The organism is Kitasatospora sp. NPDC048662 (genome assembly GCF_055587065.1).
Genome location: NZ_JBVJHA010000003.1, coordinates 18,469 through 73,615 on the forward strand (window position 1 = coordinate 18,469; position 55,147 = coordinate 73,615).

The 55,147-nt window shown below is 72.8% G+C and carries 55 protein-coding genes (1 of these 55 cut by a window edge); 25 read left to right on the forward strand and 30 right to left on the reverse strand.

What is annotated here, in order from left to right:
* A partial coding sequence (locus ACZ6R9_RS10610; RefSeq protein ID WP_465537747.1) for a hypothetical protein occupies positions 1-805 on the forward strand: 805 nt, incomplete at its 5' end.
* Between the two features lie 156 nt (positions 806-961).
* Here ACZ6R9_RS10610 and ACZ6R9_RS10615 read toward each other — a convergent pair.
* Entirely contained in the window at positions 962-1,423 is a 462-nt protein-coding gene (locus tag ACZ6R9_RS10615; RefSeq protein ID WP_465537749.1) for a nucleoside deaminase, read from the reverse strand.
* Positions 1,424-2,353: 930 nt separating this feature from the next.
* On the opposite strand from ACZ6R9_RS10615, the gene ACZ6R9_RS10620 reads away from it, so the two are divergent.
* Positions 2,354-3,973, forward strand: a complete 1,620-nt coding sequence (locus ACZ6R9_RS10620) for a M4 family metallopeptidase (RefSeq protein ID WP_465537751.1) — start codon at positions 2,354-2,356, stop codon at positions 3,971-3,973.
* A 235-nt stretch (positions 3,974-4,208) separates the two neighbouring features.
* On the opposite strand, the gene ACZ6R9_RS10625 is transcribed toward ACZ6R9_RS10620, so the two are convergent.
* A complete protein-coding gene (locus ACZ6R9_RS10625; protein WP_465538255.1) occupies positions 4,209-5,453 on the reverse strand; it encodes a cytochrome P450 family protein in 1,245 nt (414 codons plus the stop codon).
* Positions 5,454-5,924: 471 nt separating this feature from the next.
* On the opposite strand from ACZ6R9_RS10625, the gene ACZ6R9_RS10630 reads away from it, so the two are divergent.
* A complete protein-coding gene (locus ACZ6R9_RS10630) occupies positions 5,925-6,896 on the forward strand; it encodes an EI24 domain-containing protein (RefSeq protein WP_380488490.1) in 972 nt (323 codons plus the stop codon).
* 65 nt (positions 6,897-6,961) lie between these two features.
* Positions 6,962-8,194, forward strand: coding sequence for a cytochrome P450 (locus ACZ6R9_RS10635; RefSeq protein WP_465537754.1), 1,233 nt, complete (start codon positions 6,962-6,964; stop codon positions 8,192-8,194).
* Between the two features lie 73 nt (positions 8,195-8,267).
* On the opposite strand, the gene ACZ6R9_RS10640 is transcribed toward ACZ6R9_RS10635, so the two are convergent.
* Positions 8,268-8,525: a Prokaryotic metallothionein gene (locus tag ACZ6R9_RS10640; protein WP_380488492.1), complete on the reverse strand. Its 258-nt coding sequence runs from the start codon at positions 8,523-8,525 to the stop codon at positions 8,268-8,270.
* Positions 8,526-8,688: 163 nt separating this feature from the next.
* On the opposite strand from ACZ6R9_RS10640, the gene ACZ6R9_RS10645 reads away from it, so the two are divergent.
* Positions 8,689-9,060: an antibiotic biosynthesis monooxygenase family protein gene (locus tag ACZ6R9_RS10645; RefSeq protein ID WP_380488494.1), complete on the forward strand. Its 372-nt coding sequence runs from the start codon at positions 8,689-8,691 to the stop codon at positions 9,058-9,060.
* A 37-nt stretch (positions 9,061-9,097) separates the two neighbouring features.
* Here ACZ6R9_RS10645 and ACZ6R9_RS10650 read toward each other — a convergent pair whose 3' ends face one another.
* A complete protein-coding gene (locus tag ACZ6R9_RS10650; protein ID WP_380488495.1) occupies positions 9,098-9,559 on the reverse strand; it encodes an Lrp/AsnC family transcriptional regulator in 462 nt (153 codons plus the stop codon).
* A gap of 121 nt (positions 9,560-9,680) precedes the next feature.
* On the opposite strand from ACZ6R9_RS10650, the gene ACZ6R9_RS10655 reads away from it, so the two are divergent.
* Positions 9,681-10,310, forward strand: a complete 630-nt coding sequence (locus tag ACZ6R9_RS10655) for a LysE family translocator (protein WP_465537757.1) — start codon at positions 9,681-9,683, stop codon at positions 10,308-10,310.
* A gap of 1,016 nt (positions 10,311-11,326) precedes the next feature.
* Here the strand turns inward: ACZ6R9_RS10655 and ACZ6R9_RS10660 are convergent.
* On the reverse strand, positions 11,327-12,568 hold the full coding sequence (locus ACZ6R9_RS10660; protein ID WP_465537759.1) for a PucR family transcriptional regulator: 1,242 nt from the start codon (positions 12,566-12,568) through the stop codon (positions 11,327-11,329).
* A gap of 170 nt (positions 12,569-12,738) precedes the next feature.
* Between ACZ6R9_RS10660 and ACZ6R9_RS10665 the strand changes: the two genes are divergently transcribed.
* Positions 12,739-14,067 (forward strand): lipase family protein, encoded by a 1,329-nt coding sequence (locus ACZ6R9_RS10665; RefSeq protein WP_465537760.1) that lies wholly within the window; start codon positions 12,739-12,741, stop codon positions 14,065-14,067.
* A 54-nt stretch (positions 14,068-14,121) separates the two neighbouring features.
* Here ACZ6R9_RS10665 and ACZ6R9_RS10670 read toward each other — a convergent pair whose 3' ends face one another.
* Positions 14,122-14,721, reverse strand: a complete 600-nt coding sequence (locus ACZ6R9_RS10670; protein WP_465537762.1) for an HdeD family acid-resistance protein — start codon at positions 14,719-14,721, stop codon at positions 14,122-14,124.
* Positions 14,722-14,886: 165 nt separating this feature from the next.
* Between ACZ6R9_RS10670 and ACZ6R9_RS10675 the strand changes: the two genes are divergently transcribed.
* Positions 14,887-16,809 carry an NAD-binding protein gene (locus tag ACZ6R9_RS10675; protein WP_465537764.1) on the forward strand — a complete coding sequence of 641 codons (1,923 nt, stop codon included), beginning with the start codon at positions 14,887-14,889 and terminating at the stop codon, positions 16,807-16,809.
* Positions 16,810-16,861: 52 nt separating this feature from the next.
* Complete coding sequence (locus ACZ6R9_RS10680; protein ID WP_465537766.1) at positions 16,862-17,878, forward strand: VanZ family protein; 1,017 nt, start codon at positions 16,862-16,864, stop codon at positions 17,876-17,878.
* 102 nt (positions 17,879-17,980) lie between these two features.
* Here ACZ6R9_RS10680 and ACZ6R9_RS10685 read toward each other — a convergent pair whose 3' ends face one another.
* From ACZ6R9_RS10685 to ACZ6R9_RS10715, 7 genes are all read right to left on the reverse strand, one after another.
* The gene (locus tag ACZ6R9_RS10685; protein ID WP_380488505.1) at positions 17,981-18,757 is read right to left on the reverse strand and encodes an enoyl-CoA hydratase; all 777 of its coding nucleotides are present in this window, start codon (positions 18,755-18,757) and stop codon (positions 17,981-17,983) included.
* Between the two features lie 95 nt (positions 18,758-18,852).
* The gene (locus ACZ6R9_RS10690) at positions 18,853-19,893 is read right to left on the reverse strand and encodes an enoyl-CoA hydratase/isomerase family protein (RefSeq protein WP_465537768.1); all 1,041 of its coding nucleotides are present in this window, start codon (positions 19,891-19,893) and stop codon (positions 18,853-18,855) included.
* 149 nt (positions 19,894-20,042) lie between these two features.
* The gene (gene fahA / locus ACZ6R9_RS10695) at positions 20,043-21,257 is read right to left on the reverse strand and encodes a fumarylacetoacetase (RefSeq protein WP_465537770.1); all 1,215 of its coding nucleotides are present in this window, start codon (positions 21,255-21,257) and stop codon (positions 20,043-20,045) included.
* Complete coding sequence (locus tag ACZ6R9_RS10700) at positions 21,254-22,063, reverse strand: hypothetical protein (protein ID WP_380488509.1); 810 nt, start codon at positions 22,061-22,063, stop codon at positions 21,254-21,256. The genes fahA and ACZ6R9_RS10700 overlap by 4 nt, the downstream gene beginning before the upstream one ends.
* Positions 22,042-23,229, reverse strand: a complete 1,188-nt coding sequence (locus ACZ6R9_RS10705; RefSeq protein ID WP_380488511.1) for a homogentisate 1,2-dioxygenase — start codon at positions 23,227-23,229, stop codon at positions 22,042-22,044. Before ACZ6R9_RS10705 ends, ACZ6R9_RS10700 begins: the two co-directional genes overlap by 22 nt.
* Positions 23,230-23,270: 41 nt before the next feature.
* A complete protein-coding gene (hppD, locus tag ACZ6R9_RS10710; protein ID WP_380488513.1) occupies positions 23,271-24,482 on the reverse strand; it encodes a 4-hydroxyphenylpyruvate dioxygenase in 1,212 nt (403 codons plus the stop codon).
* Positions 24,483-24,615: 133 nt separating this feature from the next.
* Positions 24,616-25,932, reverse strand: coding sequence for a phosphoribosyltransferase family protein (locus ACZ6R9_RS10715; RefSeq protein WP_380488514.1), 1,317 nt, complete (start codon positions 25,930-25,932; stop codon positions 24,616-24,618).
* A gap of 195 nt (positions 25,933-26,127) precedes the next feature.
* Between ACZ6R9_RS10715 and ACZ6R9_RS10720 the strand changes: the two genes are divergently transcribed.
* Together ACZ6R9_RS10720 and ACZ6R9_RS10725 are read left to right on the forward strand one after the other, a co-directional pair.
* Positions 26,128-26,577: an SPW repeat protein gene (locus tag ACZ6R9_RS10720; RefSeq protein ID WP_380488515.1), complete on the forward strand. Its 450-nt coding sequence runs from the start codon at positions 26,128-26,130 to the stop codon at positions 26,575-26,577.
* Between the two features lie 197 nt (positions 26,578-26,774).
* Positions 26,775-28,418 carry a tetratricopeptide repeat protein gene (locus ACZ6R9_RS10725; RefSeq protein ID WP_465537773.1) on the forward strand — a complete coding sequence of 548 codons (1,644 nt, stop codon included), beginning with the start codon at positions 26,775-26,777 and terminating at the stop codon, positions 28,416-28,418.
* Between the two features lie 17 nt (positions 28,419-28,435).
* Here the strand turns inward: ACZ6R9_RS10725 and ACZ6R9_RS10730 are convergent, their stop codons facing one another.
* Both ACZ6R9_RS10730 and ACZ6R9_RS10735 read right to left on the reverse strand, forming a co-directional pair.
* Positions 28,436-29,845: a class II fumarate hydratase gene (locus ACZ6R9_RS10730; RefSeq protein ID WP_465537775.1), complete on the reverse strand. Its 1,410-nt coding sequence runs from the start codon at positions 29,843-29,845 to the stop codon at positions 28,436-28,438.
* A 111-nt stretch (positions 29,846-29,956) separates the two neighbouring features.
* On the reverse strand, positions 29,957-30,952 hold the full coding sequence (locus ACZ6R9_RS10735; RefSeq protein WP_465537777.1) for a chitinase: 996 nt from the start codon (positions 30,950-30,952) through the stop codon (positions 29,957-29,959).
* A gap of 183 nt (positions 30,953-31,135) precedes the next feature.
* Between ACZ6R9_RS10735 and ACZ6R9_RS10740 the strand changes: the two genes are divergently transcribed.
* From ACZ6R9_RS10740 to ACZ6R9_RS10755, 4 genes are all read left to right on the forward strand, one after another.
* Positions 31,136-32,332, forward strand: coding sequence for an acyl-CoA dehydrogenase family protein (locus ACZ6R9_RS10740; protein WP_465537779.1), 1,197 nt, complete (start codon positions 31,136-31,138; stop codon positions 32,330-32,332).
* A 43-nt stretch (positions 32,333-32,375) separates the two neighbouring features.
* A complete protein-coding gene (locus ACZ6R9_RS10745) occupies positions 32,376-32,732 on the forward strand; it encodes a hypothetical protein (protein WP_380488522.1) in 357 nt (118 codons plus the stop codon).
* A gap of 239 nt (positions 32,733-32,971) precedes the next feature.
* Entirely contained in the window at positions 32,972-33,430 is a 459-nt protein-coding gene (locus tag ACZ6R9_RS10750; protein ID WP_380488523.1) for a hypothetical protein, read from the forward strand.
* Between the two features lie 256 nt (positions 33,431-33,686).
* Positions 33,687-34,958, forward strand: coding sequence for a multidrug effflux MFS transporter (locus tag ACZ6R9_RS10755; protein ID WP_465537782.1), 1,272 nt, complete (start codon positions 33,687-33,689; stop codon positions 34,956-34,958).
* 75 nt (positions 34,959-35,033) lie between these two features.
* On the opposite strand, the gene ACZ6R9_RS10760 is transcribed toward ACZ6R9_RS10755, so the two are convergent.
* The 13 genes from ACZ6R9_RS10760 to ACZ6R9_RS10820 form a co-directional block, all read right to left on the reverse strand.
* Positions 35,034-37,082, reverse strand: a complete 2,049-nt coding sequence (locus tag ACZ6R9_RS10760; protein ID WP_465537784.1) for a glycosyl hydrolase family 18 protein — start codon at positions 37,080-37,082, stop codon at positions 35,034-35,036.
* A gap of 284 nt (positions 37,083-37,366) precedes the next feature.
* The gene (locus ACZ6R9_RS10765; protein ID WP_465537786.1) at positions 37,367-38,281 is read right to left on the reverse strand and encodes an ABC transporter substrate-binding protein; all 915 of its coding nucleotides are present in this window, start codon (positions 38,279-38,281) and stop codon (positions 37,367-37,369) included.
* A complete protein-coding gene (locus ACZ6R9_RS10770) occupies positions 38,278-39,012 on the reverse strand; it encodes an ABC transporter permease (protein WP_380484511.1) in 735 nt (244 codons plus the stop codon). The genes ACZ6R9_RS10765 and ACZ6R9_RS10770 overlap by 4 nt, the downstream gene beginning before the upstream one ends.
* A complete protein-coding gene (locus ACZ6R9_RS10775) occupies positions 38,988-39,650 on the reverse strand; it encodes an ABC transporter permease (protein ID WP_380484513.1) in 663 nt (220 codons plus the stop codon). The genes ACZ6R9_RS10770 and ACZ6R9_RS10775 overlap by 25 nt, the downstream gene beginning before the upstream one ends.
* A complete protein-coding gene (locus ACZ6R9_RS10780) occupies positions 39,637-40,785 on the reverse strand; it encodes an ABC transporter ATP-binding protein (protein ID WP_465537788.1) in 1,149 nt (382 codons plus the stop codon). The genes ACZ6R9_RS10775 and ACZ6R9_RS10780 overlap by 14 nt, the downstream gene beginning before the upstream one ends.
* Positions 40,786-40,861: 76 nt before the next feature.
* Positions 40,862-41,260 (reverse strand): rhodanese-like domain-containing protein, encoded by a 399-nt coding sequence (locus ACZ6R9_RS10785; RefSeq protein ID WP_380484517.1) that lies wholly within the window; start codon positions 41,258-41,260, stop codon positions 40,862-40,864.
* Positions 41,254-41,754: a cysteine dioxygenase gene (locus ACZ6R9_RS10790; RefSeq protein ID WP_380484519.1), complete on the reverse strand. Its 501-nt coding sequence runs from the start codon at positions 41,752-41,754 to the stop codon at positions 41,254-41,256. Before ACZ6R9_RS10790 ends, ACZ6R9_RS10785 begins: the two co-directional genes overlap by 7 nt.
* Before the next feature lie 408 nt (positions 41,755-42,162).
* A complete protein-coding gene (locus ACZ6R9_RS10795) occupies positions 42,163-42,363 on the reverse strand; it encodes a hypothetical protein (RefSeq protein WP_465537791.1) in 201 nt (66 codons plus the stop codon).
* Positions 42,360-42,746 carry a hypothetical protein gene (locus ACZ6R9_RS10800; protein WP_465537793.1) on the reverse strand — a complete coding sequence of 129 codons (387 nt, stop codon included), beginning with the start codon at positions 42,744-42,746 and terminating at the stop codon, positions 42,360-42,362. The genes ACZ6R9_RS10795 and ACZ6R9_RS10800 overlap by 4 nt, the downstream gene beginning before the upstream one ends.
* 100 nt (positions 42,747-42,846) lie before the next feature.
* A complete protein-coding gene (locus tag ACZ6R9_RS10805; protein ID WP_465537795.1) occupies positions 42,847-44,307 on the reverse strand; it encodes a sensor histidine kinase in 1,461 nt (486 codons plus the stop codon).
* Positions 44,304-45,008: a response regulator transcription factor gene (locus tag ACZ6R9_RS10810; RefSeq protein WP_465537797.1), complete on the reverse strand. Its 705-nt coding sequence runs from the start codon at positions 45,006-45,008 to the stop codon at positions 44,304-44,306. The genes ACZ6R9_RS10805 and ACZ6R9_RS10810 overlap by 4 nt, the downstream gene beginning before the upstream one ends.
* A gap of 81 nt (positions 45,009-45,089) precedes the next feature.
* Entirely contained in the window at positions 45,090-45,512 is a 423-nt protein-coding gene (locus tag ACZ6R9_RS10815; protein ID WP_465537799.1) for a Cif family virulence factor, read from the reverse strand.
* A 151-nt stretch (positions 45,513-45,663) separates the two neighbouring features.
* Positions 45,664-46,170, reverse strand: a complete 507-nt coding sequence (locus ACZ6R9_RS10820; RefSeq protein ID WP_465537801.1) for a hypothetical protein — start codon at positions 46,168-46,170, stop codon at positions 45,664-45,666.
* Between ACZ6R9_RS10820 and ACZ6R9_RS10825 the strand changes: the two genes are divergently transcribed.
* The 4 genes from ACZ6R9_RS10825 (at position 46,171) to ACZ6R9_RS10840 (ending at position 48,628) form a co-directional block, all read left to right on the forward strand.
* Entirely contained in the window at positions 46,171-46,539 is a 369-nt protein-coding gene (locus ACZ6R9_RS10825) for a VOC family protein (RefSeq protein ID WP_465537803.1), read from the forward strand.
* Positions 46,540-46,737: 198 nt separating this feature from the next.
* The gene (locus ACZ6R9_RS10830; protein WP_380484533.1) at positions 46,738-47,268 is read left to right on the forward strand and encodes an RNA polymerase sigma factor; all 531 of its coding nucleotides are present in this window, start codon (positions 46,738-46,740) and stop codon (positions 47,266-47,268) included.
* On the forward strand, positions 47,265-47,522 hold the full coding sequence (locus tag ACZ6R9_RS10835; protein ID WP_380484535.1) for a hypothetical protein: 258 nt from the start codon (positions 47,265-47,267) through the stop codon (positions 47,520-47,522). The genes ACZ6R9_RS10830 and ACZ6R9_RS10835 overlap by 4 nt, the downstream gene beginning before the upstream one ends.
* A 155-nt stretch (positions 47,523-47,677) precedes the next feature.
* On the forward strand, positions 47,678-48,628 hold the full coding sequence (locus tag ACZ6R9_RS10840; RefSeq protein WP_465537805.1) for a terpene synthase family protein: 951 nt from the start codon (positions 47,678-47,680) through the stop codon (positions 48,626-48,628).
* Positions 48,629-48,735: 107 nt separating this feature from the next.
* Here the strand turns inward: ACZ6R9_RS10840 and ACZ6R9_RS10845 are convergent, their stop codons facing one another.
* On the reverse strand, positions 48,736-49,266 hold the full coding sequence (locus ACZ6R9_RS10845) for an NUDIX domain-containing protein (RefSeq protein ID WP_380484540.1): 531 nt from the start codon (positions 49,264-49,266) through the stop codon (positions 48,736-48,738).
* Between the two features lie 138 nt (positions 49,267-49,404).
* Between ACZ6R9_RS10845 and ACZ6R9_RS10850 the strand changes: the two genes are divergently transcribed.
* Positions 49,405-49,671 carry a GlsB/YeaQ/YmgE family stress response membrane protein gene (locus tag ACZ6R9_RS10850; protein WP_380484542.1) on the forward strand — a complete coding sequence of 89 codons (267 nt, stop codon included), beginning with the start codon at positions 49,405-49,407 and terminating at the stop codon, positions 49,669-49,671.
* Positions 49,672-49,741: 70 nt separating this feature from the next.
* Here the strand turns inward: ACZ6R9_RS10850 and ACZ6R9_RS10855 are convergent, their stop codons facing one another.
* The gene (locus ACZ6R9_RS10855; protein WP_465537808.1) at positions 49,742-50,641 is read right to left on the reverse strand and encodes an ADP-ribosylglycohydrolase family protein; all 900 of its coding nucleotides are present in this window, start codon (positions 50,639-50,641) and stop codon (positions 49,742-49,744) included.
* Positions 50,642-51,183: 542 nt separating this feature from the next.
* Between ACZ6R9_RS10855 and ACZ6R9_RS10860 the strand changes: the two genes are divergently transcribed.
* The 5 genes from ACZ6R9_RS10860 to paaD all read left to right on the forward strand — a co-directional run.
* Positions 51,184-52,434 (forward strand): M20 family metallopeptidase, encoded by a 1,251-nt coding sequence (locus ACZ6R9_RS10860; RefSeq protein WP_465537810.1) that lies wholly within the window; start codon positions 51,184-51,186, stop codon positions 52,432-52,434.
* A gap of 257 nt (positions 52,435-52,691) precedes the next feature.
* Entirely contained in the window at positions 52,692-53,675 is a 984-nt protein-coding gene (gene paaA, locus ACZ6R9_RS10865; RefSeq protein WP_465537812.1) for a 1,2-phenylacetyl-CoA epoxidase subunit PaaA, read from the forward strand.
* Entirely contained in the window at positions 53,672-53,965 is a 294-nt protein-coding gene (gene paaB, locus ACZ6R9_RS10870; RefSeq protein ID WP_033257582.1) for a 1,2-phenylacetyl-CoA epoxidase subunit PaaB, read from the forward strand. Before paaA ends, paaB begins: the two co-directional genes overlap by 4 nt.
* A 32-nt stretch (positions 53,966-53,997) precedes the next feature.
* Positions 53,998-54,879, forward strand: a complete 882-nt coding sequence (gene paaC / locus ACZ6R9_RS10875) for a 1,2-phenylacetyl-CoA epoxidase subunit PaaC (RefSeq protein ID WP_465537814.1) — start codon at positions 53,998-54,000, stop codon at positions 54,877-54,879.
* A protein-coding gene (gene paaD, locus ACZ6R9_RS10880) for a 1,2-phenylacetyl-CoA epoxidase subunit PaaD (protein ID WP_380484551.1) crosses the window boundary here: on the forward strand, positions 54,873-55,147 show its 5' portion. The gene runs 208 nt beyond the window's last position; the window shows 275 of its 483 coding nt (coding positions 1-275); it begins with the start codon at positions 54,873-54,875; the stop codon falls past the right edge of the window. The genes paaC and paaD overlap by 7 nt, the downstream gene beginning before the upstream one ends.

A 55,147-nucleotide genomic window follows, 5' to 3' on the forward strand; every position in this document is an offset into this window, starting at 1 on the left:
TGTCGCTGAGGTTGAGCCGGTTGCGGAGGCTGCGGTCGAGGTTGAGGCTGAGCCGGTTGCTGTTGAGGAGCCGGAGGCCGAGGCGGAGGTTGTCGCTGAGGTTGAGCCGGTTGCGGAGGCTGCGGTCGAGGTTGAGGCTGAGCCGGTTGCTGTTGAGGAGCCGGAGGCCGAGGTCGAGGTTGTCGCTGAGGTTGAGCCGGTTGCGGAGGCTGCGGTCGAGGTTGAGGCTGAGCCGGTTGCTGTTGAGGAGCCGGAGGCCGAGGCGGAGGTTGTCGCCGAGGCCGAGCCGGCCGCGGCGGTTGCTGTCGAGGCCGAGGTTGAGCCGGTTGTCGAGGCTGCGGCCGAGGTTGAGCCGGGGCCCGTGGTGGCGGCCGAAGTTGAGGCTGAGTCGGTTGCCGAGGTTGAGGCGGTCGTGGAGCCCGCCGTTGAGGCGGTTGCCGAGGCGGACGTTGAGCCGGAGCCGGTCGTCGAGCAGTCTGTCGTTGAGGCTGAGCCGGTCGCTGAGCCGGTCGCTGAGCCGGTCGCCGAGCCCGTTGCCGAGGCTGCGGCCGAGGTCGTCGCGGAGACTGTTGCCGAGGTGGTTTCCGAGTCGGGGTCGGTCAAGCCGGAGTTGACGCCGGGCAAGCCGATCACCGGGTACTCGGCCGAGGAATTGGTCGCGCTGGTGGCGTGGTTCGATGCGGACGGGACCGAGCGCAGTGACGACGAGCTGCTGCGCGCGGCGATGAAGGAGCTCGGGTTCGCCCGGCTCGGCCCGCGAATCAAGGAGGCTCTGGGGGCGGCGGTGGCCTCCGTCCGGGGCTGACGTACCAGTACCACCAAGAACCCTTTCCGTGCCCGTCGTTGTGCGAGTTCGCGCAGCGGCGGGCACGGTCGTTTCGGGGGTGAGTGGTGCGGTGGGTGCGGCAGGTCGATGTTGTTGAACATGTCGGCGGTGCCGGCCGCCGGTGAGCGTTTCGCGTCATGCGCCGATGTCCTCCTGCCAGAGGTCTGGTCGGGCCGTGACGAACTCCGTCATCATGCGTACGCACCGTGGGTCGTCCAGCAGGGTGATTCCGGTGCCGTGCTCGGCAAGCCAGTGGTGACCGCCGGTGAACGTGACCGACTCGCCGATCACCACGTGCCCGATCCCGAACTGCCGTACCAGACCCGAGCAGTACCAGCACGGCGAGAGCGTGGTGACCATCACCGTGTCCCCGTACCCGCGCAGGCGGCCGGCGGCGCGGAATGCGGCCGTCTCGGCGTGCATCGACGGATCGCCGTCCTGAACCCGGCGGTTGTGCCCCCGCCCGAGCAGCTCCCCGTCCACGCCGAACAGCGCTGCCCCGATCGGGATCCCACCCTCGGCCAGCCCGAGTTGCGCCTCCGCCACCGCAACCGCGAGCCACTCCCGTGCCTGCTCCACCGCGATCTGACCGCCCACCGGCCACCTCCTCTCGTCCGCGTCCGGTCTACCCCCTCCCGCGCGCGCCCACCGCGACCGCAGCGTTCTTCGCTCGATCGAGTGTTCGGAGGGGTGGGGAGGGGAGGGACGTTGACGGTGCGTCAGGTGTCGGAGCTCACCGGGACCATGGCCCCCACCACTTCGGGGGCAGCGGGTCCGCCGGTGCCGAGGTCGGCTGATCGGGATGCAGGCCGAGCCGCAGGAGCGCGTCGGCGCGGAAGCGGACAACGATCGTGCCGTGCCAGTGCCCGTCCTCGCGGACGCCGCACATCAGATCGACCCTGACCTCGTCGTCGGCGAACGGGTACCAGTCGATACCTCGGTCCCGCAGTCAAACCGCCGTCAGCCGGCCTGGCCGCGGGCAGCCGGGAAGGTTCTCGTAGTGGAAGAGGGTCACCCATTCGAGGGTCTGATCGTCCATGCCGTCATCATGGTGCACCGGGCGAACCGACTGCTTGCCATTTCCTGCCGGCGCGAAGCCGGTCGGAGTCCTGAAAGCGACATCTCCTGCCCGGAGTTGGCCGGGCCCGCCCGCCCGGGTGGCCGATGTGTCCCGACGCGGACGACGGCGATAGCAGGCCGTGCGGGAGGCGGCAAGGGGGTGGCCGCTGGCGGGATCCCGCCAGCGTGGCGAACGGGGCGATAGCGGGACATGACCGGCACGTGGAGGGCCCCCTTCGGCTTGGTGGCGGAACCCGGCCAATATGCGGAGCGAGCCTGTCATTTCGCTCTCCGCATTGTCATGCTTCTGCCCAACTCCTGCTCGGCGGCCGTCCCCCACCCTGACGGGCCGCCGGGAACCGCGCGGGAGCAGCACGTCAGCGCCCGTACCGCCCCACGGTGCCAAGCCCGGTGCCCCGGTGCGCGGCGCGACCGCGCACCTGCGGTTTCGTGGAAGGGACCCGGCACGTGAAGCGAAAGCTGACAGTTGGAGCCGTACTCTCCGCCACCGTTCTGCTGGCGGGCGCCGTTCAGGCCGCCGCCGTCCCCGCCCCCGCGCAGGCGGGCGTGCCGTCGGTGGGGCAGCAGCGCGAGGCCCTGCTCTCCCTGGCCGGGGCCGAGGCCGCCCCGGTTGCCAGGGCACTCGCGCTGGGCGGCCAGGAACGCTTGATCGTCAAGGACGCCGTACTGGATGCCAACGGCGACCGTCACCTGCGCTACGAGCGGACCTTCGCGGGCCTGCCCGTCGTCGGCGGCGACCTGGTGGTGCATCAGCGGGCCAACGGTTCGATCAGCTCGGTCGACCGGGACTTCGCCGGGCAGCTGTCGCTGCCGAGCCTCCTCCCGAAGCTCTCCGCCGACCAGGCCGCCGCCGGGGCGACCGACGCGGTCCGCGCCACGCTCGGGGTGGCGGCCGACCGGCAGGGGGCGGCGCTCGCGCAGGTCGGTGCCACCGGCGAGGCGCAGTTGGTGGTCTGGGCCGTCGGCGACACCCAGCGCCTGGCCTACCGGACCGTGGTGGAGGGTGTGCGTGCCGACGGCACCCCCAGCCGTGAGCGGCTGATCACGGATGCGGCCACCGGCGCGGTCCTCGACAGTGGCGACGCCATTCGGACCGCGATCGCGACGGGCACCGGCACCGGCGTCCGGGTCGGGGCCGTCACCCTGACCACCACGCAGACCGGGACCTACCAGCTGAAGGACCCCACCCGGGGCAACCTGTACACCATCGACATGGGCGTGCCCGGCACCCCGCTGTTCACCAGCACCACCAACGTCTGGGGCAACGGCCTCCCGTCCAACCGCCAGTCGGCCGCCGTGGACGCCCAGTTCGGCGCCGCCGCGACCTGGGACTACTTCAAGAACACCTTCGGCCGCAACGGCATCCGCAACGACGGTACCGGCACCTACAACCGCGTCCACTACGGAACCAACTTCATCAACGCCTTCTGGGACGACTACTGCTTCTGCCTGACCTACGGCGACGGCCCCTCCAACACCCGCCCGATGACCGCGCTGGACGTGACCGGCCACGAAATGGCCCACGGTCTCAACACGGTCACCGCCGCACTGGGGGACACCGGCGAGGCCGCCGGCCTCAACGAGGCCAGCTCGGACATCTTCGGGACCATGGTCGAGTGGTACGCCAACCTGCCGGCCGACCCGCCGGACTACCTCATCGGCGAGAAGCTCGACATCAACGGCAACGGCACCCCGATCGGCTACATGGACAAGCCCTCCAAGGCCGGTGGCTCGCCGGACTACTGGTACCAGGGCATCGGCGACCTGGACCCGCACTACTCCTCGGGCCCCGCCAACCATTGGTTCTACCTGCTGGCCGAGGGCAGCGGCGCGAAGGTGATCAACGGTGTGAGCTACAACAGCCCGACGGCCGACGGTTCGACGCTCACCGGCATCGGCCGGACCAAGGCCGCCGCGATCTGGTACCGGGCGCTGGTGAACTACCTCGTGCCCAACAGCACCTACAAATCCGCCCGTGCCGCGACGCTCAATGCGGCGCTCGACCTGTACGGCTACCCGGAGCGCGACGCGGTGGCCGCGGCCTGGAGGGCGGTCAAGGTCAACTAGCACCGCGAACAGTGTCTGCCGTGACGGGGCTTCAGCTTCTGGGCTGGGGCCTCGTCGCTCGTGGCGGCCGGTCCGGGGCCGATCGAGTCCTGCAGGTCAGCGGAGGACTGCGGCGAGGAGGTCGATACTCAAGGTCACCCGCCCGTCCTCCCCTCCGGCCCGGCACCAACCCGGCGGGAGGACGTCTCGCGTGCAGATCCTCGCTGTCCCGGTGCTGGACGCCCTCCGTCCTTGGCTAGGGCCGGCCCGGTCCTTCCAGGAGGGTGGGCAGGGTGTGGTGGCCGTTGGAGATCAGGGAGTCGACCGGCTCCAGTTCCATGCCGGGGGCGAGGGTCAGGTGCGGGAAGCGGTCGAAGAGGGTGCGGAGGGCGGTGCGCGCCTCCAGGCGGGCGAGGGGGGCGCCGAGGCAGAAGTGGGGGCCGTGGCCGAAGGCGAGGTGGTCCTTGATGGCGCGGGTGACGTCGAAGAGGGTGGCGGTGTCGCCGTGGCGGGTCGGGTGGCGGCCGGCGGCGGCGTAGGAGGCGAGGATGGCCTCGCCGCGGTGGATGGTCACGCCGCCGGGCAGCGGGATGTCCTCCAGGGCGAAGCGCAGCGGCAGGTGGGCGACGGGGGCCTCGCGGCGCAGGGATTCCTCGACCACGTCGTCCCAGCCGGCCTTGCCGGTGCGGACCAGGGCGAGTTGGTCGGGGTGGGTGAGCAGCAGGGCGATGGCGTTGTCGATCAGGTTGACGGTGGTTTCGTAGCCGGCGGAGACCACCAGCAGGACGGTGCCGAGCAGTTCTTCCTCGGTGAGGGCGCTGCCGTCGCCCTCGGTGTCGCGGGCGGCGATCAGCAGGGAGGTCATGTCCTCGCCGGGGTGCTCGCGTTTGGCGGCGATCAGTGAGGCGATCACCGTGTAGAACGCCTGATTGTTGGCGGCGGAATCCTCCGGGCCGAGGGTGGTGTCGAAGACCCCGTCGACGTGGTGGCGGAAGCCGTCGCGCAGTTCGTCGGGCAGGCCGAGCAGGTGGGCGATGACCAGGATCGGCAGCGGGCGGGCCAGGTGTTCCCGCAGGTCCACCGGCGTCCCCTCGGCGCCGGCGGTGGCGATCGTGTCGAGCAGCGTGGCCGTCATGTCCTCGATGCGGTCGGCGAGTGCGGCGACCTGGCGGGGGGTGAAGGCCGCGCTCACCAGGCGGCGCAGGCGGCGGTGGTCCTCGCCGTCGGCCGAGAACATGTTGCGGGCCGTCACCCACAGGGCCAGTGGCCAGCCGGCCGCGACCGGCTCGTAGTCGGGCCAGTGCCGCTGGGCGTTCTTGGCGATCCGCGGGTCCTTGAGCAGGTCCTCCAGCAGGTCGGGGTCGGACACGGCCCACACCTGCACCCCGAGGATGTCGGCAGGCGTGACGGGGCCGCGCGCGATCAGCTCGGCGCTCTCCGCGTCGCGGGCCCGCCCGGTGGGGTCCAGGACGAGCACCGGGTGGTTGACCGGGCACTCCAGCGGGCGGTTGAGCGAGGGCGTCCGGTTGTCCAACTGGCGCTCCACGAAGGCTCCTTCACGCGGGTCGAGGCGAACGGGTCGAGGCGCACGGGGCAGGCGTGCACGGTCGAGGATGGGCCCGCCGTCCGGCACCCGTCGAGAGCGCAGACCCCTGCCTTCGCGCGCCCCCGGCGCACTTCCGCCCGCCGTCGCCTTCCCGGATTCCCCCGCCTTCCCCGATTGACGGGGACCGTCAACCCACGTGACCCGCGCGGGCCGGGAGAACCCGGTGGGCGGCATGACAACGATCACGATGCCCCGGCCGCGGCGGTCCCGTCCGACGCCCCGCCAACTCGTCCGGGCGAGCCGCCGGCGGTGGGCCGTACAGCTGCGGGGCGGGGCGTAACCGTCGGGCGGAGTGCGGCCGGAGTGGCGCAGGATTCGGACCGGCCGGGTGCCCAGGCGATTTGACGGTTCCTTTAAGGTGCGGGCATGCGAGATTTCGGGGCGGGACTGAGATTCCTGTTCAACGGGCAGCGATGGGTGGCGCGGCACGGCCGCTGGTGGGGCTTCGGGATGATCCCGGCGCTGATCACCCTGGTCGGATACCTGGCCGCACTGGCCGTGCTGATCGCCTACGCGGGCGACCTGGCGGCCTGGGCGACACCGTTCGCCGACCACTGGTCCGAGGTGTGGCGGGACACCGTCCGGATCGCCGTCGGTGCGGCGGCGGTCGGCATGGGCGGACTGCTGGCCATGCTGACCTTCACGGCGGTGACGCTGCTGATCGGCGAGCCGTTCTACGAGTCGCTGTCCGCGAAGGTCGAGGAGAGCGAGGGCGGCGGCCCGCAGGGCCCCGAGCTGCCGCTGTGGCGCGAACTGTGGATGGCCGCCCGGGACAGCCTGGCGGTCCTGCTGCGCGCCGCCGGCTTCGGCATCCTGCTGTTCCTGTGCGGGTTCATCCCCGTGGTCGGCCAGACCGTGGTCCCGGTGATCGGAATCTGCGTCTCCGGGTTCTTCATGACCGTCGAACTCACCGGCACGCCCCTGCAGAAGCGCGGCCTGTCGCAGAAGCAGCGGCTGCGCCTGCTGCGCTCCCGGATGTCGATGGCGGTCGGCTTCGGCGCCGGACTGGTGCTGCTGTTCCTGATTCCGGTGCTGACCGTGCTGGCGATGCCCGGCGCGGTGGCCGGCGCGACGCTGCTGGCCCGCGAGATCGCGCCGCACGAGGAGTCCGAGCCCGCCGACAGCCCGGACGACAGCCCTGCGGACGGCCCGGACGGCTACCCGGCGGATCCGTACCAGCCGCAGCCGTACCCGCAGAACCCCTACCAGCAGAACCCGTACCAGCAGCCGTACCCCCAGAACCCGTACCAGCAGCCGACCCCCCAGAACCCCTACCAGCAGTCGCACCCGCAGAACCCGTACCAGCAGCCGTACCCCTCGGACCCCCGGCAGGGCTGACCGAATTCTCACCGAACGTGTTCGGCGATTTGACGTAGCGTCACCGACTGCGCGATAACGTCCCCATGCCCGTATCCGTGGACGCCGCCCCGCGCGGCATTGACCTGGGCGACCCCGCGTTCTGGCGGCTGCCCGAGAAGTTGCGCGCCGAGGCGTTCGGTCGCCTGCGGGAGCGCCCGGGGCCGGTGGCCTTCACCGACCGGGCGACGGGGCGGCGCTGCTGGGCGCTGGTCCGGCACGCCGATGTGATGACCGCCAGCCGGTCGCCCGAGGTGTACCTCTCGGGGCCGGGGGTGACGTCGCCGGAGCCCGCCCGCTGGGTGCGGGCGGTGTTCGGTGACTCGATGGTCAACCTGGACGACCCCCGGCACGCCGATCTGCGCCGGGTGGTCGGCCGGGCGTTCACGCCCCGGCTGCTCGCCGAGGTCGAGCAGGACATCGCGCGGACCGCCGCCCGCCTGGTGGACCGGGTGGAGCGCGAACGCCCCACCGACTTCGTCGCGGCCGTCGCCGGGGAACTCCCGTACCAGGTGATCTGCTCGATGATGGGCATCCCCGAGGCGCAGCGCCGCGCCATCCTGGCCCGGATCAACCGGGCCTCCGCGCCGGCGGGCGTCACCCGGCGGGGGCTTCGGGTGCCCGGCCGGGGGCTGCACGCGCTGGCCGCGATGCACCTGACGGTGGCCGCGCTGGGCCGGGAGCGGCGCCGCCGTCCCACCGGCGACCTGATCTCCGCGCTGGTCACCGCCGACGTGGACGGCCGTCGGCTGGGCTCGCGCGAACTGGGCGCGTTCTTCTCGCTGCTGCTGGTCGCCGGCGTCGAGACCACCCGCAACGCGCTCGCCCACGGCCTGCACCTGCTGACCGTCCACCCCGAGCAGCGCGACTTGCTGCTCGGCGACCTGGACGCGCACCTGGGCGGCGCGGTGGAGGAGATCGTCCGGCACTCGACGCCGATCGTGCAGTTCCGCCGTACCGTCGCCGTCGATCACAAGCTCTCCGGGATCCGGCTCGCGGCGGGCGACAAGGTGGTGCTGTTCTACGGTTCCGCCAACCGCGACGAGACGGTGTTCGACCGCGCGGACGCCTTCGACATCACCCGCTCGCCCAACCCGCACCTCGGTTTCGGCGGCGGTGGCCCGCACTTCTGCCTGGGCGCCCACCTGGCCCGCCAGGAGATGCGCACCCTGCTGCGGGAACTGTTCACCCGGCTGCCCGGGATCCGCTCCACCGCCGAGCCGGAGCTCGTCCCGTCCTCGTTCGACCACCGGGTCCGCGCCCTGCGCTTCACCTTCTGACGCCGCCGGGCCTTCGGGCAGCAGAACGGGCGGCCACCTCGCCGGTGACCGCCCGTGGTGACGTCCCCGCAGGTCAGCTCGGGTGGCTCCCCACCGCGTCGCGGACCTCCGCGCCGAGCACGCTGTTCGCGCGGGCGCAGTTGGCGCCGCAGAAGAACCGGCCGGCGACCTCGACGCCCTTGCCGACGATCCGCACCGTGCACTGCTCGCAGCGCGGGGCCAGCTTCTCCATCGCGCACTCGAAACTGTCGAAGACGTAGGTGTCGCCGGTGATCGTCTTGATCTCGAAGGACAGCCAGTAGTCGTTCTGGCACACCACGCAGACCGCCATGTCGGGCTCCTCTCGCCGTACGGGTCCACCGCCGAGTCTTGGCCCGCGCGGTTCGGGCGGCAATCGGCGGCGGTCCGAACGGTTCCGCACCGTGCCGAGCTGTCGGAACACGGTCAGGTCCGATAATGGTCAGCAGGGCCCGGGATCAGCCGAGGAGGCCGAGATGATCATTCGAATCTGGGAGGCCCAGGTCTCCCCACTCCGGGTCGAGGAGTTCTGCGCCCGGCTCGCCTCCACCGTGTTGCCCGGCTTCGACCGCTGGGACGGCTTCCTCGGCGGTGAACTGCTGTGCGCCCTGGTCGACGACGACCACCGCGTCCAGATGATCACCCGCTGGCGCGACGAGGAAGCCCTGCGCGCCTACGCCGGCCCGATGTGGCGGATCCGCCCGGTCTGGTCCGAGGACGAACTCCGCGAACTGGAGCACCCGCCGACGGTCGCGCACTTCCACTCCCTGCGCCGCCTCGACCCCGTCCCACCCACCGAGGCCGCCGCCGACCGGCCGGTCACCTCCGCCGAGGCCGCCGCCGACTGACCGGTTACCCCCGCCGAGGCCGCCGCCGACCGGCCGGTCACCCCCGCTGGACCGGAATGCCCCGGTCGGCCTTCACCTGCTTCATCGTCAGGTGCGAGTGCACCTGCGCGATGCCCGGCAGGCCGGACAGCACATCGGTGACGAAACGCTCGTACGCGGCCAGGTCCGCCACCGCGACCCGCAGCAGGTAGTCCGGGTCGCCGAACAGCCGGTGCGCCTCGACCACCTCCGGCAGCTCCGCGACCCGACGCTCGAACTCGGCGACGGTGGACCGGTCCTCGTGCCGCATCACCACCGTCACGAACGGCTGGAACCCGCACCCGACCGCCACCGGATCGAGCTGCGCGCGATAGCCGCGGATCACCCCCTGCTGCTCCAGCTGCCGCACCCGGCGCAGGCACGGCGACGGCGTCAGCCCGACCCGGTCGGCGAGTTCGGCGTTGGTGAGCCGGCCGTCCTGCTGGAGCTCGTGGAGGATTCTGCGGTCGAGGCGGTCCATGGCGCAACATTCTGCCCCACAAGTGGGCTGACCAGCGAAAACGGGACATCGGCTGCCAGCGCCCGACGGATAGCGTCCAGGACGTCACCCCGAACCTCCTGAACCCGAAACCGAAGGTGCCATGGACCCGCATGCCCTGCTGCTCTTCCTCGGCGTGGACCTGCTGCTGGTCTGCACCCCCGGACCGGACTGGCTCTACATCGCCGCCCGCGGCCTCGGCCAGGGCCGGACCGCCGCCCTCACCGCCGTCGCCGGCGTCTGCGCGGGCTACGGCGTGCACACCCTGCTCTCCGCCGCGGGCCTCGCCGCCGCGCTCGGGGCCCTGCCCGGACTGCTGCCCGTCCTGCGCCTGGCCGGCGCGGGCTACCTCGCGTTCCTCGCCATCACCATGCTCCTCACCCTGCGCCGGAGCGGCCGCGAGGCGGCCCTCGCCGCCGCCCGCCCCCAGCCCACCCGCGTCGTCCTGCGCCAATCCCTCCTGACCGCCCTGCTCAATCCCAAGGGCCTGCTGCTCTACCTCTCCCTCGTCCCCCAGTTCGTCACCCCCGGCACCACCCTCCCCGTCGGCGCCCAGGTCGCCACCCTCGGCGCCATCAACGTCCTCTGCTGCGCCGCCGTCTACACCGCCGTGGCCCTCACCACCGCCCGCCTCGCCACCCGCCTCACCACCACCCCCACCGCCGCCCGCCGCCTCTCCGCGATCTCCGCGATCCTCCTCCTCGCCGTGGCGGGCGTCACCGCGACAGCCTGACACCACAGCCGACAACCCGGGCGGCAGCATCGCGCACAGCCTCGCCCTGCGGCCCGCGCGCAGCGAGCGGACGACAGACCCTCCCCGTGGGACCACCCGCGCTGTCGCGCGCAGCGCCTGGTACGGGCCGTACGGCGGTTCTCGCGTGCTGGCCGCGCGCAGCGCTCGCCCCGTCCTTCGTCGGTGCCCGGCCGCGCGCGGCGATCGGACGGCGGCCCCTCTCCGTGGGTCGCGCAGCGCCGGTGCCACCCGTACTGTCGCGCGCAGCGCCTCGTAGCGGCCGTGCAGCGGTTCTCGCGTGCTGGCCGCGCGCAGCGCTCGCCTCGCCGTTCGTCCGTGCCTGGCCGCGCGCAGCGCTATGCCTCGCCCCACCGTCTCGCCCGCAGGCTGGTGCCACCCGCACTGTCGCGCGCAGCGCCTCGTAGCGGCCGTGCAGCGGTTCTCGCGTGGTGGCCGCGTGCAGCGCTCGCCCCGTCGTTCGTCCGTGCCTGGCCGCGTGCAGCGCTTGCCCCCGTCGTTCGTCCGTGCCTGGCCGCGTGCAGCGCTTGCCCCCGTCGTTCGTCCGTGCCTGGCCGCGTGCAGCGCTTGCCCCGTCGTTCGTCCGTGCCTGGCCGCGTGCAGCGCTTGCCCCGTCGTTCGTCCGTGCCCCGGCCGCGCGCGGCGATCGGGCGGGCGGTCCCTCTCCGTGGGTCGCGCAGCGCCCGTGCCACCCGCGCTGTCGTGCGCGGCGCCTGGCACGGGCCGTGCTGCGGTTCTCGCGTGCCCGGCCGCGCGCAGCGCTTTGCCTCGCCCCACCGCCTCGCGCACCGCGCTGCGGTTCTCGCGTGCTGGCCGCGCGCAGCGCTCGCGCCGTCGTTCTTCCGCACCTGGCCGCGCGCAGCGCTTGTGCCTCGCCCCCACCCTCGCGCCCCCACCCTCGCGCCCCCACCCTCGCGCCCCCAGCCTCTCGCCCCCACCGCCTCGCCCCCACCTCTCGTTCCCACCGCCTCGCGCGCAGCGCTCGCAGTGCGGTTGCGTCAGAGCGCTGCTGTGTCGTGGGCGGTGAGGGCGGCGTGGAGGGTGAGGAGGTCGGGTGGGCGGGCGGGGTTGAGGCCGGTGAGGGTGGCGGTGCGGCGGAGGCGGTAGTCGACGGTGTTGGGGTGGACGAGGAGGCGGGTGGCGGTGCGGCGGCGGTCGAGGCCGCAGGCGAGGAAGGTGCGGAGGGTGGTGAGGAGTTCGGGGCGGTCGGTGAGCGGGGCGAGGATCGCGGCGAGGGTGTCGCGGGCGGGGCCGGGGCGGCTGAGCTGGTATTCGAGCAGGACGTCGTCGAGCAGGTGCAGTCCGGGTCCGCGGCCGGTGGTCTCGGCGACCAGCCGGATCTCGGTGGCGAGTTGGACGGCGTCGGCCACCGCCGAGGGTGGCGCGGTGGTCGCGGCGGCGACGAGGGGTGCGCCGCAGGCCCGGGCGAGGCGGTCGAGCTGGGCGGTCAGGGCGTCGCGGTCGAACGGTCCGGTGGTGGGCAGCAGCACTGTTCCCCCGTCGGCGGCCAGTGCGGCGAGCGGGACGCCGTCCGGCTGGCGGCGCTCCAACTCGGCGCGCAGGCGCCGAAGTTTGCGCCGGGCGGCGACCGAGCGGTTGACGCCGGGGCGGGACTCGTCGGGGTGCGGGCCGATGGCGAGGGAGAGCACGACGTAGCGGGCGGGGAGCCGGATGCCGGCCCGGTCGGCGGCGGCGCGCGGGTCGCCGCCCTCCAGCAGGCGGGAGAGCAGGGCCTGTCGGGCGACCTGTTCGTCGCCGAGCGCGGCCTGCCGTTCCTGCACGTAGCCCGCGGCGACGGCGCAGCTGACGAGCCGGAGGTAGCCGAGCAGGCGGTCCTGCGCGGTGACGATGTCGGGCAGGTCGGCGGGTTCGGCCGCGGTGAGCAGGCGGGCGGCGCACAGTTGCGCGCCGAGATGGTACGCGCCGACCACGGACTCCAGCGGGACGCCTTCGTCCGCCCGTCGCGCGGACGACTCGCGGATGCGGGCGAGTTCGTCCTCGCCGGGCGGCCGCCCGGTGCGCAGGACGTCGGCGAAGGCCCGGATCCCGCGTTCGAGCTGGCGGGTGATCTCGCCGCGGAGCTGTTCGGGCGGCAGCGCGTGGTAGGCGGGCAGGCGGTCCAGCAGGCGGGCGGTGACCTCGGTGGCGAGTTCGGGGGCGAGGGCGAGCAGCCGCTGGTGGACCGGGGTGCCGCCGAACTGTGGTTCGGGGGCGGAGTGTTGGGCGTTGGGCGCGGTCACAAGCCACCTCGCGAATCTCTGTGCAGCGGCCCGGCGACGTGGCCGGTCGACGCGTCCATGATGGTTTCCCCGGAGGTTACCTACTCGTAGGTAACTCGCGCGATCCCCACCGACCCCCCGTCAGGTCGCGCCCCCCACCCCCACCGGAAACAGTCAGAAACGGGAGAGCCATGTACCGAGCCGTCGCCCGGACGATCGCCACCGCCCTCGCCGCCGCCGCTCTCGCCACCGCGGCCCCTGCCGTCACCGCCACCGCGGTCGGCACGTCCACCGACACGTTCTACACCTACGACGGCAGTACCCCGCTGTCCTCGCTGGCGCCCGGCACCGTGCTGAAGACCCGCACCCTCGCGTACCACCTGCTGGGCATACCGACCCCGGTGCAGGCCGTGCAGCTGCTGTTCCGCACCACCGACGCGCAGGGCCGCCCGTCCGCCGGGGTGACCACCGTGGTGCGGGGCCTGGGCAGCGACGGGTCGAAGGCGGTGTCGTACCAGTCGTTCTACGACTCGCTGAACCCGGCCGACGGCCCCTCCCGGGCGATCGCCGGCGGCCTCACCCTCGGCGGGGCGATCCCCAACGCGGAGGCGCTGCTCGTGGTGCCGCTCGTGCTCCAGGGCTACGACGTGGTGATCCCCGACACCGAGGGCCAGAGCGCCGATTTCGCCGCCGGGCCCGAGTACGGCACCACCACGCTGGACTCGATCCGCGCGGTCTCCGCCTCCCCGGCGACCGGCATGAACGCGGACACCCGGTTCGGCCTGCTCGGCTACTCCGGCGGCGCGATCGCCACCAACTGGGCCGCCGCCCTCGCCCCCGGCTACGCGCCGGACGTCAATCGCCGCCTGGTCGGCTTCGCCGAGGGCGGCCTGCTGGTCGACCCCGCGCACAACCTGAAGTACGTGGACGGCGGGGTGGTGTGGACCGGCGTCATCCCGATGGCGATCATCGGCGTCGCCCGCGCCTACGACCTCGACCTGACGCCGTACCTGAGCGACTACGGCAAGCAGGTCTACGCGAAGATGCAGGGCGCCTCGATCGTCAACGCGCTCGGCCAGTACCCCGGCCTGACCTGGAAGAAGCTCGCCAAGCCCGAGTACGCGGACGCGAACTCCGTGCCCCCGTTCCTGGCCGCCGTCAACAAGATCAACCTCGGTTCGGCCGCCACCCCCACCGTCCCCGGCTACATTGCCCAGGGCAACGCCGGCGTGCTGGAGGGCACCTTCTCCAACCTGCCCGGCATCGGCACCGGCGACGGCGTGATGGTGGCCGGCGACGTCCGCGCCCTGGCCCGGCAGTACTGCGCCACCGGCAACGGCCGGATCGCCTACCAGCAGTACGACCTGCTCAGCCACCTCGGCGCGACCGTCCCGTGGGCGCCCACCGCGATCGGCTACCTGAACGACCGGTTCGCCGGGAAGACCGCCCCCAGCGACTGCGGCCGCATCCCGGGCGGCAACTCGCTCGCCCCCGAACAGCCCGTCCCGCCCGGGCGGTAGCACGGCGAAGGCCCGCCCGGTGCGTCCGGGCGGGTCCAAGGTGCCGTCAGGGCATCAGAGTTCGCGCGGGTACAGCTTCGCGGCGCGACGGATCTGCAGCGCCGCGAAGATCTCGGTCAGGCCCATCACCAGCAGTGCGCAGCCGCCCAGGATCGCCAGCGCGGTGATCGAGTGAGCCGGGAACACCATCAGCAGGATGCCCGCCAGCACGTACAGCGCGGCGATGAAGCCCTGCCAGCCGCGGGCCGGCATCAGCGGGTCGGAGGCCACCGCGGCGAGATGGGTGATGCCGCGGAACAGCCAGCCGATGCCGATCCACAGCGCGAGCAACAGGATCGACTGGGCGGCCGAGCGGAAGCACAGCAGGCCCAGCAGCACGCAGATCGCGCCGCTGACGAACGCCAGCACCCGCAGCGCCGTCGCGACGTGCGTACCGAACGCGGCGACCAGCTGCACGATGCCGATCACCACCAGGTACACGCCGAACAGCACGCCGACCACCCACAGCGTCTGCTTCGGCCAGGCCAGGATCATCACCCCCAGCGCCAGGGAGATCAGACCGCCCGCGAGCACCGCCTGCCAGGCCATCCGGGCCAGTTGCTGGAACGGCCCGACCAGGCCGGGACGGTCGTCGGTCCGATAGGGGTCTGCCATGGCTCCTCCGGGGGTTGCCGCTGCGGAACAGGGATCACCCCCAGCCTCGGCGCCCGTCCCGTCCCCGGGCACGGCGGACTCCGCCGAACGGGTGAGGCTCCTCGCGCGGATCCGATACCGTCTGTTCACCCCGGCGTCCTGACGGGCCGTCTACCATCTGACGCTATGACGGATCAGGGGCGGGGGAGCCCCCAGTCCGCGGCCGACGCGGCCGGGGCGGGGGACAGCGGCAGGGCCGGGCCGAATCACAGCGGGGCGGGGCCAGTCGGTGGGCCGGGGCCGAATCACAGCGGGGCCGGGCCGGTCAGCGGTGGGCCGGGGCCGAATCACAGCGGGGCCGGGCCGGTCGAGGGGCACTACATCGTCTGCGGCGGCAACTCGATCGCCTACCGGCTGATCCTCGAACTCACCGAGCAGTACGAGGTGCCGGTGGTCGCCGTGGTGCCCGACCGGTCGCGCGAATACGGCCCCGCCATCGCCGAGTTGCCCGGTGTGGCGGCCGTGCTCGAGTACTCCACGCTGACCGGCGAGGCGCTCGGCGCGGCCGGGGTCGAACGGGCCCGCGGCATCGCGCTGATGGACGGCACCGACCAGGAGAACATCCACGCCGCGATGGCCGCCGAGAACCGCAACCACGGCGTGCGGATCGTGCTGCGGATCTTCAACCAGCGGCTCGGCGAACACCTGGAGAAGCTCCTCCCCAACTGCGCGGCCCTGTCCGCCTCCGCCACCGCCGCGCCCGCCTTCGCCAACGGCGCCCTCGGCCGCCCGCACACCGTCGAGGTCGGCGGACGTCACCTGTACGTCGCCTACGACGAGGACATCCACAGCAACCAGCTCTGCCTGGTCGCCGACCGGATCGACCGCCAGGACCTCAGCCGGCTGCGCCTGCTGCCCGACACCGGCGGCCGGGCCGCCGACTTCATCCGGATCGCCGAACGCTTCGGCAGCGGCGAGGGCCCGATCGAGCTCGGCCGCCCCGACCTCGACCCCGCCCGCGAACCCGGCGGCCTCGCCGCCCTGCAACCACTCGACGCCGAACCGGCCCTCCGCCAGCCGCTGGCCAAGCGGGTCAAGTGGTGGCTGCTGGACAGCCTCAAGTACTTCACCAACACCCGGCTGCGGGTCATCCTGATCACCGCCTTCGCCGCGATCGTGGTCGGCGCCGCGGTGCTCTACTACCGCACCCAGCACCCGCCCGGCCTCGGCTGGACGCTCTACTCCACCCTGCTGGACGCGGCCGGCGCCGCCCAGCCCGATCTGCCCGCCGACCAGGCCCTCGGCGACCCGTGGGCCCGCGCCGCCCAGGTGCTGATCACCTTCTGCGGCATCACCTTCGTCCCGCTGGTCACCGCCATCGCCGTCGAGGCCCTCGCCAGCGGACGCCGCGGCCTGCCCCGCCCGCCCGGCGCCCGCACCCGCGACCACGTCATCGTGGTCGGCCTCGGCAACGTCGGCACCCGGGTCGCCACCCTGATCCACGGCACCGGCCTGCCCGTGGTCTGCCTGGAACGCGACCCGCAGGCCCGCGGCATCGCCGCCGCCCGCGCCCTCGGCATCCCCGTCCTGATCGGGGAAGGCCCGCTGGAGGCGCAGCTCAAGCAGGCCCGGGTCAAGCACGCCCGGGCCGTCGCCGCCGTCACCTCCGACGACGCCGCCAACCTGGAAGCCGCCCTGGAAGCCCGCGCGGTACGGCCCGAAGTCCGCATCGTGGTACGGCTGTTCGACGACGACTTCGCCCACCACGTGTACGCCACCCTCGGCAACGTCGCCTCCCGCTCGGTCTCCTACCTGGCCGCGCCCGCCTTCGCCGCCGCCCTGATGGGCCGCGAAGTCCTCGGCACCCTCTCGGTGTTCCGCCACGTCCTGCTGATCGCCGAACTCACCGTCGAGGAAGGCTCCGCCCTCGAGGGCAGCAACATCGGCGACCTGGAATCCGCCGGCGGCGTCCGGGTGGTCTCCGTCCGCCTGCAACGCCGCGCCGACTCCTACCAGTGGAACTTCGCCGACCGCTCCCGCCGCCTCACCCCCGGCGACCACATCGTCGTCGCGGCGACCAGGGCCGGCCTGGCCCGTATCATCCAGTAGCCGCGGCGGGGTTCCAACTCGCTTGTGTGTTGGATGATTTGACGGAGCATCAATGATCAGCGCGATCCTGAACAACAACGTCGTCCTGGTACCGGCCTTCCTGGTGCTGGCCGTGCTGCTCGGCGCCGCCGCCCGGTCGCTCGCCGCCCGGCGAGGCCTCCCGCAGTGGCCCACCGTGCTGCTCGGTGTCGCCCTGGCCGGTGAACTCGCCGCCACCCTCTGCCCCACCGGAAACGGCGGCGGCCAGAACCCGTCCTGCACCTGGGGCGCCGACCTGGCCTTCACCCTCGGTGCGGAACAGGGCCGGCTCAACCTGCTGATGTACGTCCCGCTGGGTCTCTTCGCCGTGCTGGCCTTCGGCCGGCCCGCTGTCGTCGCGGTCTCCGTGCTCGGGCTCACCGCCGCCACCGAGACCGTGCAGGGCCTGCTCCCGTTCATCGGCCGCGCCTGTGACAGCGGCGACCTCGCCGCCAACGCGCTCGGCGGCCTGGCCGGCGTGCTGCTCGGCTGCGCGGTGCGCCTCGTCCAACGCCGCCGGATACGGCCTGCCGGAAAGGAGTTGGCGGTCGGTGGTGCGATGGCGGCGGCGCTCGGGGTGCCGGTACTGCTGCTCCAGTCCCTGGTGCTGGAGCCGACCGTCGCCACCGGCCTCTCGGCAGCCACCGGTCCGCAACGTGAACTCGCCCATCGGGATGCCGAGTTGCTGTTCGGCCCCGGCTCGCGGGTGGTCGCGGTGCAGCGCCGCCTCGGCGGCCCGGGAGTCGACCAACTGTTCGTCACCGGCGAGCGCCAGGGCTTCACCCTGGACTGGCCGTCCGGCCTGCTGAGGGACCTCAACGGCGGCTTCCTCCCCGAGGAGACCGACTCCGGCCCCGCCACCGACCAGCAGGCCCGCGAGGCCGCAGACCGGTTCCTCGCCCAGTGGCACCCCGCCGCCTCCGGCGAACCGCAGTTCGCCCCGCACGGTGGCCAGGGCGGGCGCCGCCGCTTCACCTACACCTACTCCGGCGGGACGGTGCACGTGGACGTCGACCGGAACAGCCGGGTGGTCGAGTTCCGCCGGGACTGAGCGGGTGTTCCGGTGCGGTCGGAGTGTGCCCGTCAGGTTCGCCCCGCCCCGCAGCGGCAATGCCGTCGGGGCGGAGCGTGATCATCAACGTCCCTGCTGGGCCTACTTGTTGGTGAAGGAGGCCGGGCGCTTCTCGGCGAAGGCGGACATGCCTTCCTTCTGGTCGGCGGTGGCGAAGGCGGCGTGGAAGAGGCGGCGTTCGAAGCGGACGCCCTCGGCGAGGGTGGTTTCGAAGGCGCGGTTGACGGATTCCTTCATCATGACGGCGGCGGGGAGGGACATCGCGGCGACCGTCTCGGCGACCGCGTGGGCCTCGGGGAGGAGCTGGTCGGCGGGGACGATGCGGGAGACCAGGCCGGCGCGCTCCGCCTCCTCGGCGTCCATCATGCGGCCGGTGAGGCAGAGGTCCATGGCCTTGGCCTTGCCGACGGCGCGGGTGAGGCGCTGGGAGCCGCCGATGCCGGGGATGACGCCGAGCTTGATCTCGGGCTGGCCGAACTTCGCGGTGTCGGCGGCGATCAGGATGTCGCAGAGCATCGCCAGCTCGCAGCCGCCGCCGAGGGCGTAGCCGGCGACGGCGGCGATGACGGGCTTGCGGAGGCGGCCGAGTTCGTCCCAGGGGCCGAGCCAGTCGTCGAGGTAGACGTCGGGGAAGCGGTTGTCCTGCATCTCCTTGATGTCGGCGCCCGCCGCGAAGGCCTTCTCGGAGCCGGTGATCACCATGGCGCCGATCTCCGGGTCGCGGTCGAAGGACTTGGCCGCCGCCACCACCTCGGTCATCAGCTGGGTGTTGAGCGCGTTGAGCGCCTTGGGGCGGTTGAGGGTGATGATGCCGACCCGGCCCTTGCGGTCCACCAGGATCGTCTCGTACTCGGTCATCGCCGCTAATCCTCTCCACGCTGAGCGGAACACTGACGGTGGATACGATCTCGGAACGTCGCCCCGGATGCCAGTCTCGACAGGCGAGACGATGGTCACCTCGGCAAACGCAGGTCGCCGCCCTCGGGGGTGGTGAAGAAGCGTGCGACGTCGGCCGCGGTGACTTCGGCGAGGGTGGCCGGGCTCCAGCGCGGGTTGCGGTCCTTGTCGACGACCTGGGCGCGGATGCCTTCGACCAGGTCGTGGTGGGTGAGGGCGGCGCAGGAGATCCGGTACTCCTGGTCGAGCGTGGCGGCCAGGGAGGGCAGGATGCGGGCCCGCCGCAGGGCGGCGAGGGTGACCTTGAGCATGGTGGGGGACTTGGCGAGCAGCTGCTCGGCGGCTTCCTTGGCCTCGGGGAGACCGGTGGCCCGGAGACGCTCCAGGATCTCCTCGATGCTGTCGGCCGCGTAGCAGTGGTCGATCCACTCGCGCTGCTCGGCGAGTTCGGAGGCGGGGGCGGCCTCGGCGAGCGCGGCAACAGCGGCGACGGGGTCGTCCGCGGAGAGCAGTGCGGGCAGTGCGGAGGACGGGAGGAAGTGGTCGGCGAAACCGCAGTACAGCGCGTCGCCCGCGGTCATGGTGGCGGCGGTGAGGCCGAGGTGGGTGCCGAGTTCGCCGGGGGCGAGGGCGAGCAGGCGGCTGCCGCCGACGTCGGGGACGAGGCCGATGCGGGTTTCGGGCATGGCGACGGCGGAGCGTTCGGTGACGATCCGGATCGCGGCGTGCGCGGACAGGCCGACGCCGCCGCCCATGGTGATGCCGTCCATCAGTGCGAGGTACGGCTTGGGGTAGCGGGAGATCAGTTCGTTGAGGGGGTACTCGACGCGGAAGAACGCCCGGCCGCCGGCGCCGCCGAGCTTGGCGTCGTCGTGGATGGCCCGGATGTCGGCCCCGGCGCACAGTCCGCGTTCGCCGGCGCCGGTGAGCACCACGGCCGCCACCCGGTCGTCCGTGGCCCAGGCGTCGAGTGCGGCGCGGACGGTCTCCAGCATGCCGTGGGTCAGCGAGTTGAGGGCGCGTGGGCGGTTGAGGGTGATCCGGCCGGTGCGGCCGATCCGGTCGATCAGCACGTCCTGCGGGGTGTCCGTCGTCATTGCTGCCACCGCTCCGTCCCGGAAAGTACGACGATCTTTCCTGCACGGTACCGGGCCGGGCAGGACGGGCGGAATCTCACCCGAACAGCGGCGACCAGCGGCGAGCTGCGGGCGCGCCGTTGACGCACCCGCAGCCCAGGTGGGACAGATCAGCCGACGATCTGCCCGGTGACCTCGCCGAAGCCGACCCGCAGCCCCCCCGGGCCGGGGGCGGTGGCGCTGATGGACACCTCGTCGCCGTCCTCCAGGAAGGTGCGCTCGGTGCCGTCGGGGAACTTGAGCGGGTGCTCGCCGTTCCAGGTCAGTTCGATGAGCGCGCCGCGGGTGTCCGGCTCGGGGCCGGAGACCGTGCCGGAGGCGTACAGGTCGCCGGTGCGCAGGCTGGCGCCGTTCGCGGTGAGGTGGGCCAGCTGCTGGGCGGCGGTCCAGTACATGGTGGCGAACGGCGGGCGGGAGACGGTGCGGCCGTTGAGCGCGACCTCGATCGCCAGGTCCAGGCCCCAGGGCTCGGCGTCCCGGTCGTCGAGGTAGGGCAGCGGCTCCACGTCGCGGGCCGGCGGGGTGACCCGGGCGTGCTGCAGGGCCTCCAGCGGCACCACCCAGGGGGAGACCGAGGTGGCGAAGGACTTGCCGAGGAACGGGCCGAGCGGCACGTACTCCCAGGCCTGGATGTCGCGCGCCGACCAGTCGTTGAGCAGGCAGACGCCGAAGACGTGCTCGGCGAAGTCGGCGAGCGCCACCGGCGTGCCCATGGCGCTGGGCGTGCCGACGACGAAGGCGACCTCGGCCTCGATGTCGAGGCGGCGGCTCGGCCCGAACGAGGGTGTCGCGTCCGTGGGGGCCTTGCGCTGACCGTGCGGGCGGGTCACCGGGGTGCCGGAGACCACGATGGTGCCGGAGCGGCCGTGGTAACCGATCGGCAGGTGCTTCCAGTTCGGGGTGAGCGGCTCCGAACCCGGACGGAAGATCTTGCCCAGGTTGGTGGCGTGGTGCTCGGAGGCGTAGAAGTCGACGTAGTCGGCGACCTCGAACGGCAGGTGCAGCTCGACGTCCGCCAGGTCGAGCAGGCAGGGCTCGACGGCGGCGCGGTGGGCGTCGTCGGTGAGCCACTCGGTGAGCGCGGCGCGCACCGCCTGCCAGGTCGAACGGCCCGCCGCCATCAGCGGGTTGAGCGTCTCGGCGGCCAGCAGCTCGGACGGGCTGCCGACCGCTCGGGCGGCCGCGCCGGCGTCCAGCACCCGCTCGCCGATCCGGACGCCGATCCGCCGGCCGGGCCGGTCGGGGGCGGTGAACACGCCGTAGGGCAGGTTGTGCACGCCGAACGGCGAGTCCGCGGGCAGATCGAGCCAGGTGGTGGTGGTCAAGAGTTCTCCAGGAGGCCGAGTCGGGCGAGGTCTTCCAACGGCTCGGCGATGCTACAGGTGCCGAAGGCGGTGAACGCGGAACGGATCCGCGCGATCTGGTGCTCCGTCAGTGACTGCACGGCGGTCGCCAGCCGGGCCCCGTCACGCTCGGCGAGCAGCTCGGTGGCCTGTTCCCGGCTCGAACTCCCGGCCGCCAGCAAGACGTTGAGGAAGCCGTGGTGCTCGTAGCCGGTGCCCAGGTCGGTGTGCCGCACCGCGTGGTGCAGGCCGGCCGTGCACTTGTACGGCAACTCCCGTTCCGCGCAGGCCACCTGGAAGGCGGCGAGCTCCGCGACGCTCGGGAACGCCGCGAAACTCAGGCCGCCGGTACGGTACTTGGCGCGGTAGCGGGTGCCGGCCAGGGCGTCCAGCGCATGCAGCGAATCCGAACGCGGCACCTCGACGGCCGCGCCGACGCCGTCCGGCAGCAGCGCGTCCAGTTCCGCCACCGCCGCCCGCACGTCCTCGCCGGCCACGTACTCCACGGCCGCCAGCGGCAGGCCCGCCGCGGCCTTCACCGCCTCCGCCAGCCGACCGGTCGGCACCGTCACCACGATCGGGAACTCCGGTGCCAGCGGCGCGAGTTCGGCCAGCTTGTCGATCGGCGCGAGCAGCGGGCCGACCGCCGTCGCGTACGGGGCGGCGCGGTGCGCCCGGTGCGCGGGGACGGCCTCGGCCAGCGGCAGGTCGCCGGGCGGGAAGACCGCCGCGTCGTCGAACAGCCCCCGGTACAGCTCGGGTACGTTCATCGCTTCGCCCAGGTCCATGCGTAGTTCGGGTCCTCGCTGGCGGTGGCGGCCTCGCCGAGCTCCAGCGGGCGGAAGGTGTCCACCATCACCGCCAGCTCGTCGAAGAACTCCACGCCGATCGAGCGCTCGTACGCGCCCGGCTGCGGGCCGTGGGTGTGGCCGCCGGGGTGCAGCGAGATCGACCCCTGTCCGATGCCGGAGCCCCTGCGGGCTTCGTAGTTGCCGCCGCAGTAGAACATCACCTCGTCGCTGTCCACGTTCGCGTGGTAGTACGGCACGGGGATCGACAGCGGGTGGTAGTCCACCTTGCGCGGCACGAAGTTGCAGATCACGAAGTTGTTGCCCTCGAACACCTGGTGGGCCGGTGGCGGCTGGTGCACCCGGCCGGTGATCGGCTCGAAGTCCGAGATGTTGAAGGCGTACGGGTACAGGCAGCCGTCCCAGCCCACCACGTCGAACGGGTGGTCGGGCACGGTGTAGCGGGTGCCGACCACGCCGCCCGGGCCGCGGTGCTTGACCAGGACGTCCACCTCGCCGCCCTCGACCAGCAGCGGGCCCTCGGGGCCGCGCAGGTCGCGCTCGCAGTACGGGGCGTGCTCCAGCAGCTGCCCGTACTTGGAGAGGTAGCGGCGGGCCGGGGTGATGTGACTGTTCGCCTCGATGCAGTAGGCGCGCAGCGGCTCGTCCCCGGTCGGCACCCAGCGGTGCGTGGTGGCCCGGGGGATGATCACATAGTCGCCCTGGCCGACCGTCAGGGTGCCGAAGACCGTCTCCAGTACGGCGGTCCCCGACTCGAGGTACACGCACTCGTCGCCCAGCCCGTTGCGGTACAGCTCGCTGGGCGCGCCGGCCGCGACGTAGGAGATCCGCACGTCCGCGTTGCCGAGCACCAGCCGGCGGCCGGTGACGACGTCCGCCGACTTCCACTCCTGGCCGGGGAACAGCTCGTGCAGCTTCAGGTGACGGGGGAGCAGCGGGAGGTTCGCGGTGGTGGACTGGTCGGGCAGCTCCCACACCGAGGCGGCCGTCACCGCCGACGGGATGTGCCGGTGGTACAGCAGCGAGGAGTCCGAGAAGAACCCCTCCTCGCCCATCAACTCCTCGTAGTAGAGGCCCCCTTCGGGGGTGCGGTGCTGGGTGTGCCGCTTGGGCGGCACCGAGCCCAGCTGCCGGTAGTACGCCATCGTCCCGCTTCTCCCTCGTCGCCCTGGTTGCCGGCTGTCCGTCAGAGGTTGCCGCGCCGGTCCTGCTCGCGCTCGATCGCCTCGAAGAGCGCCTTGAAGTTGCCCTTGCCGAAGCCCAGCGAACCATGCCGCTCGATGAACTCGTAGAACACGGTCGGCCGGTCGCCGATCGGCTTGGTGAAGATCTGCAGCAGGTAACCGTCCTCGTCGCGGTCCACCAGGATGCCGCGCGACTTCAGCTCCTCGATCGGGACGCGGACCTTGCCGATCCGCTCGCGCAGCTCCGGGTCGTCGTAGTACGAGTCCGGGGTGTGCAGGAACTCCACGCCGCGCGAACGCAGCACGTCGACGGTGGTGAGGATGTCGTTGGTGGCCAGCGCCATGTGCTGGCAGCCCGGGCCGGTGTAGAACTCCAGGTACTCGTCGATCTGCGACTTCTTCTTCGCGATCGCGGGCTCGTTCAGCGGGAACTTCACTCGGTGGTTGCCGCTGGCGACCACCTTCGACATCAGCGCCGAGTAGTCGGTGGCGATGTCGTCGCCGACGAACTCCGCCATGTTCACGAAGCCCATCACCCGGTTGTAGAACGACACCCACTCGTCCATCTTGCCGAGCTCGACGTTGCCCACCGCGTGGTCCAGCGCCTGGAAGAGCCGCTTCGGCGCGCCCTCGGGGCGGACCACGGTGGACTCCTTGGCGATGTAGCCCGGCAGGTACGGGCCGCTGTAGCGGGAGCGGTCGATCAGGGTGTGCCGGGTCTCGCCGTACGCGGCGATCGCGGCGCGGCGGACGGTGCCGTGCTCGTCGGAGACGTCGTTCGGCTCCTCCAGGATGGTGGCGCCCTGGGCGCGGGCGTGCTCGATGCACTTGTCCACGTCCGGGACCTCCATCGCGAGGTCGACCACGCCGTCGCCGTGGCGGCGGTGGTGGTCCAGCAGCGGGCTGTCCGGCAGCACGCCGCCCTTGATCACGAACCGGCAGGAGCCGGAGCGCAGCACGAAGGCCTTGCGGTCGCGGCGGCCGGTCTCCGGGCCCGAGTAGGCGACCAGTTCCATGCCGAACACGGCCTGGTAGAACTGCGCCGTCTGGGTGGCGTTGCCGACCACGAAGACGACCGCGTCCTGGGCGGTCACCGGGAACGGGTCGGTCGAGGCGTCGTACTCGACCAGGCCCACCAGAGTGCGCAGCTGCTCGGCCGTCAGTCCGGCCTCCAGCTCCTCGGGAGTCAGTTCAACAGCGGCGTCGGCGGTCATCGGTGCATTCCTCCACGTCGAGTCGGTTGCGAGGAGCTTCCTCCAGCTCGGTGAGGTGGGCAACAGGTCCGATTCCGGCTGCTCAATGTGTACAAGATGAGCAGCTCGGGGCCGGTCGCACTGGGCGGATTGCTCAGTGCCCGGCCCGATCGCCTCCAGGTTGACGCGCGGTGAGGTGTCCGGCGAACCACTGCGCGGCCAGGTCGGCGACCGCCTCCAGCGCCCCCGGCTCCTCGAACAGGTGGCCCGCACCGGGGATGATCTTCAGCGCGCTCTCGCAGCGCAGTTCGGAGCGGGCCTGCCGGTTCAACTCCACCACCTCCCCGTCCGCGCCGCCCACGATCAGCAGCGTCGGCGCGGTCACCATCGGCAGCCGGGCCTCGGCCAGGTCCGGGCGGCCGCCGCGGGAGACGATCGCGCCCGGCGCGGTGTCCGGGTCGGCCGCCGCCCACAGTGCCGCGGCCGCGCCGGTGCTCGCCCCGAAGTAGCCGAACGGCAGGCCCGCCAGCGGCGGGTGGCGGCGCACCGTGCGGGTCGCCTCGGCCAGGCGGCCGCCCAGCAGACCCGGGTCGAACACCTTCCAGCGGTCCTCGGCCTCGTGCGGCGACAGCAGGTCGAACAGCACGGTGGCCAGGCCTTCCCGGTGCAGCCGTTCGGCGACCTTCCGGTTGCGCGGGCTGCCCCGGCCGGAGCCGCTGCCGTGCGCGAACAGCACGACGCCGATGGGGTGTTCGGGCACCGCGATGACCGCCGGGCCGGTCGGGAAGGCCAGTTCGTGGGTGGCCACCGCCGGGCGGCGCGGCCGGTTCGCCTGTTCGAGCGCGGCCAGCACCTCCTCGTCCGTGGTCTGCCGGAAGTCCTGGTAGAACTCGCCGACGGCCAGGAACCGGGACGGGGTGTGCACCGCGACGAACGCGTCCGCCGCGCCGGCCAGCCGGGACGTCCAGTCGTACGGGGCGACCGGCACCGCCAGCACCACCCGCGCCGCGCCGCGGGCCCGCACCAGCCGGCAGGCCGCCAGCGCCGTCGAACCCGTCGCCACCCCGTCGTCCACCACCAGCACCGTGCGCCCGGTGAGCGGCACCGGCGGGCGGCCCTCCCGGTAGGCGGCGGCGCGGCGGGCCAGCTCGGCGCGCTCACGGGCCTCCACCGCCGCGAACTGCTCGGGGGTGACGCCGGCCATGTCCACCACGGTCTGGTTCACCACCCGGGCGCCGTCCTCGCCGACCGCGCCCATCGCCAGCTCCGGCTGCTCCGGCACCCCCACCTTGCGGATCACGCACACGTCCAGCGGCGCCCCCAGGGCCGCCGCCACCTCCACCGCCACCGGCACCCCGCCCCGGGGCAGGGCCACCACGACGGCGTCCCGCGCCTCGGCGGCCTTGGCGGGGGTGTCGGTGAGCGCGGCGGCGAGTCGGCGTCCCGCATCGGTCCGGTCGGTGAAGTGCATGAGGGAACCTCTCCGTTCTCCACCGTACGCGCGTGGGGTGGGAGCGGAGAGGTCGGAACAGCGGGGCCCCGGAACGGGACAGAACGGGTGATAAGAAAAAAATAAGTATTAACCGGCCGATAGCGTTAGTTTCCCCTCAGACCGGGTAGCGACCAAGTGGTTTCGCATTGGCCTGACTACGAGGAGGTGATCCAGGTGTCTACCCAGCTGCCGTCGGGCATGGAGCATCATCCGGACATCCTGGAGATGCGTGAACACGCCGAACGGGCGACATCCACGACCGCAGGGCAGGGGACGGAGGCACTGGCGATCTGCGCCGGTCTGTTCCTCGCCATCTCGCCATGGGTGGTCGGCTTCAGCGGCTTCACAGGCCTGGCCATCAGCAACCTGGTGCTCGGTATCGCCTACACCGTCCTGATGGCGGGCTACGGCCCGGCATGGGGCCGCACGCACGCACGCGCCTGGGCCTGCGCGGTCATCGGCGTGTGGACGATCATCGCGCCCTGGGCCGTCAACGGCGGAGCGCACATCCGCCGGACCATCCTGACCAACACGATCACGGGCGGCATCATGACGCTGCTGGCCCTGGCTGCGGTCGGAATGGTGTTCGCCGGAGCTTCCGGCGCGGCGCGACGACGCCCCTGATCGTCGCGTGACCTCCTTCCGCCCCGGCCCCGCCGCCGGGGCGGACCCATGTCCGGCGCCGGGACGGGGTCCGGCAGCGCCGCGCGGTGGACGGAAGGTGAACGGCAGGTCGGGGAACGGTCACAGCCCGGGGCCGGGCGGCATGACGCGGGCGCCGGCCGGGCAGCCACGCTGTGGAACCACGGGGGAGGGCCGGAGTGACCGTACGGGAACAGCAGCTGTGGGCGGCCGTGGTGGCGGCCCGGCAACAGGTCCGGCAGAGCGGGGACGCGGCGCTGCCCGCCCTGGTCGAAGCGCTGCACCGGTGGTGCGGCCCGCTGCTGGGCAACCGGGCGCGGGCGGACGAAGTGGATGCCGCCCTGGCCGAATGCGTATCCGCCGCACGGCAGTTGGTGGGCGTCCGCCCCGAGTACCTGCCCGCACTGGCGGCCGCGCTGTACCGGCAGTCGCTCGCCCTCGGCCACCGCGGTGAACGCGCCCGCGCGCTGCCGCTCGCCCGCGAAGCGCTCACCCACTACCGGGAGCTGGCCGACGACGACCTCCGGGTGTTCGGGCCGCCGACCGCCGCCGCCCTGGAGAACCTGGCCAACCAGCTCGCCGGGACGGGCGCCCGCACCGAGGCCGTCGACACCGTCCGGGAAGCCGTGGCCCTGCGCCGACGACTCGCCACCCGCCACCCCGGCCGGCAGCAGGACCTCGAACTCGCCTCCGCCCTCGCCGACCTGGGCATCGCCCTCGGCGAGGCCGGCCGCCACCAGGAAGCCGTGGACGTCGCCCAGGAAGCCGTCGCGGGATACCGGGCAGCGGGCGGCGGCCGGGGCCCGGACCGGGTCGCGTACTGGGTGGCGCTGGCCAGCCTGGTCCAGGAGCTGGAGCACACCGGCCGCCACCACGAACGGGAGCCGGTGCTGGAAGAACTCGCCGACACCCACCGCCGGGCCGTCCGGCACAACCCGGAACTGGTCGCCGAACTGGACGCGACCCTGCGCGAGCGGGGCTACCGCGTCGGCCCCGACGGGCGACTGCGACGGGAAGCGCCCGAACCGTCACGCGAACAGTGGATGAGAATCGCCGAGTTGACGAAGCGCGGGCACGCGCTGGCGAACCGCGGCGACCCGGCGGGCGCGGTGACGGCGTTCCAGCAGGCGCTGGCGCTGGCCCGGCAACTGCCCGCCGCCGACGCCCGGACGCGGCCGACGCTGGCCGCCGTGCTGCACGACCTCGGCCTGGCGCTCGGCTGGGACGGCCGCCCGGCGGAGGCGATCGGCGTCCTGGAGGAGTCCGTCCGGCTGCACCGGGCGGAGCTCGCGCAGCGCGGCGCGCCGGTGGCTCCGCTGCTGGCCGAGAGCCTCGACACACTCGGCAACCGGCTCTCCGTACTCGGCCGCCACCGGGCGGCGCTGGCCGCCACCCGGGAGGCGGTGGGGCTCCAGGAACAGGTCGCGGAGCGGACCGGCGGGGAGCGGGAGAACCGCGAACTCGCCCGGATGCTCAACAACTTGAGCATCCGGTACGCCGACCGCAAACGGCACCGCGCGTCCCGCGACGCCTCCCGCCGATCCGTCGCCCGCTACCGCTCCCTGCCCTTCGCCGGCCCCGAGCACCTCACCGGCCTGGTGCACGCCCTCACCAACCTCGCCCTCCGCGAGGCCCGGCTGCGCAACACCGAACCCGTCGCACCCCTGGTCCGCGAAGCGGTCAAGCTGATCCACCTGCCCCGGGGCCACCAGCGCGCCCAACTCGCCGAATCCCTGCACTGGTTGGCCTGGTACCTGCGCCGCCACGGCGACCCGGCGACGGCGGACATCGCGAAGATGGCAGAGGCGAGGCTGCGGTACTGAGCGGCCCCGGACAAGCCCTACTGGCTCGGGCGGGTCATCCGCAGGACGTCGAGGGCCTCGTCCAGCTGGGCCTCGGTGAGCAGGCCGCGGTCCAGGTAGCCGCGTTCGACCACCACCTGGCGGATGGTCTTGCGCTCCGCGAGGGACTGCTTGGCGACCTTCGCGGCCTCCTCGTAGCCGATGTACCGGTTGAGCGGGGTCACCACCGACGGGGAGGACTCCGCGTACTCGCGGGTGCGCTCCGCGTTCGCGGTGATGCCGTCGATGGTGCGGTCGGCCAGCAGGCGGGCCGCGTTCGCCAGCAGGCGCACCGACTCCAGGACATTGCGGGCGATGACCGGGAGCATCACGTTCAGCTCGAAGTTGCCGCTCGCCCCGGCCACCGTGACGGTGGTGTCGTTGCCGATCACCTGCGCGGCGACCATCAGCACCACCTCGGGCAGCACCGGGTTGACCTTGCCCGGCATGATCGAGGAACCCGGCTGCAGGTCCGGCAGGTTGATCTCGCCCAGGCCGGTGCGCGGGCCGGAGCCCATCCAGCGCAGATCGTTGGCGATCTTGGTGAAGCCGACGGCCACCGTGCGCAGCTGGCCGCTCAGTTCGACCAGGCCGTCGCGCGCGCCCTGCGCCTCGAAGTGGTTGCGGGCCTCCGTCAGCGGCAGCCCCGTGGCCCGGGCGACCTCGGCGATCACCGCCGCGGAGAACCCGGACGGGGTGTTGATGCCGGTGCCCACCGCCGTTCCGCCGAGCGGCAGTTCGGCGACCCGGGGCAGAGTGGCCGTCAGCCGCTCCACGCCGTGGCGGACCTGCGCCGCGTAGCCGCCGAACTCCTGGCCGAGGGTGACGGGCGTGGCGTCCATCAGGTGGGTGCGGCCGGACTTCACCACCTCGGCGAACTCCCCGGCCTTCGCCTCCAGCGCCCCCGCGAGGTGCTCCAGCGCCGGGATCAGCTCGTGCACCACGGCCCCCGTGGCCGCGATGTGGATCGAGGACGGGAACACGTCGTTCGACGACTGTGAGGCGTTGACCTGGTCGTTCGGGTGCACGGGACGGCCCAGGCGCTCGCCCGCGAGGGTGGCGATCACCTCATTGGCGTTCATGTTCGACGAGGTGCCGGAGCCGGTCTGGAACACGTCCACCGGGAACTCGCCGTCCCAGCGGCCCTCCGCGACCTCCTCGGCCGCGGAGCGGATCGCTGCCGCGACCGGCTCCTCCAGCACGCCCAGGCGCGCGTTCACCGTCGCCGCCGCCGCCTTGATCCGGGCCAGCGCCGCGATGTGGGCGCGCTCCAGGCGCTGGCCCGACACCGGGAAGTTCTCGACCGCGCGCTGTGTCTGCGCCTGCCACTTGGCCGTCGCCGGCACCCGCACCTCGCCCATCGAGTCGTGCTCGGTCCGCCAGCCCTGCTCGTTCTTGCTGTCCGCCATGGTGGGACACCTCCTGGTCCCGTCAGCCTTCCACGGCCGCCGGGCATTCCCACCCCGTCCCACCTGCGTGTCGGCCCGCGCCGTCCCCCGGTGGCGCGGGCCGAGGCGGCGTCAGCCGTGGTAGGAGGCGATGATCTTGGTGAAGGCGTACGCGGACTGGCTGATGCCGCTGCAGGTGTCGCCCGCGGAGGTGCCGGACGGGCACGGGCGGTCGCGGTTGACCGCCCAGAAGGTGAACCGGGCCAGGTGGTGGGCCTTGGCGTAGTTCAGCATGGTGGTGAAGTCGGCGGTGGAGACCGTCTCGTCGGACTCGTCGGTCTTTCCGTTCATCGAGGAGATCCCGATGTGCTTGTACGCCGTCGCCGAGTCGTAGCCGTAGGCGGCGGCCACCGCGTTCTTCAGGCCGTCGGCGGCCTGGGTGGAGACGGTGCCCATCGCGCCGCTGTGGCCGCCGAAGTCGAACGGCATGACGGTCCAGCCGTCCACCGCGAGGCCGGCCGCCGCGCCCTTCTTGATCAGGTCGGTGCCGGTGGAGTCCGGGCCGGTGGGGGTGGTGCCGAAGGTGACGTACACCTTCAGGCCCGGGTTGTTGGTCTTGACCGTCTTCAGCGCGCTGATCACCCGCTGGCGGACCGTCGCGTTGGCGGCCTCGGTGTTCTCGATGTCGATGTCGATCGCCTTCAACCGGTACGCGTCGATCACCTTCTGGTACGCGCCGGCCAGCGCGGAGGCCGAACTGCACTTCTCGCCCAGCTTGTTGCCGCTCCAGCCGCCGAAGGAGACCAGCACGTCGCCGCCAGCGCTGCGGATCGCGTTGATGGTGCTCTGGTCGCTGCCGCCGGTGAGCGCCCGGGAGCCGTCCCACTTCGGGTTGCAGCCGCCGTCGGAGAGCATGAAGGCCAGCGTGAACTGGGTGGCGCCGGTGGCCTGCATCACCTGCACCGGGTTCTGCGGGCTGCCCCAGCCCAGGTACTCGTACGGGGCGTTGAGGCCGACCGGGTCGGGGGAGGCGGCCTGCCCGGCCGGGGCCAGGGCGAGCGCGCCGGCCGAGAGGGCGGCGGTGGCGGCGAGGGCGAGCAGCGGACGGGCGAGGGTGGGCTTGGCCATGGGTCACCGTTCCGGGAGTCGTGGACGCGGCCGGCGGAGGGTCGTCCGGCCGCTCAACTGTTAGGAAAGTTTCCTGATCTGACAGGGAATCAGCTCGCCCTGTCCGCGTCAAGACTCCGGGCCGGACGGGCGGCATACTCCTCGGTAGCCCCGTTCCGCGCAAGCCTCCGAGGAGCCCGCCCCATGTCCACCACGCCGTCCGCGAAGACCGCCGGCCGCCCCGACCCGCTCGACCTGCTCGGCGTCGACGAACTGCTCACCGACGACGAGCGGTTGATCCGCGACACCGTGCGCGCCTTCACCGACCGGCAGATCCGGCCGCACCTCGCCGACTGGTTCGAACGCGGCACCTTCCCGGTCCGCGAGATCGCCCCCGAACTCGGCAAACTCGGCGTCCTCGGCATGCACCTGGACGGCTACGGCTGCACCGGCTCCACCGCCACCGAATACGGCGTCGCCTGCATGGAACTGGAGGCCGCCGACTCCGGCCTGCGCAGCTTCGTCTCGGTGCAGGGCTCGCTCGCCATGCGCTCCATCCACGCCTACGGCTCCGAGGAGCAGAAGCAGCGCTGGCTGCCGGAGCTGGCCGCCGGACGGGCCGTCGGCTGCTTCGCCCTGACCGAACCCGAGGTCGGCTCCGACCCGGCCGCGATGCGCACCCGGGCCCGGCGCGACGGCGGCGACTGGATCCTCGACGGCGCCAAGATGTGGATCACCAACGGCTCGGTCTCCGACGTCGCCGTGGTGTGGGCCGCCACCGAGGACGGCGTGCGCGGCTTCCTCGTCCCGCAGGGAACCCCCGGGTTCACCACCCGCGACATCCCCGGCAAGCTCTCCCTGCGCGCCTCCGTCACCAGCGAACTCGCCTTCGACGGCGTCCGGTTGCCCGCCGAGGCGATGCTGCCCCACGCGCGCGGCCTGCGCGCCCCGCTGTCCTCCCTCGGCGAGGCCCGCTACGGCATCCTGTGGGGCACCGTCGGCGCCGCCCGCGACTGCTACCGGGCCGCCGTCGACTACGCCCGCGACCGCGAACAGTTCGGCCGCCCCATCGGCGGCTTCCAGCTCACCCAGCAGAAGCTCGTCGACATGGCCCTGGAACTGGAGAAGGCCTACCTGGTCGCCGTCCGGATCGGCCGCCTCAAGGACGAGGGCCGCGCCCAGCCCGCGCACATCTCCTTCGGCAAGCTCAACAACGTCCGCACCGCACTGGAGATCGCCCGCACCGCCCGCACCATCCTCGGCGCCAACGGCATCACCACCGCCTACCCCGTCCTGCGCCACGCCAACAACCTCGAATCCGTCCTCACCTACGAGGGCACCTCCGAGATCCACACCCTGGTCCTCGGCGAGGCCATCACCGGCGAGTCCGCCTACCGCTGATATTCGCTGGTCAGGGCACCCGCGCGGCCCCTACGGTGGCGCCATGACGACGCAACGGCTCCCGACCACCACCCTCTGGCGCCCCACCGGCCCCGAGGAACTGGCCCTGGTCGCCGCGTCCGGCTGGCGCGCCTGGCCGCCGCGGCTGCCCGAGCAGCCGATCTTCTACCCCGTCCTGAACGAGGACTACGCGATCCGGATCGCCCGGGACTGGAACGTCCCGGCGTCCGGCGCCGGGTACGTGACGCGCTTCGAGGTCGAGACCGAGTTCCTCAAGCGCTACCCCGTGCAGCAGGCCGGCGGCGAGACCATCCTCGAACTGTGGGTCCCCGCCGAGGAGTTGGCCGAGTTCAACCAGCACCTGGTGGGCGAGATCCAGGTGGTCCACGAGTTCCGCTGATTCCCGGCGAAGGCTGGCTCGTCGGGGAGGCCGGATGCACGAGGGGCCGGGAAGTTCCCACCGCAGGCAGGGCCTGGCTCCCCCTTTCGGGTGGGGTGGTCTCCGCCGGAAGTCGGGGGATGGGGGTCGGGTGTCCGCCTGGGGGACGATCCCGGGCGGTACCTGGTGCGCATGGGCGGGGGGTCGGGGCGGGGGCACCATGGAGGGGACGGTGGACGGCGGGATTGGGTGGGGCAGGGATGGGCGGCGTGCGGCGGGCGGCGGCGGTGGTGGTGGGCGGAGCGGCTGTTGCGGCGCTGGTGGTGATGCTCGCGCCCGCCGCGATACAGAAGGCGCAGGACCGGATGGACCAGACCCTGCGTTACCCGACGGGCGCCGCCGCCAAGGCGGCGGGCAGTCAGGTGCCGAGCTGGCTGCCCGACACGGCCGTGCGGATCGCGTTCCTGGCGGACAGTCAGGACGCCGACCGGCTGATCCGCGCCACGCTGCCCGACCGGACGCTGCCCGCCGGGTGCACCGAGGGGCGCCCGATCGGCAGCGTCCACCTGCGGGCCCACTGGTTCCCGAGCGACACCCCGCAGCGCGCCACCGCGCACTGCGGCCTGTACGACGTCGCGCTGATCGGCGATCAGCTGTACGGCTGGCAGGACGCTGCGGTGGTGGCCAGCGCCAGGCCCAGCAGCGTTCCGGTGCGCTGAGGGAGCGCCCGTCCGGGCGACCCGGGCGGATGCGGCAGGACGCCGCGGTGGTGGCCAGCGCCAGGCCCAGCAGCGTTCCGGTGCGCTGAGGGAGCCCCGTCCGGGCGATCCGGGCGGATGCGGCAGGACGCTGCGGTGGTGGCCCGGCGCCCGGCCCAGCGGCGTATCCGTGCGCTGAGCGGGCGGGGTCCGGCCTTTCGGGCAGGTGGGCGGATGCGATAGGACGGTGCGCATACCTGACACCACGAGGAGCACCATGCCAGGCCCGACCGTCGATGCCGACGGCGACCAGACCGTCCCCGTAGCCCCCGGCCGATCCGACTCCGTCTCCGGCGCACCGAGCAAGGCCCCGTTCGCGGCGGCCACCGTGGCCGTCCTGGGCAGCCTCGCCGCGCTCGGGCCGAGCACCACCGACCTCTACCTGCCCGCGCTGCCCGAGCTGACCGCCGACCTGCACTCCACCGCGCCCGCCGCCCAGCTCACCCTGACCGGCTCGCTGCTCGGCATGGCCGCCGGCCAGCTGCTGTTCGGCCCGCTCAGCGACCGCATCGGCCGCCGCCGCCCGCTGCTGGCCGGACTCGCCGTCTACACCGCGGCCAGCGTGATGTGCGCCGTGGCCACCACGATGCCGATGCTGGTGGCCGGCCGCGCGCTCCAGGGCGCGGCGGGCTCCGCGGGGCTGGTGATCGCCCGGGCGATCGTCCGCGACCGGCTCGAAGGCGTCGCGATGATACGTTTCCTCGCCACCATGGGACTGATCTCCGGTCTCGCCCCGATCCTCGCCCCCGTCGCCGGCGCCCAGCTGCTCCATGTCACCGACTGGCGCGGCACCTTCCTCACCCTGGCCGTGCTCGGCGCGCTGCTCACCGTCGGCTCCGCGCTCGGCATCCGCGAGACCCTGCCGCCCGAACGCCGCCACGGCGACGGCCTCGGCACCACCGTCCGCGCCATCGGCGGACTGCTGGGCGACCGCCCGTTCCTCGGCTACCTGCTCACCAGCACCTTCGCGTTCGGCGCGCTGTTCGCGTACGTCGGCGGTTCGTCGGTGGTGCTGCAGGACGTGTACCGGATCTCCCCGCAGACCTACAGCCTGGTGTTCGCGGTCAACTCGATCGTGCTGCTGGCCGTCACCCAGCTGAACGGCCGGGTGCTGGTGCAGCGCTTCCCCGGGCCGGTGCTGCTGGTCTCCGGGCTGACGGTGGCCGTGGCGGCCGGCCTGGCCGTGGTGCTGTGCACCACCGTCTGGGACACCGGCCTGGCCGGGGTGTGGCCGGCGCTCGCCGTGCTGATGGGCTCGATGGGCGTGATCATGCCGAACGCCAACGGGCAGGCCCTCACCATGGCGCCGCACGCGGCGGGTTCGGCGTCCGCGCTGCTCGGCACCGGCACCTTCCTGTGCGGCTCGCTGGTCGCCCCGCTCAGCAGCGCCGGCGGCCACCCGTCCGCGACCGCCCTCGGCCTGATCGTGCTGGGCTGCTCGCTGCTGGCGCTGGTGTCGTTCCTGCCGCTGTACCGCAGCAGGAGCTGAGCAACACAGTGGCCGCGCCCGGCCGGTGGCGAACAGCAGCCACCGGCCGGGCGCGGCCGTTGAGCCGACGAGGCGTCAGGCGATCGAGAAGTCGTCGCCGTAGACCGCGCCCTGGCCGTACCAGCCGTGCAGGTAGACCGTGACGGTGCCGCTGGCGCCGGTGGTGAACGGGATGGTCAGCTTGGTCCAGGAGGTGCCGTTGGCCCAGGAGGAGGCGGTGGCGCCGCCGCTGACCCCGGCGTAGGCGTACGGGCCCTGGACCCAGGCGGTCAGGGTGTACGCGTGGTTCGGGGCGAGGGTGACGCTCTGGCCGCACTCGCCGGTGGTGCCGGCGGTCGGGGTGACCTGGAGGGCCTTGGAGCCGCTGTGCACGGGGCTGCCGACGACGGCGGCGCCGCTCTGGCAGGTCCACGGGGTGAGGCTGCCGCTCTCGAAGTCACCGTTGACCAGCCCGGCGGGCGGGGTGACGCCGGTGACGGTCAGCGCGTACGTCGCGGTGTGGGTCCGGCCCGCGCCGGTGCCGGTGACGGTCAGGTTGTAGGTGCCCGGGGCCGCCGAGGCGGTGGTGGTGATGTTCAGCGTGGCGGAGCCGCCGGCGGTGACGCTCGCCGGGCCGATGGTGGCGGTGACGCCGGCCGGGGCGCCGGAGACCGACAGGCCGACGGTCTGGGCGGTGCCGGAGGTGACGGCGGTGCTGACCGTGCTGGTGGCGGAGGAGCCGGCCTGCACGCTGCCCGCGGCGGGGGAGAGCGCGAGCGAGAAGTCGGAGGCGGTGGTGCCGCCGGTGACGGTCAGGGTGTACGTCGCCGAGTGGGTGCCGCTCGCGCCGGTGCCGGTCACGGTCAGCGGGTAACTGCCGTTCGCCAGCGCCGAGGTGGTGGAGATGTTCAGCGTGGCGGAGCCGCCGGCGATGACGGTGGAGGAGCTCAGCGAGGCGTTGAGGCCGGGCACCGGCTGGGTGGCCACCGTCAGGTTGACGCTCTGCGCGGAGCCGGAGGTGACGGCCGTGTTGACGGTCGCCGAGGTGGCGGAGCCCGCCGTGACCGAGCCGGTGGCCGGGCTCAGCGCCAGCGAGAAGTCGTTCGCGGGGGTGGTGGAGCTGGTGAACTGCGAGAAGATGTGGCTGAAGTCCCACTTGTTCTGCGCGATGCCCGAGCAGTCGTCACGCCCGCCGGTGCCGGGGCAGCCGCCGTTGTCGCGCTGCAGCGCCCAGAAGGACAGCGTGTTGATGCCCTTGGAGACGGCCCAGTTGTAGACCGCGGTGGCGTTGGCGACGGTGAAGGTCTCGGCGGCGCCGAAGTCGTCGATGCCCGGCATCTCGATGATGCCGATCATGCCCCAGATCTGGGCGGCGGTCTTGCTCGGGTACAGCTTGGCCAGCTGGTTGTACAGGCCCTGCGCGGAGGTCTGGGTGTCCGCGGCCATGTCGTGCGGCTGGTTGTCGTAGTAGTCGAAGGTCATCATGTTGACGACGTCGATGCGCGCGTTGTTGGTGACGGCGTTCTTCAGCACCGCGAGGCCGCTGGAGGCCAGGCCGGTGGTGGTGGTCGGCAGGGTGTAACTGAACTGGATGGAACGGCCGTTGGCGGCGGCCCAGTCCTCGACGATCTTGATCGCCTTGTTGCGGCGGTCGATGCCGGCCGTGTTGGTCAGCGAGTTGTCCTCGATGTCCAGGTCGATCCGGGAGACGTCGTAGGTGGTGATGACGTTCTCGAACTGGGCGGCGATCTGGTTGACGTCGGTGCACGAGTCGGCGATCTCGGTGCCCGTGTTGTCGGCGGTGTAGCCGCCGAAGGACGGGATCACGTCGCCGCCGTTCGCACGGATGGTCGCGATGTCGGCGCCGAAGACGGAGCTGGACACCGGCATCGAGGTGTCGCCGTTCCACAGCGCGGTGCAGGAGCCCTTGGTGGCGGCCTGCAGGAACGCCATGGTGAGGTGCTTGGCACCGGACTGGGAGGCCAGCGCGGCCGGGCTCTCGCCCGTCCAGGACTCGAAGTACGGGGCGAAGACGTGCTGCGGCAGCGGGGTGGCGGCCTGCGCGGGGGCGGAGATCAGCCCCAGCGAGGCGGCCGCCATCGCGCCCGTGGCGAGCAGCGCTTGGAGTGGTCGGTGAAGGCGCATCGAGGCTCCATCAGGCATGGGAGGACGGCCTCGTGCCGCAATTCGGGCACGGGGCAAGGGCGTTCGGCCTGGTACAGGGAGTGCCGGGGTGGTGCGGGGCGTACGAAGCCCCGGCCGGCGGTCACACCCCCACGATGCGTTCCGGTCGGGAAGAACAACGCTCCCATGGTTGGTCTGGACCACCTATCTGTCAAGACTCCCAACTGTCCGTCCCACCTGGTGTCCTGACATGCCGCCGGCCCCGCACCCGGCGCTTCGGGGTGCGGGGCCGGCGGGCGGCGCGGTCAGTTCAGGCCGTTGCTCTTCAGCCAGTCCTTGGCGACCGCCGACGGGTCCTCCTTGTCCACCGCGACGCGCTTCATCAGCGCCGTCAGCCCGGCGGTGTCCAGCTTCGCGGAGACGGCGTTGAGCGCCGCTGCCCCGGTGGGGTCGATGCCCGTCTTGTTCACCAGCGGGGTGACGTTCTGCGAGCTGAACAGGTTCTTCGGGTCGCTCAGCGAGACCAGCTTCAGCTGGACGATCTTCGGGTCGGTGGTGAACACGTTGCCGACCTGGACGGTGCCGTCCTTGAGCGCGTTGGCCGTGGTGTCGGCGGTCGGCTTCCACTCCTTGAAGGTGAGCCCGTACACGTCCTTGAACTGCTGCTCCCGCCGCGACTTGAACTCCGGCGGGCCGCCCACCACCAGATCCTGCGCCTTGCCCGCGAGATCGGCGATCGACTTCACACCCAGCCGGTCGGCGCTCTCCTGGGTGATCGTCAGCGAGTCCTTGTCCTCGGCCGGCGCCGAGTCCAGTATGCCCAGCCCGGCCGGCAGCTTCGAGGCCAGCTCGCTGTTCACCGCCTCCTTGCCGGTCGCCGTCGACTTGGGGTCCAGGTAACCCAGCAGCGCGCCGTTGTACTCCGGCAGCACCGTCAGCGCGCCGGACTGCAACTGCCCGTACAGCACCTCCCGGCTGCCGATGTTGAACTTCTCCTCGACCTTCACCCCCTTGGCCTGCAGCGCCTGCGAGTAGATCGACGCCAGCAGCACGTTCTCCGGGAAGTTCGCCGAACCGACCACCACGGTCTTCCCCGAACCGCCGGGCGCGGCAGGGGACTTCGCGGCCAACGGGTCGCCCCCGCCGGAGGAGGAGCAGGCCGCCGCGCCGAGCAGCAGCACGGCGACGGCGACAGCGGTTCTGACCGGACGGGACGTCATATCGAATCCTTTGCCAGTGCGGGCAGGCCCGCGGGTTCGTCAACATGGGCGGTGCGCGCGCCGCGCGGCGTCGCGTACCGGATGAGCAGGGCGAAGAGGAGCTGGACGGCGACGGCGAGCAGCACCACCAGGAGGGCGCCGCCGACGGTGGTGGGGAAGCTGCGGGTGGCGAGGCCGTCGATGACGTAGCGGCCGAGGCCGCCGAGGCCGACATAGGCGGCGACGGTGGCGGTGGCGATCACCTGGACGGCGGCGGTGCGGGCACCCGCGAGCAGGGTGGGCAGAGCGGACGGGAGGCAGACCTGGAAGAGCGTCTGCGGGTGGGTGAGGCCGATGCCGCGGGCCGCGTCGCGGACGTCCGGGTCGGTGCCGCGGATGCCCTCGGCGGCGGCCACCAGCAGCGGTGGCGCGGCGAGCGCCGTCAGCGGGAGCAGCACCGCGGTGTCGCCGACGCCCGCGAGCAGTACCGCCAGCGTGACCAGGCCCAGGGTGGGCAGCGCGCGGGCGATGCCGGTCAGCGCGGTGACCAGGAACAGGCCGCGCCCGGTGTAGCCGATCAGCAGGCCCAGCGGCACCGCGAGCAGCGTGGCGAGCGCCAGCGCCTCGGCGGAGAACGCCAGATGCTCCAGGACCCGGTTGAGGATCGAGTCCGGCCCGGACCGGTGCGCCGGGTCGGCGAAGAAGTCGTGCAGCCAGCCGAACCAGTTCACCGCGCCACCCCCGTCGCCCACGGCGCGAGCAGGCGGCGGGCCGCGACCAGCAGCAGGTCGCAGACCAGCGCCAGCAGCGCCACCAGCACGATCCCGGCCAGGATCGGGGTCGGGAAGGTCCGCTGGAAGCCGTCCACGAACAGGTAACCGAGCCCGCCCCGGCCGACCAGCGCGCCGACCGCCGCCAGCGAGATCGAGGACACCGCGGCCACCCGCAGGCCCGCTATCAAGTACGGCACGGAGGCCGGGAGCTCGACGGCGGCCAGCCTGCGCCACGGTCCGTAGCCCATCGCGGTGGCGGCCTGCCGCACCGGCTCCGGCACCGCCCGCAGCCCGTCCACCGTGGTCGGCAGCAGCACCGCCAGCGCGTAGAACGTCAGCGGCACCATCACGGTCTCCCGGGTGGCCAGCCCCGTGTACGGGATCAGCACCACGAACACCGCCAGCGAGGGCAGCGCGTACACCACGTTGAACACCGCCGCGAGCGGCTGGTACAGCCGGGGAAAGCGCGTGCAGGCCAGGCCCAGCGGCACCGCCAGCAGCAGTCCGATCAGCACCGGGACGAGCGCGATCACGGCGTGGTCGCCCGTCAGACCGGCCAGGTAGCCCAGGTGGTCGCCGAGCCAGTGCCAGCGCACCAGCGGCTCACCGTCCAGCATGGTTCACCTGCGCCCCCGAATCCTGCGACCCGGAATCCCCCGCCTCGGAATCGTGCGCCCCGGAATCCTGCGCCTCGGAATCGTGCGCCCCGGAATCGTGCGATCCCGAACCGTGCGCCCCCGACTCGGCGAGCGCGGCCACCACGGCGGCCCGGCTCGCGGTGCCGATCGCCCGGCCGTCGGCGTCCACCGCCACGGCGTGGCCCGAGGGGGCCAGCACCGCCGCGTCCAGCGCCGAGCGCAGATTGTCCCGGTACGGGGCGAACACCGGCACCGGGTGGCGCCGGTCGCTCCGCACCCAGTGCTCCGGGCGGCCGTCCCGGTCCAGCGTCAAGGTCCAGTCCTCGTAGGCGGGTTCGAGCTTGGCGAGCGGGACGTCGGCGGCCGGGCGCAGGCCCAGGCCGCGCAGGCCCCGGTCCCGGCCCAGGAAGGCGGCCACCCCGGCGTCCGCCGGTGCGGTCAACAGGGTGTGCGGGTCGGCGAGTTGGGCGATCTCGCCGTGCTCGCGCAGTACCACCACCCGGTCGCCGAGTCGCACCGCCTCCTCGATGTCGTGCGTCACGAACAGCACTGTCTTGCCCAACTCGGCCTGCAGGCGCAGCAGTTCTTCCTGCAGCCCGGCGCGCACCAGCGGATCGACCGCGCTGAACGGCTCGTCCATCAGCAGCACCGGCGGATCCGCCGCCAACGCCCGTGCCACGCCCACCCGTTGCTGCTGGCCGCCGGAGAGCTGCGCCGGGTAGCGGCGGGCGGTCTCCGGCGGCAGGCCGACCAGTTCCAGCAGCTCCGCCGCCCGGGCCCGGGCCCGCTTGCGGTCCCAGCCGAGCAGCCGGGGCACGGTGGCCACGTTGTCGATCACCCGCCGGTGCGGGAACAGTCCGGCCTGCTGGATGACGTACCCGATGCCGCGCCGCAGCCGCGCGGCCGGCAGGGTGGCGACGTCGGTGCCCTCCAGCAGGACCCGGCCGCCGGTCGGCACCACCATCCGGTTGACCATCCGCAGGATGGTGGTCTTGCCGCAGCCGGACGGACCGACCAGGACCGTGGTGCGGCCCGCCGGTACGTCGAGGTCCAGGCCTCGGACGGCAACCGTGCCGTCGGGGTGGCGCTTGGCGGCGCCCTCGAATCTGATCACGGAAGGGTCCTAGCGATGGCCGAGCGAATTATCGAACACTGATCTGAATACGTCTGTCCGGCTTCCCGTGCGTCAGTCACCGCAAACCTTGATCCACCGAACGGGTGGGCAGGCCGGCCGCCGCCCAGGCCACGAACCCGCCGTCCAGGTCGGTCGCCCGGAACAGGCCCAACTCGCGTAGCGAGGCTGCCGCGAGAGAGGAGGCGTAGCCCTCCGAGCAGACTACAATCCACCGCACGTCATGTCCGGTTGCTTCGGGAATCCGGTGACTGCCCGTCGGGTCGAGCCGCCACTCCAGCACGTTGCGTTCGATGATCAGCGCTCCCGGAATCTCACCCTCCCGGGCGCGCTGTGCGGCCGGACGGATGTCCACCAGCCGGGCACCGGCCGCCACCGCCGCCCGGGCCTGCTCCGGGCCCGGCCGCTCCAGCCCCACGCGGGCCCGGGCCACCAGCTGATCCACCGTCGTCACCACTGCTCCGGTCCTTCCGTCGCCGTCCGCACCAGGCCGCCGGCCCGCAGCTCGTACCGGGACATCCCGCTCAGCGGCGGCGAGTACGCGTGCAGGGTCACCGCCGGCCCCGGCGAGGTGTTGCGGACATCGTGCAGGTACTGCGGCCCGAACGCCCGCTCGGCGCCCGCCGTGAGGCGACGCGAGGTCAGGCCGTGCTCCGGACCGGCCAGCGCCAGCTCCTCCAGCTCGCCCAGCGCCACCGCGAACGCCCCGCGCGAGCCGCCGTGGTCGTGGAACCCCGTCGACTGCCCCGGCAGCCAGCTGATCAGCCACACCTCGTGGTCCTGCGCCAGCTCCAGGCGCTCGTACCAGCGGTCCCCGGCGGACAGCCGTACCCGGTGCAGCCATTGATCCGGGCGCTCGGCCAGATCACGGACGATCCGGCGCAGCGCGTTCGGCGACAGCGGGGGGCGGGCGGGGGCATCGAGAACGGGTGCGGCCGGGGCGGTGGGCATGGGTCTCCTCCGGGGAGTGCCGGGGCGGCCGTCGCCGGAGTTCGGCGGACGGCGGACTGCGGGAACGGGACGGCGGGAGTGCAGGTGGGCGTACCGCCGGACGGGCGATACGGGGGTGCCGCGCGGGGTCGCACGACGGCCCTGGCTCGACTCACAGGGCCGCGCGGAAGTCACCCGGGGTTACGCGGGCAAGGTCAACAGGCACACATGTCGCTCGCCTGGCGTCGCAGATCGACGTGCAGGCGGCAGACCAGGAAGGTGCCGGGATTCATGCCGCCGATGCTTCAGGACGCGGTGGCGGCGCGTCAAGTTCCGCCGCGCAGGTGGTCGGATAGTGAGCGGATCCGTCTCACGTGATGGGAAAGCCCACGGCCCGCACTCCGGGGAGAGCACGGGCCGCAGGGGATCTCAGTTGTCCTGGCCGGCGTCCTCGTCGGCCTGGGCGGCGGCGCTGTCCGCCGCGTCCACCTTCTGCTGCATCTGCTGGACCTGCGAGCTGTCCGGCCCATCGGCGGGCGCCGAGGTCGGGCCGCAGGCCGTCAGCAGGGCCGCCGAGGCCAGCGCGAGCGCGGCCAGCGCGGCAGCCGCGACGGTGGGGCGAGGGGTCACTTGGCCGCCGCCGGGGCGTTCTTCGCGCACCAGTCCGCGACCGACTTCAGGTCCGCCTTGCGGGTGTCCAGGGTGGACACCAGGGCGCGGCGGGCCGTCAGCCGGTCGTTCAGGTACTTCTCGATCTCGGCGTGGCCGGCCTTCTTGGCGTTGTCCACCCGCTGCTCCAGGCGGGCGATCGAGCCGTTCACGCTCGCGTCGCCGTGCAGCCGGGTGAGCGCCTGGTCGAGCTTCTCCTCGGTCTTCGGCAGTCGCTTGCAGATCGACTTCGCCCCGTCGCCCTTCGGCGCCGACCCGCTCGCCGCCTGCGCGGGCCCCGCCGCCAGCAGTGCGCCCGCCAGCGCGAGCACCCCGGCCGCGGCGACCGTCCGGTTGATCCGCATGGCATTCCCCTTCCCACGTGCCTTTCACGGCCGGACCGCCCGGCCGCGCCCGCGACCGTACGGGGGCTTCTTGTGGAAACCCTGTGGAACGCCGACCCGCTCAGGAAGCTCTGCCCGGGGGTTGCTCAGGTGCGGTCAACCAGGCGCGGGGAGCCGGGAGTTCGGGCACGGGGGCGTGGTCGCGGAGCAGCGGGAGGCGGAGCTCCAGGCGGCAGCCCGGGGGGTCGGGGCGGGTGGTGGCGGTGACGGAGCCGCGGTGCAGGGCGGCCTGTTGGGCGACCAGGGTGAGGCCGAGGCCGGAACCCGGGCTGTCCGGGCGGCGGTGGAAGCGGTGGAAGACGGCGGCGCGTTCGGCGGGCGGAATGCCCGGGCCGCGGTCGTCTACGGTGAGCCGCGCGGCGGTGCCCTCGATCCGCAGCCGGACGTCCACCTCGGCGGGCCGCTCCTGGGTGCCGCCGTGCACGGCCGCGTTGCCCAGCAGGTTGTCGAGCAGGATGCGCAGGCCCGACTCCCAGCCGAACACCCGTGCCTCCGCCGGGAGTTCGGTGCGGAAGACGACCTGCGGGTGGCGGCGGCGGGCCTGTTCGACGGCGGCGTCGACCAGTTCGGCGAAGTCCACCGGGGCGAACGCGGACAGCTCCACCAGGTCGCCCCGGGCCAGCGTGTACAGGGCGCTCAGCAGGTCCGCCGTGCGGGCGTGGTCCTGCCGCAACTCGGCCAGGATCTCGGCGCGTTCGGCCTGGGGCAGGTCCGGGTGCGCGGCCAGCACGTCCAGGTTGGTGCGCAGGCTCATCAGCGGGGTGCGCAACTCGTGCGAGGCGGCGGAGGAGAACGACCGCGCGGTGTCCAGGGCCTGCGCGGTGCGGGCCGCCTGCTCGTCGTAGCGGGACAGCAACAGGGCGATCGCGCCGGAGAGTTCGTCCACCTCCGCGGTGCCCGTCCGGGTGTGCGCGAACACCGCGTGCCCGGTCCGCGGGTCCAGCGCGGCCGCCCGGCGGCCCAGGCGGCGCAGCGGCAGGGTGGCGTGTTCGGCCAGGGCGAAGGCGATCAGCCCCGAGAGCGGCGCCGCCAGCAGCGCCACCAGCAGCACCCGCTGCCGCACCGCCCGCAGTTCCTCGGCCGGCTGGCCGGCGGGGGAGAGCACCCACAGCGTGCCGGTGGTGTCCCCGCTGTTCAGCTTCACCGTCAGGACGCGCCAGGCGCTGCCCCGTTCGTGGACCGTCACGGTGCCGCCGGCGGGCAGGAGTTGAGGGTCCTCGGGCTGCGATCCGGCCGCGAGCAGGATGGTGCCGTCGGCGGCGGTGACGCGGACGCCCGCGTCCAGGGCGGCGTCCAGCATCTTGCGCTGCTGGTTCTGCTCGGCCTTCGGTCTGCCCTTGGCGCCGGCGGCCAGCAGGGCGCGGGCGTTCGGGAGCAACGCGGCCGCGCGGTCGCCCAGTTGGGTGTCCTGGCGGCGGTGCAGGTCGGCGTTGACCAGCGGCAGCAGCAGGGCCGCGGCGGCGGCCACCAGCAGCGGAACCAGCAGCGCGGCGCCCAGCGCGATCCGGGTGGAGAGCTTCAACAGGAGCTTCTCTCGGCGGAGTTGGGGGTACGCAGGACGAAGCCGACGCCGCGCACCGTGTGGATCAGGCGGGGCCGCTCTCCGGACGCCTCCAGCTTCCGGCGCAGGTAGGAGACGAAGGTGTCGACGGCGTCGCTGCGGACGTCGAAGTCGTAGCCCCAGACCCTATCCAGCAGCAGCTCGCGGGAGAGCACGATGCCCGGGTTGCGGGCGAACTGGGTGAGCAGCTCGAACTCGCGCCGGGTGAGCCGGAGTTCCTCGTCCTCCCAGAACGCCTCGCGGGTCTCCGGGTGGATCCGCAGCGGGCCCACCCGGAGCAGGTCGGAGGGCTGCGGCGGGCGGCGGCGGAGCAGGGCGTGCAGGCGGAGCACCAGCTCCTCCAGTGCGAACGGCTTGACCAGGTAGTCGTCCGCGCCCGCCTGCAACCCGGCCACCCGGTCGGCGAGTTCGTCGAGCGCGGACAGCATCAGCACCGGGGTGTCGTCGCCGCGGGCCCGCAGCGTCCGGCACACCTCGGTGCCCGCCAGGCCCGGCAGTCCGACGTCGAGCACCACGACGTCCGGCGGCGCGTCCGTGAGCCGGGCGAGCGCGCTGGGCCCGTCCGCCGCGAGGGTCACGGCGAATCCGCTCAGCCGCAACCCCCGTTCCAGACTCCGCCGGATCGCCGCGTCGTCGTCCACCACCAGTACCCGCCCGACCATCCCGCCACCTCCGGGACGACTGTGGCACAGGGGCGGTGCGGCCCCGGACCCGGGTGGCGGCCTGCGGCTGCGCGGCGCCGGTTACGGCTGGTCGTCCCAGGCGAAGGCCGAGATGCGCCAGCCGTCGGGGGTGCGGACGAACTGGATGGTCTTGGTGCCGCCGCCTTCGTAGGGTTCGCCGTCGAGCAGGCCGGACTTGCGGTACTCCAGCATGCGGCTGGCGATGGAGCCGGCGATTTCGGTGCGCTCGCTGGTCTCCCACTCGTGGAACTCGGTCAACCGGCCGCTGGAGAGCAGGAGTTCGCGGGGGGCGAGGAACTCTTCGAGGGTGAGGGTCTGGTAGCGGGGCTCGGTGATCACGATGATGCTGTCGGGGAGCATCAGGCGGCGCAGGCGGCCGGCGTCGGCGGGGCGGCCGTCGCGGTTGTCGAAGGCGTCGAAGAACTCGGCGGTGAGGCGGTCGAGTTCGGCCTTCACCTCGGGGAGCGGAAGTGGGAGCGACATGCGCCGAACAGTAACATTTTACTGTCGGCGGTGGGGGAAATGCCGGGGGCGGGCCCGTCGTCGAAGACGGACCCGCCCGGTCGATCAGTCAGAGGTCAGTGGCCGCAGATCAGTTGTCGCAGATCAGTGATCGCAGGTCAGCGGTCGCAGGTCAGCGGTCGGAGGTCAGTGGCGCTGCCCATTGCGGCGCCACCAGAGCAGTCCGCCGCCGATGAGCAGCAGCAGGCCGGCAGCGGCCGCGGCCGGGACGGTGAGGTCCGAACCGGTCTCGGGCAGGCGCTCGCCCTTCGCGCCCTTCTCGCCCTTGTGGTGGGGCTTGCTGGGCTTGGGCTTCGGGGTGGGCGACGGGCTGACGACCGCCGGCCGCCGAGGTGCAGTGCCCGAAGTGGTCGGGCGCGGCCAGGTTGGTCAGCTTGGCGCCGCTCGGGATGTCCTGGTCGGCCGTGACCGAGTAGGTGAGCGTCACGGTGGCGCCGACCGGCAGGCTCAGGTCCCATGTCGACGCGCCATCGCGGCCGTCCTCCATTCGCTGTTCGGGAATGGCCGGATCGTAGGCTGACGCATCATCAACCAACGGATATTTCGGGCTGAACGGGGGCATGTCGGCGGAGCGTAAATCCCATTGCGTGGCGGCGCGACAGCAGATGAGGATTTTCATATGAGCTCTGTCATTCGTCATGTGACCGTGGACTGCCTCGACCCCTACACCCTCGGCTCCTTCTGGGCGCAGGTACTCGAACTGCCGCTGCAGGCCGAGGACTTCCCCGGAGACCCGGAGGCGCTGATCGCGGACGCGAACCTGCTGTTCATCAGGGTGCCGGAGGCCAAGGCCGGCAAGAACCGGCTGCACTTCGACCTCCAGCCGCAGGACCGGACGCGGGACGAGGAGGTCACCCGGCTGCTCGCCCTGGGCGCGACGCTGGTCGACGACCGGCGCAACGCGGACGGGACGGGCTGGGCCGTGCTGGCCGACATCGAGGGGAACGAGTTCTGCGTGGAGCGCAGCAAGGCGGAGCGCGAGAGCTGAGAGCGGCCCGGGCGGGGGCGGGCCGGGGAGCGCCGAATCCTTTTCGGTGCTCGTCCCCTCTTACGGGCACACGTACCGGCGGACGGCCGCCGGACGCGACAGCTCGGAGGGACTCCATGGTGGTGGCCATTGCCATCGGCGCCGGCGCGGTACTGCTCTGCACCTGCGCCCTCGTGCTCAAGTCGAAGCGGGGCAAGCGTGGTTGAGACGTCCTGGCCTCCCGAGGAGGTGATCGCCGCGGCCCGCTGCGGCGACCCGGACTCGATCGACGCGCTGGTGGCGGGCGCCCACCCGAAGGTGCGACGGTTCGCCCACTCGCTGTGCGCCAGCCCCGAGGACGCGGAGGACGCCGCGCAGGAGGCGCTGATCATCCTCTACCGGCGGATCGGCATGCTGCGGGCCACCGGCGCGCTCGCCTCCTGGCTGTTCCGGATCGTCCGCAACGAGTGCCTGCGGCGGATCCGCGTCGCACCGGGCGCACCCGAGGTGCCGGCCGGGTCGGCGGACTCCGCCGAGCAGGAGGCACTGCGGCGGCTGGACACCGAACGGGTCGCGGCGGCGATCGCCGCGCTGCCCGCCGACCAGCGGCGGGTGCTGATCATGCGCGACCTGCAGGGGTACGGCGGCCGGGCGGTCGCGGAGGCGCTCGGACTGAGCACCGCCGCGATGAAGTCCCGGCTGCACCGCGCCCGGGCGGCCGTCCGGGCCGAACTCGGCGGCCCGCGATGAGCGGCCCGGCCGACTTCGCCAGCGCCACCCTGACGCGTCATCTGCTGCGCGGCGGGCTCGGGTTCGGGGCGATCGGCGCCGGGTTCGCGCTGCTTCCGGCGGCCGGGCCGGTCGCCCTGTTGCTGGCGCCGCTCGGACTGGTCGCGCTGCGCGGCTGCCCGATGTGCTGGGCGATCGGCCTGGCGCAGACACTCTCCCGGGGGCGGCTGCAACGGGAGTGCCGTGACGGGCAGTGCACGCTTCGGCGGAACTGAAACCCCGGCCGGCGGGGGAGGGCCGGGCTCATGATCGGATGAACGGGTGGATCGGCCGGGCGGGGGAACGGCCGCCGGTTCTGCACCGCAACTCGGAGGCGTTCGACCAGACTTCCTCACGTCGAACGCCCCCGAGCGGCGAGGAGCCAGCCGTCATGAGCCCAGCCAGCGCGCACCTCGCTCCCACCGGACCGGCGGCCGAACTGCTCGCCCGGACACCCGAATTGGCGCCGCACCCGCACGCCGCAGCGCTGCGCGACGAGATCGCGCACTGGCTCACCGCCACCGGCGTCCTGGACACGGCCACCGCCGCCCGCCGCCTCGACCGGGGCCACCTGGACCTCGCCGCCCGCAGCTGGGGCGACGTCCCCGCCGGGCCCGGGCTGCGGGCCGCCACCAAGTGGCTGGTGCTGACCCGGATCCTCGACGAGCACATCGAGCTGGGGTGGCCCGGCGAGCCGAGCGACACGGCCCGGCGGACCCTCGGCGCACTCCGGGCACTGACCGCCACCGGCCAGGTACCCGCCGCGCGGAACGAGGACAGCCCGGCGCTGGTGCGGGCGTTCGAGGGGCTCTGGCACGACAGCGCGGCACTCGCCGGACCCGAATGGCAGACCCGCTGCGCCGCCGACTTCCGTTCCCACCTGGACAGTTCACTCGCGCGGCTGGGCACCGGCGGTGCCGTTCCGAGCGTCCCGCAGTACCTGACCCAGTACGGCCGCGACGGCGCGGTCCGGTGCGCGGGCCACTGGGTGGAACTCGCCCACGGCCTCGACCTGCCCGACCAGCTGCACCGCCACCCGCAACTCACCGACCTGCTGGCACGCTTCCAGCACCTGGTCTGCTGGGTCGGCGACCTCGCCGACGCCTCCGGGATGGTGCGCGCCCTGGAAGTCCACCGCGGCCTGCCGCCGCACGCCGCCGCCGCCCGGGTCGCCGAACTGTGCGCCGCCGAACTCACCACCCTGGAGTTCCTCGCCGACGGCATCGCCCGCGGCTCCCACTGGCCCACCCAAGTCCGCCGCCACGCCCAGGGGCTGGTCCGTCACGTGCACGCCCTGATCCGCTGCACGGCGCCCGGGGCGGGGCACGCGCAGGAGAGTTGACGGAAGGCGACCGGCCGGGTCGTCCTGCCCCTGTTCGACACCGGCGCGCTGCGCTTCGATGCCGAGCCGGTCGCCGTCGATCCGCCCGTCAGTGGTTGACGGTTGCGTCAGGATGCCTCGTCGAGGAGGAGGGCGAGCACGCCCACCAGGGTGGCGCTGCTGACGATTTCGCGGCGGGCCGTCATCGCGCGCAGGTCGGCGAGCGGGACCCATGCGATCCGGTCGGACTCGTTCTGTTCGGTGGGTGGGCCGGTGAACTCCGCCGGTTCGGCGCGGAAGACGAAGTGCTCGGAGTCGGTGATGCCCGCGGCCGGCTGGGCGTAGATCAGGGGGCGGACGTGCGACACCCGCCAGCCGGTCTCCTCCAGGGCCTCCCGGGCCGCCGCGGCCGCCGGGTCCTCACCCGGCTCGACCAGGCCCATCGGCAGCTCCCATGCCCAGGTGTCGGTGATGAACCGGTGCCGCCACAGCATCAGCACCTCGCTGCGGTCGTTGACCACCGCCGCCACCGCGAGGTGGCGCAGCTTCACCACGTGGTGCTCGAAGCGCTGCCCGTCCGGCAGTTCGACGTCCGCGACCCACACGTTCAGCCACGGATCCTGGTACACCGGGCGTTCCCCGTACACCTTCCACCGCACCCCGCCACCCCCTTCGTTCCCCGGACGGTACCGCAGCCCGCGTGCGGGGGCGGCCGGAACCGAACGGTTGCGCCAGTCGTCCTTGTGGGGGAGAAGCGCGACGGGATTGGCCCTCGTGGCGAAGGGCAGGAGAACGGCATGGGCATCGTCAGTTGGATCATCCTCGGGCTCCTCGCCGGAGCCATCGCCAAGCTGCTGCTTCCCGGCAAGGACCCGGGCGGCATCGTCATCACCACGCTGATCGGCATCGCCGGTTCGTTCATCGGCGGATGGCTGTCCTCGAAGTTCCTGCACAAGTCGATCAACGTGCACTTCTTCGACCTGCCGACCTGGATCTCCGCGATCGCCGGAGCCCTCGCCCTGCTCATCGTCTATCGGCTGCTGTTCGGCAAGTCACGCGACTGACGGACCGTCAACTCGGCCGATCCGGTGCCCCGATGAGCCTGCCGCTCACCGGGGCACCGCCGTTCCGCGGTCACAGCGGCGGCAGCGGCTCCTGTGCGGCCGACCAGGCGGCCGGGACGCCGGACAGCCCGGTGCGGGCCGCGACCACGCCGGCGGCGATGGCGCAGGTGGTGTCCATGTCTCCCCAGCCGGCGACGGTGTGCCAGAGGGTTTCGACGAGGTCGTCCGGGTGGCCTGCGGCGGACCAGAGCGCGAACGGGACGGTGTCCTGCGCCGAGACCTGGTGGCCGGAGCCGAGCACCACCGCCGCGTGCCGGACGCTGCTCCCCTCGGGCAGCCGTGCCGCGATCCGCAGGCCGGAGCGCACCTCGGAGTCCGGCAGCAGCGCCGCCACCTCCTGAAGGAACTCCGCCCGGGGAGCCGCCGCGCCGCCGCGCGAACGCACCGCGAGCGCGGAGGCCAGAGCGACCGCCTGCGCGCCGGCCGCCGCCTCCGGGTGTGCGTGGGTAGCCCGGGCGGAGCGCCCGGCCTGCTCGGCGACCAGCGCCAGGTCGTCCGCGAACCACGCGCCGAGCGGCGCCACCCGCATCGCCGCGCCGTTCCCATGCGAGCCCTGCCCGCCGAACAGCGCGCCGGTGACCGCGAGATGGTCCTCACCCGCGTGCACCGCGCGCAGCACCTGGTGCATCGACGGCCCGTACTTGCGGTGCGGCACCGCCACGTACTCCTGCGCGAACTCCCTTGCCAGCGCCGCCGGTTCGACCTCGCCGCGGTCGCGCAGGTGGCGCACCAGGACGAGCGCCATCGCCGTGTCGTCCGTCCAGTGCCACGGCGCGGGCCTGGTCAGCCGGCCCGCGACCTCCGCCGACGCCTCGTCCACCGGCGGGTGGAACCAGCGATCGCCGAAGGCATCGCCCAGCGCCAGGCCGTGCAGGCTGTCGAGGGCGGGCGGCGGGACGGGGGACGACATGGTGACTCCTCGCGGGAACGGGCGGACGCCGCTGATTCTCGCCTCCCGGAGGGCCGTCCGGCGAACCGATTTCGACGCCGGTGGCAGTGCAGGCTCCGGTGTCACCCCTTGGACGGGGGTTCGCTCGATCGTGGGCGATTCGCGCTGCCGATCCGCCCCCGCAGGTCCACAGTGGGAGACGGACGCGCTCGGAGATCGCGTCCCGCTCGCCGTGCCAGGCCCGGGTTTCGCGGCCGTTCCACGGCCTTGACGACGGGTGGAGCGACGAGTGCGCGGACGGTGGGCACCTCGCCGGGAGCTGATCGGATCTTCTAGGCTCGCTTCCCGGTCCCTGCCGCGGCGCCCGTCCGTGCCGAGGAACAGAGACCGACGTCCCCGGACCCCGGGCCGAGCCGGGGTCGCGGACCGAGCGAGGAGGACGCAGTGCTGCCCAGTCCCAGGTCGAATCGCACACCACGGCCCAGCCCGAAGCCGCAACAGATCCCCGCGACGCCCGTCCCGGCCATACCTCCCAGTGCCCCGCGCCCCACCGGGGGTGAACGGTGAGCCGCCATACCGTGGCCCCCGAGCCACATCCCGCCACCCCCTCCGCCATCGACGAACTCCCGGTCACCGCACCGACCTTGGCCACCGCCGCACTACCGGGCCTGCCCCACACCCTGACCAGCAGGGCCCGCACCCTCACCGCCGCCGTCCGCAAGCGCTGCGCAGACCTCGCCCGGATCGAAACCCCGTCCGGCGACGCGCCCCGGCTGAACACCCTCGCCGAAGAGCTCGCCACCGGCTACACCGCCACCGGCGCCACCGCCACCCGCGAGAGCTGCGCCCACGGCGACCACCTGGTTCTCGACTGGCCCGGCCGGCACGAAGAGCTCCCGCACCTGCTGGTGGTCGGCCACCACGACACCGTCTGGCCCGTCGGCACCCTCACCGACTGGCCCGTCGAGGAGAAGGACGGGCGCCTCACCGGCCCCGGCATCCTCGACATGAAAGGCGGACTCGCCCTGCTGGAAGGCGCGTTCGCACTCCTCGCCGACCTCGGCCAACGCCCGCACCGACCCGTGCGGATGCTCGTGGTCTCCGACGAGGAGATCGGCAGCCCCGACGGCCGCCGCCTGTTCGAACGGCACCTGCGCGGCGCCGCCGCCGTCCTCGGACTCGAACCCGGCCACCCCGACGGCCGCCTGAAGACCGCCCGCCGCGGCTCCGCCCGGGTCCGGCTCACCGTCACCGGACGCGAGGCGCACGCCGGCAACGACGCCGCCGAGGGCATCTCCGCGATCGACGAACTCATCGACCAGTTGATCACCGTCCGCGGCCTCGGCCGGCAGCCCGGCACCGAACTCAATGCCGGACGCCTCGACGGCGGCACCCGCGCCAACGTCGTCGCCGGCCGCGCCGAAGCCGAGATCGGGCTGCGCTTCGCCACCACCGAGGCCCAGCGCCGCACCCTCGACACGCTCGCCCACCTGACCGCGAACCGGCCCGGCGCGAACGTCTCCACCGAGGTGCTGTCCTCGCGGCCGACCTGGCCCGAACGCACCGCGAACCCGCTGCTGCGGCACGTCCGCTCGCTCGCCGCCGCGCTCGGCCAGCACCTCGACGGGGCGCCGGCGGGCGGGGCGGGGGACACGAACCTCGCCGGCGCGAGGGGTCTGCCGACGCTGGACGGGCTCGGGGCGGTGGGGGGCGGGCCGCACGCCCGGCACGAGCACCTGCGGATCGACCAACTGGGGTCGCGGATCGCTCTGTTGGCAGCGCTGTTGGCTGTGCCGTTGCCGCGACTTCGCTGAGAGGGGGTGCGGGGAGAACTGCGCGACAAGCGCAAGTCACGTCCGCAAGGTCGCGATCACGTGCAGGTCATTGTCCTGCGTCGCGATCTTGCGGTCGGATGCCTTCCGCTTCGCGCAGTTCTCCCCCAGCCCTGGCGGGCCGGGAGGTGCCCCCACGCGCCCCTGGTGGTGCCTCTCCCTGTTTTCGTGCTCTCGCTGGTTGTGCACTCCCTGGTTGTGCTCTCCACGCTTGTCAGGGGGTCCCCGGTGTGTACAGAATGGAACCGACCGAACGGTCAGTCGGGAGGTGGGTGGTGGAGGCGAGCGCGGAGGCGCAGTCGCGGTTCGATGCGGTGATCGCCAATGAGCAGCGGGTGGAGCCCCGGGACTGGATGCCGGAGGCCTACCGGGCGACGCTGGTGCGGCAGATCGCGCAGCATGCCCACTCGGAGATCATCGGGATGCAGCCGGAGGGCAACTGGCTGACCCGGGCGCCGTCGCTCAGGCGCAAGGCGATCCTGTTGGCGAAGGCGCAGGACGAGGCCGGGCACGGGCTGTACCTGTATGCGGCGGCGGAGACCCTGGGCGTGGACCGGGCCGAGTTGACCGAGAAGCTGATCGACGGGCGGCAGAAGTACTCGTCGATCTTCAACTACCCGACGCTGACGTTCGCGGACGTCGGCGTGATCGGCTGGCTGGTGGACGGCGCGGCGATCTGCAACCAGGTGCCGCTGTGCCGGTGCAGTTACGGGCCGTACGCGCGGGCGATGGTGCGGATCTGCAAGGAGGAGTCCTTCCATCAGCGGCAGGGCTACGAGTTGCTGATGACGCTGATGGCCGGCACCGAGGCGCAGCGGCGGATGGTGCAGGACGCGGTGGACCGCTGGTGGTGGCCGTCGCTGATGATGTTCGGCCCGCCGGACGGGGCCTCGCCGAACAGTGAGCGGTCGATGGCGTGGCGGATCAAGCGGCACAGCAACGACGAGCTGCGCCAGCGCTTCGTGGACATGACCGTCCCGCAGGCCGAGCACCTCGGCGTCACGCTGCCGGACCCGGCGCTCGCCTGGAACGAGGAGCGCGGCAGCTGGGACTTCGGCGAGCCGGACTGGTCGGAGCTGATGCAGGTGATCAAGGGCCGGGGCCCGTGCAACGCGCAGCGGATCGAACGGCGGCGCGCCGCCCACGAGGACGGTGCCTGGGTGCGTGAGGCGGCGTCGGCGTACGCGGCCAAGCACACGGCGCGGAAGGGGAGTTCGGAATGAGCGGGGAGAGGGCGTCCTGGCCGCTGTACGAGGTGTTCGTACGGCCCCGGCGCGGGCTGAACCACGTACATGTGGGGTCGTTGCACGCGGCCGACGACAGGATGGCGCTGTTGGCGGCCCGGGACCTGTACACCCGGCGCAACGAGGGGGTGAGCCTGTGGGTGGTCCGCTCGGACGCGATCACCGCGTCCAGCCCGGACGAGCAGGACCCGTTCTTCGCGCCGAGCGGGGACAAGGTGTACCGGCACCCGACGTTCTATCCGATCCCCGAGGACGTTCCGCACATCTGACGCTCAGTCAATCATTCAGCAGGGAAGGCGACATGACCGACGACCACGTGTACCTCTCACTGGCCGACGCCGCCGGGGAGCCGGACGGCGAGGCCCGCTGGGCCTACGGCACGGGGTTCGCCGATCCGCTGCTGGGCGTGGACGCCGCGCCGCCGCCGGGGATCGACCCTGCGGACCTCGCGGCGTACTGCCTGATGCTGGGCGACGACGTGCTGGTGCTGTCCCAGCGGCTGATCCAATGGGTCACCCGGGCACCGGAGTTGGAGGAGGAGGTGGCGCTCGCCAACCTCGGCCTCGACCTGCTCGGGCAGGCCCGCCGACTGCTCACCCGGGCCGGGCAGCTGGACGGCACCGGCCGCAGCGAGGACGAACTCGCGTACTGGCGCGAGGACTTCGAGTACCGCAACGTGCGCCTGGTGGAGCTGGAGAACGACGACTTCGCGCAGTGCGTGGCCCGGCTGCTGATGTTCGCCACCGCCCGCGAGGAGCTGTACCGTCGGCTGGCCGGGCATCCGGACCCGGTGCTGGCGGCCGTCGCGGCGCTGGGCGTCAAGGAGTTGGCGTACCACCGGGAGTACGCGCAGTCCTGGGTGCTGCGGCTCGGCGACGGGACGGAGTACTCGCGCCGGCGGATGCAGGACGCGTTGACGGCGCTGTGGCCGTGGCTGGACGAGCTGTTCACCCCGCACGAGGTCGAACTGCGGCTCGGCGTAAACCCGTTGGAGCTGCGCGAACCCGTACTGACAAGCCTGGCAAAGGTGTTGGGGGAGGCCACGCTCAGCGTGCCCGAGACCGCGCCGCAGGCGTACGTCAACGGCCGGGCCGGACGGCACGGCGTGCACACCGAGGCGCTCGGCCCGCTGCTGGCGGAGCTCCAGGTGGTGGCCCGGGCGCACCCGGGGGCGACATGGTGACCACCGTCGAACGGGCCCGGGAGGTCGCGGCCGCAGTGCCCGACCCCGAACTGCCCATGCTCACCCTGGCCGACCTCGGCATCCTCGCCGACGTCGAGGAGCACGACGGGACGGTCACCGCCTGGCTCACGCCCACCTACTCCGGCTGCCCCGCCGTCGCCGAAATGGCCGGCGACGTGGCCCGGCGGCTGCGCGCGGCCGGCTTCGAGCAGGTCGAGGTGCGGCTGCGGATCGACCCGCCGTGGTCCAGCGACCGGATCAGCGCGGA

Bases quoted from the DNA above. Each gene is read 5' to 3' on its own strand.
- ACZ6R9_RS10630 (WP_380488490.1), top strand. From the start codon at position 5,925: ATGCGAGATTTCGGGGCGGGACTGAGATTCCTGTTCAACGGGCAGCGA.
- ACZ6R9_RS10635 (WP_465537754.1), top strand. From the start codon at position 6,962: ATGCCCGTATCCGTGGACGCCGCCCCGCGCGGCATTGACCTGGGCGAC.
- ACZ6R9_RS10640 (WP_380488492.1), bottom strand. From the start codon at position 8,525: ATGGCGGTCTGCGTGGTGTGCCAGAACGACTACTGGCTGTCCTTCGAG.
- ACZ6R9_RS10645 (WP_380488494.1), top strand. From the start codon at position 8,689: ATGATCATTCGAATCTGGGAGGCCCAGGTCTCCCCACTCCGGGTCGAG.
- ACZ6R9_RS10650 (WP_380488495.1), bottom strand. From the start codon at position 9,559: ATGGACCGCCTCGACCGCAGAATCCTCCACGAGCTCCAGCAGGACGGC.
- ACZ6R9_RS10655 (WP_465537757.1), top strand. From the start codon at position 9,681: ATGGACCCGCATGCCCTGCTGCTCTTCCTCGGCGTGGACCTGCTGCTG.
- ACZ6R9_RS10665 (WP_465537760.1), top strand. From the start codon at position 12,739: ATGTACCGAGCCGTCGCCCGGACGATCGCCACCGCCCTCGCCGCCGCC.
- ACZ6R9_RS10670 (WP_465537762.1), bottom strand. From the start codon at position 14,721: ATGGCAGACCCCTATCGGACCGACGACCGTCCCGGCCTGGTCGGGCCG.
- ACZ6R9_RS10675 (WP_465537764.1), top strand. From the start codon at position 14,887: ATGACGGATCAGGGGCGGGGGAGCCCCCAGTCCGCGGCCGACGCGGCC.
- ACZ6R9_RS10680 (WP_465537766.1), top strand. From the start codon at position 16,862: ATGATCAGCGCGATCCTGAACAACAACGTCGTCCTGGTACCGGCCTTC.
- ACZ6R9_RS10685 (WP_380488505.1), bottom strand. From the start codon at position 18,757: ATGACCGAGTACGAGACGATCCTGGTGGACCGCAAGGGCCGGGTCGGC.
- ACZ6R9_RS10690 (WP_465537768.1), bottom strand. From the start codon at position 19,893: ATGACGACGGACACCCCGCAGGACGTGCTGATCGACCGGATCGGCCGC.
- ACZ6R9_RS10700 (WP_380488509.1), bottom strand. From the start codon at position 22,063: ATGGACCTGGGCGAAGCGATGAACGTACCCGAGCTGTACCGGGGGCTG.
- ACZ6R9_RS10705 (WP_380488511.1), bottom strand. From the start codon at position 23,229: ATGGCGTACTACCGGCAGCTGGGCTCGGTGCCGCCCAAGCGGCACACC.
- hppD (WP_380488513.1), bottom strand. From the start codon at position 24,482: ATGACCGCCGACGCCGCTGTTGAACTGACTCCCGAGGAGCTGGAGGCC.
- ACZ6R9_RS10715 (WP_380488514.1), bottom strand. From the start codon at position 25,932: ATGCACTTCACCGACCGGACCGATGCGGGACGCCGACTCGCCGCCGCG.
- ACZ6R9_RS10730 (WP_465537775.1), bottom strand. From the start codon at position 29,845: ATGGCGGACAGCAAGAACGAGCAGGGCTGGCGGACCGAGCACGACTCG.
- ACZ6R9_RS10735 (WP_465537777.1), bottom strand. From the start codon at position 30,952: ATGGCCAAGCCCACCCTCGCCCGTCCGCTGCTCGCCCTCGCCGCCACC.
- ACZ6R9_RS10740 (WP_465537779.1), top strand. From the start codon at position 31,136: ATGTCCACCACGCCGTCCGCGAAGACCGCCGGCCGCCCCGACCCGCTC.
- ACZ6R9_RS10745 (WP_380488522.1), top strand. From the start codon at position 32,376: ATGACGACGCAACGGCTCCCGACCACCACCCTCTGGCGCCCCACCGGC.
- ACZ6R9_RS10750 (WP_380488523.1), top strand. From the start codon at position 32,972: ATGGGCGGCGTGCGGCGGGCGGCGGCGGTGGTGGTGGGCGGAGCGGCT.
- ACZ6R9_RS10755 (WP_465537782.1), top strand. From the start codon at position 33,687: ATGCCAGGCCCGACCGTCGATGCCGACGGCGACCAGACCGTCCCCGTA.
- ACZ6R9_RS10760 (WP_465537784.1), bottom strand. From the start codon at position 37,082: ATGCGCCTTCACCGACCACTCCAAGCGCTGCTCGCCACGGGCGCGATG.
- ACZ6R9_RS10765 (WP_465537786.1), bottom strand. From the start codon at position 38,281: ATGACGTCCCGTCCGGTCAGAACCGCTGTCGCCGTCGCCGTGCTGCTG.
- ACZ6R9_RS10775 (WP_380484513.1), bottom strand. From the start codon at position 39,650: ATGCTGGACGGTGAGCCGCTGGTGCGCTGGCACTGGCTCGGCGACCAC.
- ACZ6R9_RS10790 (WP_380484519.1), bottom strand. From the start codon at position 41,754: ATGCCCACCGCCCCGGCCGCACCCGTTCTCGATGCCCCCGCCCGCCCC.
- ACZ6R9_RS10800 (WP_465537793.1), bottom strand. From the start codon at position 42,746: ATGCGGATCAACCGGACGGTCGCCGCGGCCGGGGTGCTCGCGCTGGCG.
- ACZ6R9_RS10810 (WP_465537797.1), bottom strand. From the start codon at position 45,008: ATGGTCGGGCGGGTACTGGTGGTGGACGACGACGCGGCGATCCGGCGG.
- ACZ6R9_RS10815 (WP_465537799.1), bottom strand. From the start codon at position 45,512: ATGTCGCTCCCACTTCCGCTCCCCGAGGTGAAGGCCGAACTCGACCGC.
- ACZ6R9_RS10820 (WP_465537801.1), bottom strand. From the start codon at position 46,170: ATGAAAATCCTCATCTGCTGTCGCGCCGCCACGCAATGGGATTTACGC.
- ACZ6R9_RS10825 (WP_465537803.1), top strand. From the start codon at position 46,171: ATGAGCTCTGTCATTCGTCATGTGACCGTGGACTGCCTCGACCCCTAC.
- ACZ6R9_RS10835 (WP_380484535.1), top strand. From the start codon at position 47,265: ATGAGCGGCCCGGCCGACTTCGCCAGCGCCACCCTGACGCGTCATCTG.
- ACZ6R9_RS10840 (WP_465537805.1), top strand. From the start codon at position 47,678: ATGAGCCCAGCCAGCGCGCACCTCGCTCCCACCGGACCGGCGGCCGAA.
- ACZ6R9_RS10850 (WP_380484542.1), top strand. From the start codon at position 49,405: ATGGGCATCGTCAGTTGGATCATCCTCGGGCTCCTCGCCGGAGCCATC.
- ACZ6R9_RS10855 (WP_465537808.1), bottom strand. From the start codon at position 50,641: ATGTCGTCCCCCGTCCCGCCGCCCGCCCTCGACAGCCTGCACGGCCTG.
- paaA (WP_465537812.1), top strand. From the start codon at position 52,692: ATGGAACCGACCGAACGGTCAGTCGGGAGGTGGGTGGTGGAGGCGAGC.
- paaB (WP_033257582.1), top strand. From the start codon at position 53,672: ATGAGCGGGGAGAGGGCGTCCTGGCCGCTGTACGAGGTGTTCGTACGG.
- paaC (WP_465537814.1), top strand. From the start codon at position 53,998: ATGACCGACGACCACGTGTACCTCTCACTGGCCGACGCCGCCGGGGAG.